At 35.9% G+C, this 57,671-nt stretch carries 52 protein-coding genes (2 of these 52 running past the window's edge); 23 read left to right on the forward strand and 29 right to left on the reverse strand.

What is annotated here, in order from left to right; genetic code table 11:
• The 17 genes from rfbD to ACWPWS_RS19805 all read right to left on the reverse strand — a co-directional run.
• On the reverse strand, positions 1-278 hold the 5' end (the start) of the coding sequence (gene rfbD / locus ACWPWS_RS19725; protein WP_454048205.1) for a dTDP-4-dehydrorhamnose reductase. It extends 601 nt beyond the left edge of the window; 278 of the gene's 879 nt are visible here — the first part of the coding sequence; the start codon lies at positions 276-278; the stop codon falls past the left edge of the window.
• A gap of 32 nt (positions 279-310) precedes the next feature.
• Positions 311-796, reverse strand: coding sequence for an acyl-CoA thioesterase (locus ACWPWS_RS19730; RefSeq protein WP_105684213.1), 486 nt, complete (start codon positions 794-796; stop codon positions 311-313).
• Positions 797-866: 70 nt separating this feature from the next.
• Positions 867-1,370, reverse strand: coding sequence for an OmpH family outer membrane protein (locus tag ACWPWS_RS19735; protein ID WP_105684212.1), 504 nt, complete (start codon positions 1,368-1,370; stop codon positions 867-869).
• 65 nt (positions 1,371-1,435) lie between these two features.
• Positions 1,436-1,990 (reverse strand): OmpH family outer membrane protein, encoded by a 555-nt coding sequence (locus ACWPWS_RS19740; RefSeq protein ID WP_454047649.1) that lies wholly within the window; start codon positions 1,988-1,990, stop codon positions 1,436-1,438.
• 8 nt (positions 1,991-1,998) lie between these two features.
• On the reverse strand, positions 1,999-4,533 hold the full coding sequence (locus ACWPWS_RS19745) for a BamA/OMP85 family outer membrane protein (RefSeq protein WP_105684225.1): 2,535 nt from the start codon (positions 4,531-4,533) through the stop codon (positions 1,999-2,001).
• A gap of 28 nt (positions 4,534-4,561) precedes the next feature.
• Positions 4,562-5,311, reverse strand: a complete 750-nt coding sequence (locus ACWPWS_RS19750; RefSeq protein WP_454047650.1) for an isoprenyl transferase — start codon at positions 5,309-5,311, stop codon at positions 4,562-4,564.
• Position 5,312: 1 nt separating this feature from the next.
• Entirely contained in the window at positions 5,313-6,203 is an 891-nt protein-coding gene (gene porG, locus ACWPWS_RS19755; protein WP_209786800.1) for a type IX secretion system protein PorG, read from the reverse strand.
• A gap of 213 nt (positions 6,204-6,416) precedes the next feature.
• Positions 6,417-8,921, reverse strand: a complete 2,505-nt coding sequence (locus ACWPWS_RS19760; RefSeq protein WP_454047651.1) for a polysaccharide biosynthesis tyrosine autokinase — start codon at positions 8,919-8,921, stop codon at positions 6,417-6,419.
• Between the two features lie 2 nt (positions 8,922-8,923).
• A complete protein-coding gene (locus ACWPWS_RS19765; RefSeq protein WP_209786798.1) occupies positions 8,924-9,814 on the reverse strand; it encodes a polysaccharide biosynthesis/export family protein in 891 nt (296 codons plus the stop codon).
• Positions 9,815-9,850: 36 nt separating this feature from the next.
• A complete protein-coding gene (locus ACWPWS_RS19770; protein ID WP_209786797.1) occupies positions 9,851-10,969 on the reverse strand; it encodes a glycosyltransferase family 4 protein in 1,119 nt (372 codons plus the stop codon).
• Between the two features lie 112 nt (positions 10,970-11,081).
• On the reverse strand, positions 11,082-12,083 hold the full coding sequence (locus ACWPWS_RS19775) for a glycosyltransferase family 2 protein (protein ID WP_454047652.1): 1,002 nt from the start codon (positions 12,081-12,083) through the stop codon (positions 11,082-11,084).
• Positions 12,084-12,086: 3 nt separating this feature from the next.
• Positions 12,087-13,157, reverse strand: a complete 1,071-nt coding sequence (locus ACWPWS_RS19780; protein WP_454047653.1) for a formimidoylglutamase — start codon at positions 13,155-13,157, stop codon at positions 12,087-12,089.
• A 105-nt stretch (positions 13,158-13,262) separates the two neighbouring features.
• Positions 13,263-14,723, reverse strand: a complete 1,461-nt coding sequence (locus tag ACWPWS_RS19785; protein WP_454047654.1) for a T9SS type A sorting domain-containing protein — start codon at positions 14,721-14,723, stop codon at positions 13,263-13,265.
• Positions 14,724-14,893: 170 nt separating this feature from the next.
• Positions 14,894-17,455: a type I DNA topoisomerase gene (gene topA, locus ACWPWS_RS19790; protein WP_454047655.1), complete on the reverse strand. Its 2,562-nt coding sequence runs from the start codon at positions 17,453-17,455 to the stop codon at positions 14,894-14,896.
• Positions 17,456-17,730: 275 nt separating this feature from the next.
• Complete coding sequence (locus ACWPWS_RS19795; RefSeq protein WP_454047656.1) at positions 17,731-21,123, reverse strand: T9SS type A sorting domain-containing protein; 3,393 nt, start codon at positions 21,121-21,123, stop codon at positions 17,731-17,733.
• A 206-nt stretch (positions 21,124-21,329) separates the two neighbouring features.
• Complete coding sequence (locus ACWPWS_RS19800) at positions 21,330-22,469, reverse strand: EpsG family protein (protein WP_454047657.1); 1,140 nt, start codon at positions 22,467-22,469, stop codon at positions 21,330-21,332.
• A gap of 1 nt (position 22,470) precedes the next feature.
• Positions 22,471-23,478 (reverse strand): hypothetical protein, encoded by a 1,008-nt coding sequence (locus ACWPWS_RS19805; protein WP_454047658.1) that lies wholly within the window; start codon positions 23,476-23,478, stop codon positions 22,471-22,473.
• A 194-nt stretch (positions 23,479-23,672) separates the two neighbouring features.
• Between ACWPWS_RS19805 and ACWPWS_RS19810 the strand changes: the two genes are divergently transcribed.
• The 6 genes from ACWPWS_RS19810 (at position 23,673) to ACWPWS_RS19835 (ending at position 31,643) form a co-directional block, all read left to right on the forward strand.
• On the forward strand, positions 23,673-27,323 hold the full coding sequence (locus ACWPWS_RS19810; RefSeq protein WP_454047659.1) for an MMPL family transporter: 3,651 nt from the start codon (positions 23,673-23,675) through the stop codon (positions 27,321-27,323).
• Between the two features lie 42 nt (positions 27,324-27,365).
• Positions 27,366-28,280, forward strand: coding sequence for a dialkylrecorsinol condensing enzyme DarA (locus tag ACWPWS_RS19815; protein ID WP_309512942.1), 915 nt, complete (start codon positions 27,366-27,368; stop codon positions 28,278-28,280).
• Position 28,281: 1 nt separating this feature from the next.
• Positions 28,282-29,421: a beta-ketoacyl-ACP synthase III gene (locus tag ACWPWS_RS19820; protein ID WP_105684197.1), complete on the forward strand. Its 1,140-nt coding sequence runs from the start codon at positions 28,282-28,284 to the stop codon at positions 29,419-29,421.
• Positions 29,421-29,852: a hypothetical protein gene (locus ACWPWS_RS19825; RefSeq protein ID WP_454047660.1), complete on the forward strand. Its 432-nt coding sequence runs from the start codon at positions 29,421-29,423 to the stop codon at positions 29,850-29,852. The genes ACWPWS_RS19820 and ACWPWS_RS19825 overlap by 1 nt, the downstream gene beginning before the upstream one ends.
• A 7-nt stretch (positions 29,853-29,859) precedes the next feature.
• Positions 29,860-30,303, forward strand: coding sequence for an ABC transporter permease (locus tag ACWPWS_RS19830; protein WP_209786787.1), 444 nt, complete (start codon positions 29,860-29,862; stop codon positions 30,301-30,303).
• Between the two features lie 102 nt (positions 30,304-30,405).
• Positions 30,406-31,643, forward strand: a protein-coding gene (locus ACWPWS_RS19835; protein WP_454047661.1) for an IS3 family transposase whose coding sequence is annotated in 2 segments (ribosomal slippage) — positions 30,406-30,772 and positions 30,772-31,643 — 1,239 coding nt in all. Because the reading frame shifts where the segments join, the coding sequence is not laid out codon by codon here.
• A 456-nt stretch (positions 31,644-32,099) separates the two neighbouring features.
• Here the strand turns inward: ACWPWS_RS19835 and ACWPWS_RS19840 are convergent.
• Entirely contained in the window at positions 32,100-32,279 is a 180-nt protein-coding gene (locus ACWPWS_RS19840) for a hypothetical protein (RefSeq protein ID WP_105684194.1), read from the reverse strand.
• A gap of 309 nt (positions 32,280-32,588) precedes the next feature.
• Between ACWPWS_RS19840 and ACWPWS_RS19845 the strand changes: the two genes are divergently transcribed.
• The 16 genes from ACWPWS_RS19845 to ACWPWS_RS19920 all read left to right on the forward strand — a co-directional run bounded on the left by ACWPWS_RS19845 (position 32,589) and on the right by ACWPWS_RS19920 (position 45,156).
• Positions 32,589-32,993: a hypothetical protein gene (locus ACWPWS_RS19845; protein WP_209786786.1), complete on the forward strand. Its 405-nt coding sequence runs from the start codon at positions 32,589-32,591 to the stop codon at positions 32,991-32,993.
• A gap of 60 nt (positions 32,994-33,053) precedes the next feature.
• The gene (locus ACWPWS_RS19850) at positions 33,054-34,049 is read left to right on the forward strand and encodes a BtrH N-terminal domain-containing protein (protein WP_209786785.1); all 996 of its coding nucleotides are present in this window, start codon (positions 33,054-33,056) and stop codon (positions 34,047-34,049) included.
• 1 nt (position 34,050) lies between these two features.
• On the forward strand, positions 34,051-34,809 hold the full coding sequence (locus tag ACWPWS_RS19855; protein ID WP_454047662.1) for an ABC transporter ATP-binding protein: 759 nt from the start codon (positions 34,051-34,053) through the stop codon (positions 34,807-34,809).
• Positions 34,796-36,064, forward strand: coding sequence for an ABC transporter permease (locus tag ACWPWS_RS19860; RefSeq protein WP_454047663.1), 1,269 nt, complete (start codon positions 34,796-34,798; stop codon positions 36,062-36,064). The genes ACWPWS_RS19855 and ACWPWS_RS19860 overlap by 14 nt, the downstream gene beginning before the upstream one ends.
• Complete coding sequence (locus tag ACWPWS_RS19865) at positions 36,054-36,482, forward strand: acyl-CoA thioesterase (protein ID WP_105684190.1); 429 nt, start codon at positions 36,054-36,056, stop codon at positions 36,480-36,482. The genes ACWPWS_RS19860 and ACWPWS_RS19865 overlap by 11 nt, the downstream gene beginning before the upstream one ends.
• On the forward strand, positions 36,479-37,645 hold the full coding sequence (locus tag ACWPWS_RS19870) for a beta-ketoacyl synthase N-terminal-like domain-containing protein (protein ID WP_454047664.1): 1,167 nt from the start codon (positions 36,479-36,481) through the stop codon (positions 37,643-37,645). The genes ACWPWS_RS19865 and ACWPWS_RS19870 overlap by 4 nt, the downstream gene beginning before the upstream one ends.
• 10 nt (positions 37,646-37,655) lie before the next feature.
• Positions 37,656-38,195, forward strand: coding sequence for a 3-oxoacyl-ACP synthase (locus tag ACWPWS_RS19875; protein WP_454047665.1), 540 nt, complete (start codon positions 37,656-37,658; stop codon positions 38,193-38,195).
• A gap of 99 nt (positions 38,196-38,294) precedes the next feature.
• Complete coding sequence (locus ACWPWS_RS19880; RefSeq protein ID WP_034692439.1) at positions 38,295-38,552, forward strand: phosphopantetheine-binding protein; 258 nt, start codon at positions 38,295-38,297, stop codon at positions 38,550-38,552.
• Positions 38,553-38,636: 84 nt separating this feature from the next.
• On the forward strand, positions 38,637-39,836 hold the full coding sequence (locus ACWPWS_RS19885; protein WP_454047666.1) for a beta-ketoacyl-[acyl-carrier-protein] synthase family protein: 1,200 nt from the start codon (positions 38,637-38,639) through the stop codon (positions 39,834-39,836).
• A complete protein-coding gene (locus tag ACWPWS_RS19890) occupies positions 39,833-40,894 on the forward strand; it encodes a beta-ketoacyl synthase N-terminal-like domain-containing protein (RefSeq protein ID WP_454047667.1) in 1,062 nt (353 codons plus the stop codon). The genes ACWPWS_RS19885 and ACWPWS_RS19890 overlap by 4 nt, the downstream gene beginning before the upstream one ends.
• A 172-nt stretch (positions 40,895-41,066) precedes the next feature.
• Positions 41,067-41,822, forward strand: a complete 756-nt coding sequence (locus ACWPWS_RS19895; protein WP_454047668.1) for a polysaccharide deacetylase family protein — start codon at positions 41,067-41,069, stop codon at positions 41,820-41,822.
• The gene (locus ACWPWS_RS19900; protein ID WP_454047669.1) at positions 41,815-42,441 is read left to right on the forward strand and encodes a LolA family protein; all 627 of its coding nucleotides are present in this window, start codon (positions 41,815-41,817) and stop codon (positions 42,439-42,441) included. Before ACWPWS_RS19895 ends, ACWPWS_RS19900 begins: the two co-directional genes overlap by 8 nt.
• A complete protein-coding gene (locus tag ACWPWS_RS19905) occupies positions 42,407-43,042 on the forward strand; it encodes a hypothetical protein (RefSeq protein ID WP_454047670.1) in 636 nt (211 codons plus the stop codon). The genes ACWPWS_RS19900 and ACWPWS_RS19905 overlap by 35 nt, the downstream gene beginning before the upstream one ends.
• A gap of 83 nt (positions 43,043-43,125) precedes the next feature.
• A complete protein-coding gene (locus tag ACWPWS_RS19910; protein WP_209786776.1) occupies positions 43,126-43,506 on the forward strand; it encodes a 3-hydroxyacyl-ACP dehydratase in 381 nt (126 codons plus the stop codon).
• Positions 43,503-43,979 (forward strand): hypothetical protein, encoded by a 477-nt coding sequence (locus tag ACWPWS_RS19915; RefSeq protein WP_105684182.1) that lies wholly within the window; start codon positions 43,503-43,505, stop codon positions 43,977-43,979. Before ACWPWS_RS19910 ends, ACWPWS_RS19915 begins: the two co-directional genes overlap by 4 nt.
• Positions 43,980-43,983: 4 nt before the next feature.
• A complete protein-coding gene (locus ACWPWS_RS19920; RefSeq protein ID WP_454047671.1) occupies positions 43,984-45,156 on the forward strand; it encodes a DUF2062 domain-containing protein in 1,173 nt (390 codons plus the stop codon).
• A 184-nt stretch (positions 45,157-45,340) separates the two neighbouring features.
• Here ACWPWS_RS19920 and ACWPWS_RS19925 read toward each other — a convergent pair whose 3' ends face one another.
• From ACWPWS_RS19925 to ACWPWS_RS19960, 8 genes are all read right to left on the reverse strand, one after another.
• Positions 45,341-45,706: a hypothetical protein gene (locus ACWPWS_RS19925; RefSeq protein WP_105684179.1), complete on the reverse strand. Its 366-nt coding sequence runs from the start codon at positions 45,704-45,706 to the stop codon at positions 45,341-45,343.
• Entirely contained in the window at positions 45,703-47,391 is a 1,689-nt protein-coding gene (locus ACWPWS_RS19930; RefSeq protein WP_454047672.1) for a C45 family autoproteolytic acyltransferase/hydolase, read from the reverse strand. The genes ACWPWS_RS19925 and ACWPWS_RS19930 overlap by 4 nt, the downstream gene beginning before the upstream one ends.
• 1 nt (position 47,392) lies before the next feature.
• Positions 47,393-48,919 carry a phytoene desaturase family protein gene (locus tag ACWPWS_RS19935; protein WP_454047673.1) on the reverse strand — a complete coding sequence of 509 codons (1,527 nt, stop codon included), beginning with the start codon at positions 48,917-48,919 and terminating at the stop codon, positions 47,393-47,395.
• Positions 48,920-49,094: 175 nt separating this feature from the next.
• Entirely contained in the window at positions 49,095-49,979 is an 885-nt protein-coding gene (locus tag ACWPWS_RS19940) for an LpxL/LpxP family acyltransferase (protein WP_454047674.1), read from the reverse strand.
• Between the two features lie 120 nt (positions 49,980-50,099).
• Positions 50,100-50,354, reverse strand: coding sequence for an acyl carrier protein (locus tag ACWPWS_RS19945; RefSeq protein WP_454047675.1), 255 nt, complete (start codon positions 50,352-50,354; stop codon positions 50,100-50,102).
• 4 nt (positions 50,355-50,358) lie between these two features.
• Complete coding sequence (locus tag ACWPWS_RS19950) at positions 50,359-51,579, reverse strand: beta-ketoacyl-[acyl-carrier-protein] synthase family protein (protein WP_454047676.1); 1,221 nt, start codon at positions 51,577-51,579, stop codon at positions 50,359-50,361.
• A 1-nt stretch (position 51,580) separates the two neighbouring features.
• On the reverse strand, positions 51,581-52,312 hold the full coding sequence (fabG, locus tag ACWPWS_RS19955; RefSeq protein ID WP_105684174.1) for a 3-oxoacyl-ACP reductase FabG: 732 nt from the start codon (positions 52,310-52,312) through the stop codon (positions 51,581-51,583).
• An 82-nt stretch (positions 52,313-52,394) separates the two neighbouring features.
• The gene (locus ACWPWS_RS19960; RefSeq protein ID WP_454047677.1) at positions 52,395-53,915 is read right to left on the reverse strand and encodes an HAL/PAL/TAL family ammonia-lyase; all 1,521 of its coding nucleotides are present in this window, start codon (positions 53,913-53,915) and stop codon (positions 52,395-52,397) included.
• A gap of 98 nt (positions 53,916-54,013) precedes the next feature.
• On the opposite strand from ACWPWS_RS19960, the gene ACWPWS_RS19965 reads away from it, so the two are divergent.
• Complete coding sequence (locus tag ACWPWS_RS19965; protein WP_454047678.1) at positions 54,014-55,270, forward strand: NAD(P)/FAD-dependent oxidoreductase; 1,257 nt, start codon at positions 54,014-54,016, stop codon at positions 55,268-55,270.
• Between the two features lie 33 nt (positions 55,271-55,303).
• On the opposite strand, the gene ACWPWS_RS19970 is transcribed toward ACWPWS_RS19965, so the two are convergent.
• The 3 genes from ACWPWS_RS19970 to ACWPWS_RS19980 all read right to left on the reverse strand — a co-directional run.
• A complete protein-coding gene (locus ACWPWS_RS19970; protein ID WP_454047679.1) occupies positions 55,304-55,912 on the reverse strand; it encodes a hypothetical protein in 609 nt (202 codons plus the stop codon).
• A gap of 76 nt (positions 55,913-55,988) precedes the next feature.
• Complete coding sequence (locus tag ACWPWS_RS19975) at positions 55,989-57,281, reverse strand: phenylacetate--CoA ligase family protein (RefSeq protein ID WP_454047680.1); 1,293 nt, start codon at positions 57,279-57,281, stop codon at positions 55,989-55,991.
• A gap of 67 nt (positions 57,282-57,348) precedes the next feature.
• Positions 57,349-57,671 carry the 3' end of a M23 family metallopeptidase gene (locus ACWPWS_RS19980; protein ID WP_454047681.1) on the reverse strand. Its footprint extends 1,366 nt past the window's final position, so the window shows 323 of its 1,689 coding nt (coding positions 1,367-1,689); its start codon lies beyond the right edge, outside the window — the gene reads right to left on this strand; its stop codon occupies positions 57,349-57,351.

A 57,671-nucleotide genomic window follows, 5' to 3' on the forward strand; every position in this document is an offset into this window, starting at 1 on the left:
AGGTGAGCTACTCCATCAGCATTTACCGCAAAAGCTTTTTCCTTTTCCTTTTCTGCCAGGTCAACGGCTGTGTATGCAGAAGCGTTGATGCAATAATCAGGTTTGTTATCATAAAAGAAATCATTCACCTGCTCTTCATTGGTAACATCTAAAATGGATGAATCTGTAAATAAGAATTCATATTGGTGTTCAAAGTCAGGAGCTATTTTTTTTATGCAGTTTCCTAATTGTCCGTTACTACCTATTACTGCTATTTTTTTCATTTGTTTATTATTAATTTTTAAGTTGGAACCTTCAATAAGAAATGGGGTTAAGAATTTTTGGCATTCTGAGATCTTAAGAACTTCACTCTAGACTGGAAGTCTTTTTGGATAAGATCTACATAAAACTTATCAAAAATCTCTTTGATATCCTGAGGATGAACTTCAGATTTTCTTGTTTTAACATTAAAATAGATAACGGTCACCCAAAGTACAGCATGAATTGTCTTTTCATCCAGACTTTTCATCAGAATTTCAACTTTTGCTGTTCTATCCTGTACATCGATGGTTTTACTGCTGATGACTACCTGTGTATTATACCTTACTTCTTTTAAATAGGCTATTTCATTTTGAATAGCAATCCAGGTACAGCCGGTTTTCTTGGTATATTCTTCATAGGTAAACCCATAAAATGTTTCTACATGATCTTCTCTAGCATTGAACATATAATCAAGATATTTTACATTATTCAGATGTCCGATCGGATCACAGTCACTAAACCTAACTTTGACCGTAGTTGATACTTCTTTTTCCATTCCGCAAAAATAAAAAAACCACCTCTAAAAGAGGTGGTTAGTTTTATAAATCTTTGTTAATTTGCTGAAATTATTGAATTCCTAATTCTTTCTTCACAGCTGCAGTTGCGTCTGGTCCTGCTTTATAAAGGAATGCTGTTGAGTTTGCATCCATAATATAGTCATATCCATTAGCTTTAGCTACTTTTTCTACTGCATCATTTAGCTTTTTCTCAATAGGACCGAAAGCTACATCTTGCTTAGCTTGTAGATCTTTTTGAGCTTTGTCCTGCATTTGCTGGATTTCTTCAGCTAATTTTTTCATTTCTGCTTCTCTTGCTGTGTTTTCGTCAGCTGTTTTCTTAGGAGCTTCAGTTTGATATTGCTGATATTTAGTTTGAGCTGCGTCAGCTTTTTTCTTAATCTCAGCTTGTTTAGTATCTAAGAATGTTTTAAGATCAGCATCTGCTTTCTTTTTCTCCGGCATAGCGTTAAGAACTCCCATTACATCTAAAGTAGCAATTTTTTGAGCTTTTGCCATACCTACAGATACAACCATCATTACTGCTGCAAATAATACACTTAATTTTTTCATAACTGGTAAATAAATAATTTAATTTGTTTTTAGATTTTAAAATATAGCAAAAGTTAATTTTCTTATTATTTTTTTCCTTTGCTATTTGTTTTTTTCTTCTTATCTGTTCCTTTTAACAGGATAGACAATACTTTTTCTGTGTAATCATATTTTGACTGAAGGAAAATAACACTAATGTTATTGCTTTTATCAAGAACTATGCCCAAGCCATTTTTTTCGGACATTGTTTTGATAGCTCCCCAGATCTGATCCTGAAAAGGCTGAACCAGATTTGTTCTCAGTTTTGTGATCTCACCATTAGCTCCAAAACGTAAGCTTGTTGTCGTTTTAATATTTTTATCAAGGTCTGTAACTTCTTTTTCTCTAAGTTTAAGCTGGTCACCTATCAATAAAACTTTTTCACTTTCAAAAGCAGCCTTTTTTCTTTCATATTCAGTCTGAAGATTTTGAAGTTCGGATTCCCAGGTATCGATCTGAGAGTTTAATCTTGCTTCAGCTTCTTTATACTGAGGTAATTTATTCAAAATTTCATCCGTATCCACTACTCCGATTTTCTGGGCGTTGTTTAACCCAAAAAGCAAAAGGAATGCGAATGTGAAAATTATTTTAAAGTGCTTCATATTTGTAATTATAATGTTTGGTTCATCAAGAAGTGGTTTCTCCATCCAGACTTATCACCTGAAATTGTCTTATCAAGACCAAGTGCAAAGTCGAATCCGATCAATCCAAATGCTCCCATATACACTCTTACCCCGACTCCGACTGATCTTTTCAGCTGGAATGGGCTGTAAGAACTCCATGAATTCCATACATTACCACCTTCTGCGAATGTCAAAGCGTAGATTTTTGCAGTCTGGCTCATAGAGATTGGGTATCTTAATTCTAAAGTAAATCTGTTATAGATTGTACCTCCACCTTTCTGCGTAATATCATCTGCCTGTCCTCCTTCTGTACTTGCATTTTCATAACCTCTTAAAGGGATTAATTCTCTACCGTCATATCTACCTCCGAAAAGACCTGTACCTCCCATGTAGAATCTTTCAAATGGCGGAGCACCTAATTGGCTGTTATATCCATCCATGAATCCCATTTCTGCGGAAGATCTCAAGACCAATTTTCCAATGATCTCATTGTAAACATCTGCTTTAAACTTGATTTTATAGAATTCCATCCACTTATATTTGTCAATAGCTGACATGGTGGAGTAATCTTTCTTCTTAAACAATGAGTATGGAGGAGTCAGTTTTGCTGAAAGCTCAATATTGGATCCCATTGTTGGGAAAATCGGGTCAATACCTGCAGAGTTTCTGCTCAATCCCAGGTTGACACTGAAGTTATTGGCAGTACCATTCGTTTCTGTAGTATCTCCAAACTGGAATGGGTAGTTATTGAAGTCATACTTCTGGAACTGTAATCCTGTGTAAAGTGAGAAATAATCATCCGGCCAGTTCAATAGTCTGTTTAATCCTACTGAAGCGGAGAAGATGTTCAATTTCTGAGCAGCTCCGTACTGATCTGTATATCTTACTCTGGAGTTGTTCAAACTTACAGAAAGAGCTGTTGGTCTTGTACCAAATAACCAAGGTTCTGTAAATGATACTCCATAGTTCTGGAAGTACTGTCCTGCCTGAACCTGAATAGAGAACGTTTGTCCGTCTCCCTGAGGCACAGGTTTGAAGTCTTTAAACTTAAGGAAGTTCTTTAATGAGAAGTTATTAAATGTCAATCCTAAAGTACCGATAAAGCTGTTACCACCGTAACCTGCCTGTAACTGGACCTGAGAAGATCCTTTTTCTACAAGTTTCCAGTTGATATCTACGGTATTATCCACCTGATTTGGCTGAATATCCTGACCGATCTGCTGAGGGTCAAAGAATGACATCCCTGCTAAATCGAAATAGGTTCTTTTAATTTCCGTTTTCTTGAATAGCTCTCCCGGCTTCGTTCTTAAAGCTCTAAGAATCACGTGGTCATGGGTTGTAGTGTTCCCCTGCCATGTTACTTTATTCCAGGTAGCCTGTTCTCCTTCGTTAATTCTAACTTCAAGGTTTACGGCATCTCCTGATACTGATTTTTCAACAGGTGTTACATTGGAGAAAAGATAACCATTGTTCATGTAAACAGATTTGATATCTGAATCATCTTCTTTTCCTCCGTCTTCACCAACTTTTTTGTTGAATCCTACAGCATCGTAAATATCACCTTTTTTATATCCTAATAATCTTTGTAAATATTCTGTAGCGTATACCGTATTTCCCGTGAACGTAACGTCCCCGATATAATATTTTTTACCCTCGTTAAGTTTTACGTTGATTTCGTAGTTATTTCTTTTGTTTCTCCATACAGAATCTGAAACGATTTTAGCATCTCTATATCCAAGGGAGTTGTAATAACTGATAAGGCTTTGTTTATCTTCCTGATATTTATCTTCAATGAATTTTGAGGATTTTAAAATACCACCGATCCCAAAACGTTTTTGTTTCGTTTCTTTGAAAGCATTATTTCTAAGCTTTCTGTCGGTTACATTTTCATTTCCTTCAAATTCAATATGGTCGATTTTAATTCTTTTACCCTTATCTACATTGATTGTCCAGTCTACTAAAGCAGGATCTCCTGCATTTACTTTATCCTGAATCGTGATTTTAGCATCAGCAAAACCTTTTTTAATGTAGTCTTTAGGGACATTGGTTTTAAGGCTTGAAACCAAGTTCTGAGTGATCTTAGTTCCTGGTTTAAGGTTGTTATCCTTTGCCAGTTTCTCACTTTTAGATTTACCGATTCCTTTTCCTGCAAATTTCACTTCTCCAAGTTCTTTCAGATCCTGCAGGTAAAATTTCAGAACGATCGTCTGTCCTTCAATGCTTTGAACATAAACTTCCACTTCAGAAAAAGATTGGGTATCCCAAAGTTTTTTTACAGCGTTGCTGATTTTCTGTCCCGGAATGTCTACACTCTCTCCTTTTGTAAGGCCCGTAAATCTTAAGATCTGAGCTGGTGTATATTTTTTTACCCCATCTACAACGATGTCTTTAAGTGTATAAGTTCCTGCCTCATTTTCTGCATGTACAGCATTATTTACTTTTGTGCTGTCTTGTGGAGTTACTTGTCCATAAAAATGTGCAGAAGCAGCAAACATAATGATGGGTAATAGTCTAAACTTCATTTTATCGAGTCTTTCTTTTCTTAAAATTTTATTGGCCATTTACCTGCTCACCGGTTAAACCATATCTTCTTTCTTTGTTTTGATAATCAACAATACATTGGAAGAAAATGTCTTTGGTGAAATCCGGCCACAGAACATTTAAAAACTGCAATTCTGCATAAGCAATCTGCCAAAGCAGGAAGTTGCTTATCCTTATTTCGCCGCTGGTTCTGATCAGTAAATCTACAGGAGGAAAATCTTTTGTATAAAGATAGTTTTCAAATAGACTTTCGTTAATATTTTCTATCTCTACTTTTCCTTCTTTTACATCAGAACTTATACTTTTTACGGCTTCCAGTATTTCATTTTGTGAGCCATAGCTTATAGCCAATACAAGGTTTCCTTTTGTGTTTTCTTTTGTAAGTTCTACCACACGTTCCAACTGCTCTTTCACTAATGTAGGCAGTTTTTCAAGATTCCCTATAACATGCATTCTTAATCCTTTGCTGAAGATCTCTTCTGCTTCCAGAAGCAGGGTCTCTACCAACAGATTCATAAGGGTATTCACTTCTTCACTTGGGCGATTCCAATTTTCTGAAGAGAATGTATACAGTGTTAAATAAGGGATATCAATCTCATTACATGCATTAATGGCATTTCTTACTGCATTAATGGCATTTTTGTGACCGAAGGTTCTTTCTTCGCCACGAGATTTTGCCCATCTTCCATTACCATCCATAATGATGGCTACGTGTTTTGGTAAATTCTCAGAATTTATTTTTTCTTTTATCAACGACATATTATTCACAATAACATGGAGGTCTTCCGAACGAATATGTCAGTCCTAAACTGAAAGTATTTATCCAGTCGTTGGATCTGTCATCTCCAATATTTCTCTTTTTAATAAACTCTGCTTCTCTTTCTTTAGAAACTGCATAGTAATTTCCTGACTGTAATAATGAACCACCTGTAGCAGGGTCCAAAATATCAGCATTAAAAGAAGTTTTTACATCTTTGGAAAGGATCTTACTATAATCCAACTGATCCGTCAATGTATATCTGAATGTAGCTTCTGCAAATATAGCCCATGAATGGTTGAATTTATACTTCAAACCAACCCCAAAAGGAATATGCATTGTTACTTTTTTCCCTAATGAATAGTCTGTTGTAGTTGTGAAATCCAATTCATTGATTGGAGCCTGTGCTACACCATCCGCATCTCTTCTGAAATCATTCACAAGGGTTGCTTTAGGAGCGTCAAACATCAAAGCACCTACACCTCCGAAGATGTAAGGGCTCAGCATGCTGATCTGCTCATTATTTACTGGGAAAAAGTTATACTCAAACATTAAACTCGCCTCATACACATTATTTTTTCCGTATGAGTTTCTATTTCTTCTATAATCTTCTTTCGCCGCTTTATCACTAAACTGAATCTGGTTATATCCTAAATCCAATCTAACAGTCTGATGCGGGTTAAAATTAAATCTGTATAATAAACCACCATAAAATGGGATGCCCCAATCTGACGCTCTGCTTAAATCCAACGGCTTCTGTAAAATATAATTTGTCCTTCCTACATCTCCCACTAGGTTACTCATACCTAGACGAACTCCCAATTCGTTTCTTTGTGCTTTAACACTTACCACTCCAAGGAAGGCAAGGAAGCTAAACAATAATTTTTTATTCATAAAAGAATATGGATTTATGGTTATTTTAAAATTTAATTTTTGCAAATATAAAACATTTTTATATTAATGATAATCTTAATGTTTAGTTAAAAATAAACAAAAAAACATAATTTGTTATAAAGTAAACGGCAAAGTGGCAAAAATATTCTTTTTTTCATAGAATGAAAATACTCTAAATATGAAAAAACCCCCATTAAATGAGGGTTTAATGCTTTATTTTTTGTTGAATAATACCTGTACTTTATTTCTGATCCTTATCAGTAACGGCTCTTTATAATTTTTATCTTCATCAAAATAACCATAACCATAGCCATATCCGTAGCCATAACCGTAGCCATATCCGTAACCTTGTTTTGTATTATAGTCATTATAAACAAGCCCTAAATTATTAACTTCATCATTATGATACTTTTCAGTAATCATTTTCAGCATATACTTTTCTGTGTATTCATGACGTACTACATAGAGATTAGCATCAGAATGCTTCATGAGTTCATATGAATCAGCCACAAGACCTACAGGTGGTGAATCTATAATAATGAAATCGTATTTTTCTTTAAGTTCTTCTATAAACCTGATATTTCTCTGGCTCATTAAAAGTTCAGAAGGGTTTGGCGGGATAGGACCTGAAGTAGCAACATCAAGATTAGGAATCTTGGTTTTATTAATAATCTGGTCAATACTTACTTCTCCTGTAAGGTAGTTTGAAATACCGTATTTGTTATCAATTTTAAAGTCTCCAAAGATTTTTGGCTTTCTAAGGTCCATGCCTAATAAGATTGTTTTTTTGTCACTTAATCCTATTACAGATGCCAGATTGATAGAAATATAAGTTTTTCCTTCTCCTCCAATGGATGATGTAATCAAAATAACTTTACCTTTTTCACTTTCATTTTCCATCAAGAATCTCATATTGGCTCTTATTCCCCTGAAAGCCTCTGATACAGATGATTTCGGCTGCTCGAGAACGGTAAGCATATTTTCATTGCTGTTATTTCCTATTACCCCAAGCAGTGGAATTTTCGTAGCACCTAAGAGTTCTTTGATATTTCTTATTTTACTATCCAATACTTCACCTACAAAAATAAACAGTAATGGAAGCAGCATTAATCCAGAGATAATGGCAGTCTTTGCTAACTTTACATTAGGTCCTATAGCTCTTTGCCCCAGATTTTTAGCAGGGTCAATCACTGTAATATCAGATTGATTGGTTGCCATTCTCATCTTAGTATCACTCTGTCTTCCCAAAAGACTATTGTAAGTGGCCTCAATCATATTATATCCTCTCTCTGCGTCCAGATACTTTCTTTCTTTTTCAGGATAAGAAGCTAAATCTGAGTTGGCTCCTGAAATATCACGATCAATTTTATTGATTTCATCATAATATCTGTTATAATATCCTCTTAAGCTGTTGGATGATCCCATTCTTGCCTCATCAATAAGCCTGTTGATTTCTCTCATCGGCTCTGATGACGGTTTATAAATAGAAGCCATTTCTGCTTTTTTGGTATACAGAGCTTTAAGTTCAGAAACCGTTGCTGAAAACAATCCATCTTCAAAACCTGCTGCATTGGTCCCAATCATTTTATCAAAATTTTGAGACTGCAGGGTGTTTTTGATATTGTTTAGAGAGTTGATTTTACTTATGATATCGGCTTTTTTAGCTTCTAAATCTTTTATTTTCTCCAGAGATTTTTCATCACGGTCTTTAATGTTATAAAGCTTTTCCGAAGTTTTTAAATAATTCAGCACGTTCGCACTTGAATCAAGTTTTTTACGGATATTATCCAGATTGTCTTTTAAAAAGATATCTGTATTCTTATTAATAATATTTTTGTCTGCTAATCTCTTTTTTTGTAGTTCTGCAACAGATTTATTGAGGAAATTAACCGTCCCGTTAAGATTATATCCTTTTTTGGTAATAATCATAATGGATCTGATTTCTTTATCAAAATCAACGCCTGTAGTGGAAACAATTTCATTAACACTCTCATTGACAGAGTTCAGGTTTACAATGATATTATCTAACTGGATTTTAGCAGGAACAGGATTTTTAAGAAGTCTGAATCTCAGGTTAGGAGAATTGTACCACTCATTGATTTTAATGATTTTATCAGCGGGTCTGCTGTATGGATTGATACTCTGAAAGCCTTCTACCTCATAGCTATACAGGTTTGTAGATTCTCCTTCTTCAGGTAAAACCACTTGATATGCTCCATCTCCTTTGGGTATCAGCGTAATAGGATAATTAATCTGTTGAAGATGTTTTTTATCAATCTGAAGAAAGACCGGTGAATCATCTTTATCAAGGTAAGTGGATTTTATCAGTCCCTTAGTAGAATAATTAACAAAAAGATCCAGTTCTTTCACCAAAAATTCGTTGTGTGATCTGGATAAAAGCATTTTCTTCAGATAAAGTCCATCCTGATTTCCAGTATCTCCCCAGATGAAGTTGATAGACTGATTAGACTGTGTTGGTAAAAACTCAGATCCCTTACTGGAAGTACTTAATGATAAATCTGATGCATAAATATTTTGTGCATAGTATTTACTGTATCCCCATGCAAGAGCATATCCGATCAAAAACATAAATACAAACCAGTACCAGTTTTTAAGGATTCTTCTTAAAAAGTGCTCTAAATCAAATAACGCAAACGATCCATACTTTTCTTTCTGAGAATTATTCTTCTCTGCAGCGGTTACTCTTTCTGGAATCATGACTAAAGATTTTTAAGAAGTAAATAAATAGACAATGCCGTTGTAATTACCGAAACTCCTGTAGTTAAAGTCTGGATAGGATCTTTTCCGAATCCATTCAAGCTTTTTGCTCTTGTGTTCAGGTAGATTTCATCTCCGTTCTGTACATAATAGAAGGGAGAATTCATAAGATCTTCGCGGGTAAGATCTATTTTAGCAATTTTGATTCCTTCGGGAAGTTTTCTGTGGATCACGATCTCTTTCTTGTCGATCGTTCTATTCAGTCCGCCATTAATGGCTAAAGCCTCAGTAATGGTAAGGGTATTTTTATGGGCAACTTTCTCTCCTGAAAGACCCGTAGTTTCTACGTCACCAAGAATATAATAAGTAATCCCATCCGTATTCAGTCGTACCTCAGATTTACCTTCCTGGAAATTTTCATTTACTTTATCCTGAATTTCTTTCCTGATATCTTCTAATGTTCTTCCTTCTGCTTTTACATATCCAATTCCAAAGACATTGACATCCCCATTGGAGTCAACTTTCAGTCCATTAAAATAGAAATTCATATTTCCTCCTCTGCTGGCACCAGAATTAGAACCAATTGTTCCTCCTCCAGAACCACCACCTGACATGGCAGGACTTATTGCAGTTCCAGCTCCAGTTCCAATTCCCCCGGAGGAATTGTAAGATGAATAAAACTGCGCGGCATCTCCTTTTGGAGTGGTCACAATATTAAGGTTAAGGATATCATTTTTGGTAATCCTGTACACAGGGATGTTGTAGGGAACAAGCCCTTCTTCATTAATTACGAGACTCTCACTGGGCTGCAGATATCTGACATCCTTTGTTGTAATACATGAGGTAACTAAAAGAGGGAATATTAAAAATAAATATTTAAAGTTTTTCATCATATATATAATATTGTTTACAAAAGTAATATTTAATTGTTAATTTTTGTTATTTCTTAATCGATATAGCAAATCTGGTAAATAAGCACCAAAAAAACCCAGTGAAACAATCACCAGTAATAAAAGATTGATATCAATGTGTCTTAAATAATAAGCTACTCCTACAATCATTAAATAGAAAAGAATAATATAAAAAGTAGATCTTCTATGGGTAAGATTCAATTTTAGCAGTTTATGATGGATATGGTTTTTATCAGCATCAAAGGGTGATTTTTTGTTATAAAGCCTTACCACAATCACATTTAATGTATCTACAATGGGAAGAATCAGAATGGCTACAGCAACTACAGGAGCAGACTGAAGGTGATATCTTGGAACATCTATCAGTTTTTTATCGATAAAAATATCTATAAAACAAATGGAGGTAAAAGCTAATAAAAAGCCCAGCAGCATAGAACCTGTATCACCCATAAATATTTTACGGTTCCGGTAATTTGATAAATTGTAATATAAAAATGCCAGTACTGTTCCAATAATAATAATGGATAGCACAACCAGCGGATAATTATATTCTCCTAAACGGTAATAGCTGATTCCGAATAAAGCACTGCAGATAACAGAATATCCTCCTGCCAAGCCATCTATTCCATCAATCAGGTTGAATGCATTAATCAGAATAATAAACGTTACAATACTGAAGATCACGCTTACAAAATACTCCAGCTCATATACGCCAAATATTCCAAATAAGCTTCTGATTCTAATATCTGAGCCAATAACCACCAATGAAGACACCACAATTTGTGCAACAAGTTTTTTATAGGCTCTCATGACAACAATATCATCCATTACTCCTACATAAAGCAGGATAATCAGTGAGGCAAATAAGAATTTATAGAGATCAAATAATTCATAGGCAAAAATTGAGGCACAGATTCCTATAGAATAAAAGATGGCAATTCCTCCCAGGTTGGGAATTTCTCTAAGGTGAGAGCTTCTTATTCCAGGCTCATCCATCAGATTCTTTCTTCTAGAAATCTTGACAATGGTAGGAATAGAAAAAAAAGTAATTAAAAAGGAGAACACGAAACCCAGTCCTATTTTTATATAGAAAATAGGTATTCCCGATCCGCTTAAGAACAATTCAAAATTTTTCATTTTCTTCTTATTCAGCACTTGTATCTCCTAAATAAAAAACCATAACAGAACGTATAAGAACTTCATTATCATTTTCTATTGACCGAAACAATAGTACTTACATTTGTGTTTACTAAATCAATTTTCTTATCAATCTTTTCTGTCCGGCAAAAAATAACAGATAAAAAATCTTTTTCTTCAAAGGCAAAGATAAAAGATAATTCTTACCAAAACGACTATACTTCAATATATCTTGAATTTTTATTTGTCTTTCCTTCATAAAAAGGACTAACTGATCAGACATACTATAGAATAATTCTTCTTTTTTGACATATGCCAGATAGGCCAAAAATGAGTAAATTCCTTCAAAAATCTGAAAATTTTTCAATTCTTTATTTTTATGGGAATAGGGGGATTCTCTGAATACTTTCTCTACATCAGACACCGCTTTTAGGATATCAAGTCCTTTTTCTGTGTGGGTTTTTGTAATAGAATCGGTACGTTCGAGGTACTGATAATGGAAGTTCTGAGTCTGCGCAATGGTTTCACATTCCAGCAAAAGCTGTGGAATAAGCTGAATATCTTCAAAATGAACTCCTTTTTTAAATCTTCTCTGATTAAAAAGTTCTTTTTTGAATAATTTATTGCAGGCAAAGTAGCTGATATCCGAAAATACGGAAAAGCTATCTTCAAGGGTTATCTTCTCCGGCATATTGGGAAGCTGGGTCAGTTTTTGAATAACCTTTCCGTTTTCATCCACTTTCTGGATATTACAGATGACCATTTTAGCCTGATGCTTTTCGGCTAAAAGAAACATTTCCTCGAACATGGTTTCGGTGACATAATCATCACTGTCTACAAAACCGACGTAATCACCGGCTGCTCTGTCAATCCCAAAATTACGGGCATCGCTTAAACCTCCGTTTTCTTTGGTAAAAGCTTTTATTTTTTCAGGATATTGGTGTGCGAATTCTTTAATTATTTTTTCAGAGTTATCCTTACTTCCATCGTTCACTACAATAATCTCAATATCAGAGAGACTCTGCTTCACCAGAGAATCAAGGCATTGTGTCAGATAATTTTCAACATTATAAACGGGAACAATAATGGATACTCTTGAGGGAACATTTGTCATACATTAAATTTTCGTCAGTCTTGCATTCAGCCAGCCTTTTTTAGCTTCGTCAAAATCTTTTCTGGAACATGGAATGCAGTTTTCTATATTTTCATCCTCACCAAAATACCATAAATTACTGAAAGTATCCCGTCTGAATGCATATTGTCTGTCATCTATCAAAACATAGAACAGCTCATAATGTCTTTCTTTCGGATGGGTATGCTGGATATTGATTCCTTCGATCAAATACCACAGCATCTGTGCTAAAAGCTGATGATTCAATTGGTTTTCCGAGTAAATATTATAATTAAAAATTCCTACAGATGTAAGGTTTTCACTCAAACCGATTTCTTTCATATAGGCACAGATTTCTCTTCTGTTCAAACCATTTACCTGTGGATTCATTGAAAAAGGTTCACTAAAACTTTCAACAGCATCACAATTTACGGTAACAAGATCTGCTTTTCTGAAGAAAGGTTCTGTTTTTTCTGTGGAATTCATCATTTCAGCCAGTCGGATAATATCAAACTCTACTTCTTTGATGAGTCTTACAGAATCCATTTCATTTAAATGTTTCTGATACCCCAGATGATGATAATTTTTAATGGAAAAATTCTTCGCTCCAAAAATCTTACTTAAAAAAGTATGTTCATTGATTGTTTCTCCCTGCTGAAGAGAAATAATATTACTGATCTGGGTATAATTGATGCTTTTCTTGTGAAAATTCAATGCTGAAAATAATGAAAAAGCAAAGTCATTGGAACCTCCAATAATCACTGGAATAGCTCTTTTATAATGACATGCGGACAGCACTTCCTGCAAGATATAGTGAGTATCCTGCACGGATTTCCCGGAAACCAAATCCCCAAGATCTACAACAGGAATTTCGAAGTCCATCTGGGAAAGCTTATAAAATTCTTTTCTTACTGCCGTAAAATCCTGTACTTCTGCATCGCCGCCGGCACCTCTGTAGTCTGATACAAATAAAAGAACAATACTGTCTTCTTTAATATCCTTAGTAATCCGACTCCCTATCTGCCAGCTTTCTGTTTTGAAATTTCTTGGTGAAATGATAAAGTCTTCGAAATCCATATTTAATTTGAAATGTAATAATTGATTAATTGCTTGATGTAACAAACATACAAAAAAAGCCTTCCTTGAAGAAGACTTTTATTAAGATATAGAATTATTTCTTAATTAATTTTTTATAAATTTTGACACCACTCTTTCTTTTACCATCTGAATATCAATAAAATAAATACCCAACGACAGATTGCTTACATTAATTTTATCCTGTAATTGATTAGGTTCCAGATGTAATACAATTCGCCCATTTGTATCATAGATGTCATAGCTCATTATTTTTTCACCGGAAGTAATATGTAGAAAATCCTTAACCGGATTTGGGTAGAGCTTCACGCTATGCAACGGTACTTCTGAAGTTTTCAGACTGCTTGTATTAAAAAAATATTTACGGGCTGTCCCTACATATTTGGTTTGTGATCCATACCAGATAGAGTAGATTCCAAATAATACAATGGAGTTCCCATACAATTCGAATCCTTTATTGTATACATTCTTGTTCAGCATTTGCGGCGTAATAATTTTACCGTTTAGCCCGAAGGAATTATCCAGATCGCCATTTTCATCTATCTTCAAAGCATAGGTATTGTACCAGCCTGTTCCTGAAACCATAAATGTATTGTCTGCAAGGCGCGCCACCTTCATCGGGGTTGAATCAGACTGAACAGGAGTAACACTTATTCCTGTATTTTTAAATGTAGTATCTAAAGTTCCATCTGCATTCAAACGATACGTAACAAGCCCAAAACAATTATTCCCATTACAAATACTCCCGGAAGTAAATCCTAAGATTTTCCCATTATCCAGAAACATAAGGTGAGCACTCCCGTCTATATTCTGACCATAGGAATACTGGAAAGTTCCTGCATTGCCAAAAGAAGGATCAAGGTTTCCGTCAGGCTGAAGTTTTGTAATAACGATTCTCTGATCGCTCACCGCAACGATTTTCTGACCTGCTATAAATATTTCATTGTTATTTTTTACAATAACTCTCCTGTATTTATAAGCAAGACCTAAAGCAAGCGTTCCTCCGTTTCCAAAAGAAGTATCCGGAGTTCCGTTTGGTAAAAAACGTACAAGGCTAAAATCTGAGCCGGCATTGGAAGTAGTATATTTCAGAAGATAAATTTTGCCATTCTGATCAATATCTATATCAGCATAGGATGCGGACTGATTAAAAGGAGTAAAGCCATTTACAAAATTTCCATTTTCATCTATTTTCTGAACAGCCCCATACCCACCATCCATGATAATATAATTACCGTCTCCGGCAGGTTTTATCTTACCATAGTTCCCTTGAGAGAAAAGTTTATATCCAGCCCCATTGGAAAAAGAAGTATCTAATACTCCATTGGCGGTAAAACGGGCAATAAAGTTACTGCCTACGGCTAAAACTTTTCCATCCGGAAGTTGGGTTGTGGATTGTATCTGCAATCCTCCGGACATTTGACTGCCATTATAAAATGCAAAATCCGTAGATCCACTGCTTAAACCATACGATGTATCCAGCAGGTTTTCCTGGGCAAAGGCATTCAAAGTGATGAAAAGCCCTAAAATAGATAGAATTTTATACATAAGACTCAATTTTAAAATGATGTTTCAGGTTATTATATTAGTTTTCAAGTTGCCAAAGTTAAAAATTTAATGAGAAATAATAAGGAGAGAAATATCTTCTTTACAATAGGATTTAATAAAAAAAGCCATTAACATAGTCTGTCAACGGCTTTATCAATCTTCTCTGATTATTATTTCTTTTTGGCAGCAGGCTTCTTTGCTGCTGTTGTTTTCTTTGTAGTAGTCGCTTTTTTAGCTGCAGGTTTTTTCTTTTCTGCAAAAGCTTTAGGATCCTGATCTGTAATCCATTTTTTAACCTCATCTAAAGAAAGTTCTTTTAATTCCTCGGCATCATATTTTGTATCATCAGCTTTCTTAGGAATTTTGAACATGGCCTTTCCGAATTTGATGAAAGGTCCCCATCTTCCGTTTTCAATGGAAATTTTTTCTTTTTCCCACTGCTGGATGTATCGGTTGGCTTCTTTTTCCAGTTTAGCATCAATCAGTTCATTGATATCGCTTTGAGAAAGATTTTCAAAATCATATCTCTTTGGAACGTTTACGAAAATATCTTTATACTTGATAAATGGTCCGAATCTTCCTGTTCCTTTTGTTACAGGTTCTCCTTTATACGTTGCAATAGGAGCATCAGCAATTTTCTTTTCATTGATGATTTCCTCGGCACGTTTCTGATCTACAGAAAGCGGATCTTCACCTTTCGGAATACTGATATACGTTTCTCCCCATTTCACATAAGGTCCAAATCTTCCTACTCCTACAGAAACCGGCTGTCCGTCAACTTCACTTAAATCAAAAGGCAACTTGAACAGTTCCAATGCTTCTTCAAAAGTGATGGTTGCGATATTCTGGCCTGTCATTAATGAAGCAAAGATTGGTTTCTCCTCATCATCCGTTTCTCCAATCTGGATCATTGCTCCAAATCTTCCGATTCTTGCATGAACATTTTTACCGGTCTTTGGATCTACTCCTAATAATCTGTCTCCTGTGGCGCGGTCTGCATTTTCTTCTACATCTTCAATTCTCGGGTGGAATTTCGAGTAGAAATTCGTCATCATTTCCTTCCATTTCTGGTCGCCACTTGCAATTTCGTCAAAACTTTCTTCTACTCTTGCTGTGAAACCGTAGTCAAGGATTTCTCTGAAGTTATCTGTTAAGAAGTCATTTACAACTTCACCAATATCTGTAGGAATGAATTTATTTTTATCACCTCCGAATTTTTCTTCAAGAACTACTTTTTTGATCTTATCTTTTGTCAAAGACATTTTGATCACTTCACGGGTATGCGGTTCGATTTCTCTTTTATCTACATACTCTCTGTTCTGAATGGTCTGAATTGTAGGCGCATAAGTAGAAGGTCTCCCAATCCCTAATTCTTCAAGTTTTCTCACCAATCCGGCTTCAGTATATCTTGCGCTTGGTCTTGTGAATTTTTCAGTAGCAGTAATTGTTTTATAGTTCAATACTTCTCCTACAGTTACTTTCGGCAACAACTTATCGTTGTTTTCTTCATCATCCTCTTCTGTCTTTACAATGCCGTAAGCCTTCAGGAAACCATCGAATATAATCACCTCACCCTGTGCTTCAAAATGATGTGGCAATGACGCATTTCCTATTTCGATTACTGTCTTTTCAATTTTGGCATTAGCCATCTGAGAAGCCAGTGTTCTTTTATAAATTAATTGATACAGTCTGTTTAATTGTGCATCAGCTACAGTTTTTACTCCAAAATCCGTAGGACGGATCGCTTCGTGCGCTTCCTGTGCTGAAGCAGATTTTGTGGTATAGTTTCTTGGAGAAGAATATTCTGCTCCGTATTCTGATACGATTTGTTTTTTAGCACCTTCAATGGCTTCCTGGGAAAGGTTTACGGAGTCTGTTCTCATATAGGTAATAAACCCTTCTTCGTAAAGCCTCTGTGCCAGACGCATGGTATTGGTTACATTATATCCAAGTCTTGAGGAAGCTTCCTGCTGTAATGTAGAAGTTGTAAACGGAGCGGAAGCCGAACGTGTACCTGGCTTGGTTTCTACATTCAGAACTTTAAATTCTGTAGTTTTCGCCTGCTCCAGGAATTTTTCTGCCTCTTCTTCCTTTTCAAAGTCTTTTTTCAGCTTGGCAGCAATTTCCTGCTCTGTTTTATTTAGGAAAATCCCGTCAAGTTTAAAGCTTGCTTTTGGTTTAAACTCACGGATTTCTTTTTCTCTTTCAACGATTAATCTTACTGCTACAGACTGTACTCTACCTGCAGACAGTCCCGGTTTTACTTTTTTCCATAAAACGGGTGACATTTCAAAACCTACGATTCTGTCCAGCACTCTTCTTGCCTGCTGGGCATTCACTAAGTTCTGATCAATATCTCTTGGATTGTCGATTGCTTTTAGAATGGCGTTTTTGGTAATCTCGTGGAAAACAATTCTTTTCCTGTTTTCAGGCTTCAGCTTCAATTCATCCGCAAGATGCCATGCAATAGCTTCTCCTTCGCGGTCCTCATCGGAAGCAAGCCATACCATATCAGCTTTCTTTACGGCCGCCTTTAATTCGGTTACCAATTTCTTTTTGTCTGCTGAAACTTCGTAATCAGGACTGAATGTAGTAAGGTCTATCCCCATTCCTTTTTTAGGAAGATCCCGGATATGTCCGAAACTGGATTTTACTTCAAAATCCTTTCCTAGATATTTTTGAATAGTTTTTGCTTTTGCCGGGGACTCTACGATTACTAAATTTTTCGACATTCTAACTAAAAATTTTTGCAAAAGTAAAGCTTTTTTATTATATACTTTTTGTTAAACGGGTTTAATTTAACAATCGAAGTGGTTTACACTCTCTTTCAGCATCCATTTTTTGAAGAAACAAATCCTTTGTAGTATAGGTTTTAGACTGTTATGCAATTATCAACACTGAATGATATAGAATTTTTCACCAGCCATAATAGATGCAAGAAATATGCTCTGTATAAAAAAGCAGAACAAGAAACCTCATTCTGCTTTTCAATCCCTTTTGTTACGATTTATTGTTTTATAATTTTTACAGTTGCTTCTGAATTATTTATTCTTATTAAATATACTCCTGCACTTAAAGAAGAGAGATCTGCCTGGTTATTGACAAACTGTCCTGATTTCACAAGCTGACCGAGGGCATTAAAAACCTGAAAACTGTACTCTTTATCCACCGTAGCCCTGATGTAAAGGATACTAGAAAAAGGGCTTGGGTATAAAGAGATCTTGTTATTCTTAATTTTTAGTTCAGAATTTACTTTGCTCAGTCTAGGTTCTTTAGATATCGCATTCATTTTTGAGGCCGGACCTTCTTCATTACCATTGGCATCATATTCTATTTTCACACATCGGCATCCTGTTCCGAAATACGGATCATTATTATCATGAAAGACCATTATCCTATTGGTGGTAGAAGCTGCATCAAACAAAACATTAATAGACCTTCCAATGTAATTTGAATTTAAAGCATCCGTCCATACAGCCGGATACTGAAAGTTGAGAACATTGAACGTTCCCTGTGAAGTCTGATTGGCAATAACACTTCTGAAACCTCTTGATCCGGAATCAGGGTAGTTTCCTATGGGATAAGCCGGATTGTTAAACAAATACCCTATCGTAGCATTGGCCGAATTTCTCACTCTTGCTCCCAAATAATCAGTCGCAATACTATATGATGTGGCCACATTCTTATCTTTTTTATACCAGGGAGTTTGCCCGAAATCAGCACCTGAAACCAAAGCCACACTGGTCAGATCAGGAATCCTCCATCCTTCAGGACAAGGATCAAAAGGAGATTTGCTACCTCCTCTTCCCCATCTGTCAGGCGCTAAATTAGGCTCTTGTGCCAGCCAGTCTGTACCGTTCGTATAATTGGGTGTTGCACTGTTATAAGGAGCCCATGTACTTGGAATCATATATACCAGAGGATTTTTCACAGAATAGGATAATATTTTGGAGATTTTATCTGCTGGCTTATCCGTTAACTGTACATTTGATAACGTCGCATACGTGTTATAAGGTACAATATAGTTTCCTGAAAGATTGTTATATTCAGACTGATTAAGCGTAGTGTACGAAACAGTTCCTTTAGGAGCAGGAGTTCCCAGAAAAACATTATAAAAGCTTCTATTATCAGCATACTGGAATGGAGGAATAGGATCTTTTCTACCCCATTGATAATGCAGTCCGGTAGAGGCACGTATTTTTAACAGCTCATCAGCAGTGGGCGCCTGAGGATTGACAATGTTGGGAAAAGCATCTGTTGCTCCGAGATTACGATCCATAAAGACCGTCTGTAATGCAACATCAGCTTTGTTGACATAGTTCACATAATTTGTAACTGCTTCCGGGACTTCTGTAACATAAGAATAAGATCCTACAGGAGAATCTGTAACCCAGATATGCCAGCTCCAATATACAGGTGAAGATACGTCGCCATTGTGCAATGTTACCACAGCATTTCCACTTTCATTAGGAGCAATTTCTACAGATATTTTAGAATTAATAATATCCTGCAGTGATGAAGGTGAAGGATTCACCATTAGAATTCTGCTGATAAGAGAGGTATTGGTAGTCCATAGCACATTGGTTTTTAAATTAGTAAAATTGGAAGGATTTAATATCTCAAGATTACCCAGCAACTGGCTTTGTACAGAAAACGCTTTACTTACCGGAATTTCAATAATAGTGGCTGTTTCGCTTTTAACAACCTGATACGTATTCGGGTTATTGAAACCTTCTTTGAATTCTGTGGCTACTGGCAGATATTCTGTTGGAAAATCATAATCATTAATGGTGTATAGAGGATCTTTTATACATCTGCAGCCGTTAGCATCTGAAGTATACATTCCGGACATTGGAAAGTAATAATAACGTCCTTTAATATTAGGATAATTGGCATCCGGAATATCAGGCTGTGTTTTATCCGGAATCATGGAAAGACCTCTTACCGTAACAGCCGGAGAAGCATCAAACAATCGAGTCAAAGTAGCCGTCCACAATGCAATATGATGCTGATCACTGTATTGTCCTAAATGGGCTCCTCTGATAAGCTGTCCGTTTCCGGGAAAAATCCCCATATTATATCCTCCTACCGCAGATAGATCAAAGCCAAGATTGGGATAAATCCTAAACCCTGTCATAAAGGCTGGAATTCCTGCATCAGTAGGTTTTATGATATGATATTTATTGGCTTCAAAAACATTTCTTGCCATATTGGTTTTCACCCCGAAAGGCGAAAAATCTATTCTTATATCATCTACATAGGATCCAGAGGCCAGATTCGCCACCAGCATTGAGGGTATACGCCATCCATTAGGACATGGATCATAAGGAGATTTATCTCTATAAGGTTTAGCTTTTTCATCTGTATTGTAAATGCTTTCAATTTTTCCTTGTGCATTGTCTGACCAAAGATTGAGTTCTGAAAGCCTGTTACTTGGCAAGGCAGTAGATTTACCAAACCAATTGACAGGAAGATTAAGATTATTATTATAGTAAGCCTGACCTGAATTATCATCTTTATTGACATAGATAAGACTCAAAGGATTTTTTACAGAAAGCCTTATATTATTGGTAACCTCCGCAGCAGAAAGCAGAACAAACTTCCTGAGATCATCAATACTTACAGCATTGGTCATATTTTTAGCCCCTCTATGCCTCACTCTGCCTATAGATCCTGAAGCTTCGTAGAAATCGTTTCCTCTTGTAACCAATGGCGGAATAGGATCTTTTCGTCCCCATTGATAAAGAAGTCCGATACTTCGGTTCCAGTCTGATGCCGTGATAGAACTTGTGATGGCACCCAGATTTCTATCCATCCATTTCCAATCGGAGTCTGGAATAATTTCAGTAGTTCCGTCTGATTTCATTCTTTTGACGTTGTTGAAACTTCTATAGGTAACTCCATTCGTAGGATCATCCGTTACCCAGATATGCCAGCTCCAATAAATTTCGCCGTTTACTTTAAGAGCAATCACAGCATTTCCCTTTTTCGCTTTGTTGACAGGAACCTTTATCTTAGCATCCTGCCCTGTTCCCATTATTTCAAGGGCATAGTTTACTCCGGACTTTATAAGCCCATGAACGTCTTCCCATAAAACATCTGCAGTTACTGTACCCGCCGGAATACCGGTTCCGTTAAGATATCCGCCTCCTTCCCACATTGCATAGGCTTTCTTTACGGGAACCAACAATCCTTCGCTATTCTGATTGGGATCAAAAATATAACTGTTAGGAGCTTTTTTCCAGTCCGGAAGGAACGAGGGGATTAATTCATTCAATGGTCTTTTCAATGAGTCCCTACTCTCGGTGGACCATAGATTTCCGTTGATATTACCTTTGGAACTGACTCCAAATAATATCAGGCAGATGACTGCCGCTAATTTTCCAGCTAATCTTTTCATACCTTAGGTTTTAGTGTCATTAGTACATGCAATTTTTAAGCCTACTTCAACAAAAAGTGATTTATATTATAAATAACAACACAATATATAAATTATGTTATTAATAATCCAACACAAACCTTAATAAATAAAACAAGCCTTAACAGAATTCTCACACATAAAAAAAGACAGCCTGAAGCTGCCTTTATATTTTAATGTTCAAAATACTATGGAAGAATATGGTTTCTATAAAGATCTATCGAAAATCTTCCAGCCTTAATATTATTAAAGATGGAGAAGACGACAAAATTGAAGACAAACAGTGAAATAATAAATGCGTAAATGATATTTTTAACCCTTCCGGAAACAGCATACATTGCATTAGGAATAATGATATAGGAGAATCCGATAAATGCCCCCGCAAGTCTCGACGAGAATATAGGATTATTTCTAAAAATAAAGTAAAGACAGATCCCAATTACAGCATAGTTTCTATGATATTCGTAATAAGGATACACCTCTTTCATCTTAGAATCAAAAACAAAAAGGAAGAAAGTAAGGATCGCCATCATTGCCTCCGGAATCCCGACACCACCATTCAATCGTTGTACAGTTTCATCCATATATCCATTGAAACCTTCTACCAAGGTACTATCAGAAGCCATCCCATCTAAGAAACTCCCAAAACTCCTATATATTTCAAACGGAGATAAAAAGACAGAGCCTACAATCATAATCAGCATTATCGTCTTGTTTAACGGAACACGTGCCAGCCAATACATCGGAAGGAATAAATAACAAACACTGTGTATACCAGATCCTATAAATATAAAAAATAGATAATGCCAGAATTTCCGCTCTTTAATATACCGTATCGCAAAATAAACAATAAAAGTTCCCAGGTTTTGTCTGATCTGACCACTCTCCCCGATAAAGAAGTTAGGAATAAACATAAACAGCGTAAAAGTAAAGGGATAAAAAGTATTGTCTTCTGTATATTCCACTTTAAAGATCATCGCAAAAATGGCAATGACCAGCGTCAGCATATAAAAGGGAGCATCAAAAAAATTGAGAAGTATCTTATTAATCAAAGTATACAGCCATTCCACATCCAGGGTTTCCGTACCTTCCATATGGAGCATCTTCATAAAGATACTGTAATAGCTTTTGGTATCAGAGTAAATATAAATTCCCTTGTAACTTCCGTAATCCGGACCTACGCTGTCTCTAAGACCAACAATAATAATAAAATAAACAGCAAGGAACCAGAACCACTTTTTATCAACCTTCTTTCCATACACTTCCTGAACACTGAAAAACAGCATATAGACAATTGCAATTAAATAATATGGATGTAGTAAACTCATGCTAAATCTCTGGTGTTTTTTTAAACTGATGATATGCTGTGATTATTCCCGTCAGAATTAAAGGCAGGAAAAGCCTCACTTCCCAGAAAAGACCCACTAAAGTAATCATAAGAAGATAAGGAATGGAAAAGAAAAAATATTTTCCAAAAACACTCCTGTTTTCTTCTTCTGTACACAGCTTGTATATAAAATAAATCACAATTAATGCAAAGACCAATCCTGCAAGATTGAAAGGACTGGAAAAGTTTCTGTTAATATAGAACCCTTCCACAAAAGTAGTTTCGTCCTGAACAAGTAATGCTCTCAATCCTAGATAAGGAATCAGAAAAGCAACAACCAATGGTATAATTTTCCAGATTACCTGATAATTTCCTTTTTTCAACTCATCAATATTAAAAAATACCGCGGCAAAAAAAGCAATGTTCAAACAGGCTGTTTCTCTTACCAGAGTAGAAACTCCGATGAGACCAATGAGAATATAAAAGAAAATATTTTTTCTGGTATCTAAATATTTCAGGGTTAAAAAAACACCTGCCAGATAGCAGAATAGAGCAATAGTATCACAATTTGTCGGTGCATATTGTGTGATCACAATGAAAAACACCGATAAGAGATGAATAATCCTTCTCGCATTAAGATTCAGCAGAAGCCCTATTGACTTCAATTGAAAAACGGCATTCAAAATCAAAGAACATAAAACAAAGAACACGCTGTTCATCAGGAAAAGCCCATGGTAAAAAGGGGTTCCGTTTTTTGATAGAAAATCTTTGAAGAAAGAAAGAGGTCCGTTAATCAGACTGTACATCAGATCTGTCATCTGTACACTCAGATAATTAGGAATCACTCTGTAAGCATATACGGAGGAAAATAAAAAGTCAGGAGTAGTCTCTGATGTTTTCAGTCTTGTATAGGAAGATTCAAACCCATAATAAGACATGGCAAACAACAGCAGCGGAAGTACTATTACAAATAGAAATCCGTTTATTTTTTCATCATTTCTTTTCAACATATCTAAAAACAGATTCTTATTTTTTTAATAATAATGGTGGTTGAAAATACATTTTTTCAAAAGGGAACTTTTGCAAAAGTAGAATATTTTTTCATTCTTCCTAGAATATTTTATTGATTTTCAGTCAAAACTTATCGCTAACTATTTTGAACTAATGCTTAAAAAATTAAATTTGCAGACTTGATTTAAATGCAATGCATCGCTTTTTTATATTTTTATATTATCTGATTTCCAGAAATAAAATCCTATCTGTACTGACAGCTTTGGGAATTGCCGTTTTATGCCTATTCTTTGCGTCAAAGATCAATTTTGAGGAAGACATCAATCAGATTATTCCTAAAAATGAAAAATCAGATCTTACGGCAAAGGTTCTTAAACAGCTCAATTTTTCGGATAAAATTATTGTTATTATAGAGAATAAATCCGGAGAAGACAGCTTCCAGCTTTCCGAAACCGCAGATACTTTCCTCAAAAAAATTGACCCTCTACAAAAGTATATCGGCTCTGTTCAGGGTAAAGTGAATGATAATGAGATTTCTGAAACCTTTGACTTTGTCAGCCAGAACCTCCCTTTATTCCTTAATGAGAATGATTATAAAGAGATTGACCGGAAACTTCAGAAAGACAGCATTGCAAAACAGGTAGAAAACAATTACATCTCACTGGTTTCTCCCACAAGTCTTGTCACCAAAGAGTTTATTAAAAAAGATCCTTTGGGACTTACTTTTTTAGGAATCAAAAAATTAAATGCTTTAAATATCAGCAAAGACTTCAAACTCGAAGACAGCTATATTGTAACCAAAGATGGTAAAAACCTCTTACTTTTCATCGACCCCAGGAACAAAAGCAATGATACAAAAGCAAATGAAGCTTTTATAGATCAGCTTAATTCCATCAAAGACCATATCAACAAACAGTTCAAAGGAAAAACAGAGATCAGCTATTTCGGTTCTCCGGTGATTGCTGTGGCCAATGCGAAACAAATCAAAAAAGATATACAGAACACGGTAGTCATTTCCATGACGGTACTTTTGATCCTTCTGATCTATTACTTCAGAAATATCTTTACGCCCATCATTGTGTTTTTGCCCACGGTGTTTTCGGTACTGCTTGCCCTCTTAATCCTTTATTTTATCAAAGATAAGATTTCTGCAATTTCATTAAGTGTAGGCGCTATTCTGATAGGGATTACGATAGATTATGCCCTGCATATTCTGACGCATTACAAACACAACAACAATATTGAAGAGCTTTACAAAGAAATCACCCAACCTATTGTATTGAGCAGTGCAACGACAGCCGTTTCATTCCTGTGCCTGGTTTTTGTACGCTCTGAAGCACTGAAAGATTTAGGCCTTTTTGCAGCCATTACAGTTATTCTTTCTTCAATCTCAGCATTAATTATTGTTCCTCAACTTTATAAACCAAAAGAAAAAGAACATCTCAATACCAATTTTATCGATAGAATTGGCTCTTATCCTTATGAGAAAAACAAACCTTTAATCATAGGATGTTCCATTATCATTCTTGCCTGCCTGTTCGGATTCAGACATGTAGGCTTTAATGAAGATATTGGTGATCTGAATTATATTCCAAAAGAATTAAAAATCAGTGAAGCAAAACTGCAGAAACTTTCCGATATCACTTCAAAATCAATCTACACTATTTCTTATGGAAATTCTGAAGAAGAGGCATTATCCAGAAATTCCGAACTCAGCAGCTTCCTTGAAAAAGAGAAGAAAGAAGGTAAAATTTTAAGTTATAATTCTATCGGAAGTATCGTGCTTTCAGAAAAAGACCAGCAAAAAAAGATAGACCACTGGAACCAATTCTGGAATAACCAGAAAAAGAATCAGACCATTACTGAGCTGGTCGGTAACGGAAATAAATTCGGGTTCAACAGTTCTGCTTTTGACAGTTTTAATGAAGCTTTGCACAAAAACTATACTGCATTAAGTCTAAAAGACTATCAAAAGGTGAAAGCACTTCAGATTTCAGAATTCATGAGCAGCGAAAATGGTTTTTACACCGTTTCCAATGTTGTGAAAGTGAACGAAAATAAACGGGATACTTTCATCAAAGATATTGAGAAGAAACATGATGCCATTGCCATTGACCGCCAGCAGATGAACGAGAATTTCCTTGGACTCCTGAAAAGGGATTTCAATACCTTGATTAATTATTCTCTTCTTGCGATCATTTTAACAATCATTGTTTTCTTCAGAAATTTTGAATTAACAATCCTGACCATGTTCCCAATTGTCCTGACGGGTATTGTGACAGCCGGAATTCTTTATTTCCTGGGACTTGAATTAAATATCTTCAGTACCGTTGTATGCACTCTTGTATTTGGAGTTGGGGATGACTTCAGTATTTTCCTGACACAGGCTATGCAAAAAGAACATACCACAGGAAAAAATGAATTGCCCACTTACAGAACATCCATTATTCTTGCCGTTTTCACGACTATTCTGTCTATCGGATCTTTGATATTTGCCAAGCATCCGGCTCTGCATTCTTTAGCACTCGTGGCTCTGATAGGAATGTTTTCTGTGATTATTATTACCTCTACATTATATCCTTTCTGGTTCAGATTATTCATTACCAACCGGGCCAAAAAAGGACTTTCACCAATCACCTTCAGACTCTCGGTTATTTCAATCTTCTCATTTTTATACTATGGAATCGGAGGTCTTATATTTTCAGCGTTTGGAAGCTTCTTCGTTAAAAATTCCAAAGGAAAAACCCTGGATATTATCAAACTTATTTTAGCCAGATTTTTAACTTCTGTCCTTTATTCCAATCCATTTGTAAAGAAGAAGGTCATTAAAAATACATTGGAAGACTTCAGTAAACCTGCTGTCATTATTGCCAATCATACGTCTTTCCTTGATACCCTGGCAATAGCAATGGCTACCCATAAAATCATTTACCTTGTGAATGACTGGGTATATCAGTCTCCTGTTTTTGGGAAATTGGTACGGGCATTGGGCTTTTATCCTGTTTCACAGGGAATCGAGAACGGAATGGAAAAACTGAAGGAAAAAATTGAACAAGGATATTCCCTGGTTGTTTTCCCTGAAGCAGAGCGTTCTTACACCAATGATGTGAAAAGATTCCATAAAGGCGCATTTTATCTTGCCGAGCAGTTCGGTCTGGATATTCTTCCACTCTATATCCACGGAAACTCTGAGGTATTACCGAAAGGAGATTTTATAATCTATGACGGAAGTATTACCGTAAAAGTGGGGAACAGAATCAGCAAGGATGACATCAGTTTTGGTAAAAACTATTCTGAAAGAACCAAGAAGATCAATGCCTATTTCAGAGAAGAATTTGCAAAACTGAGAGAAGAGATTGAGGATGAAAATTATTTTAAAAAGAAATTATTCCTGAGCTACCTGTATAAGGACAGCGAAGTGGTAAAAGAAGTAAAAGAAGATTTCAATACCAATAAATCAGTATATTTCGAGATGAATAAGCATATTTCCCATGAAGCCAACATCCTTCATATGGCGGATGATTTCGGACAGAAAGATGCTTTATTAACGCTTTACCAGGCAAGCCGAAGAGTTTTTTCTCTGATAAAAAATGATGAAAAAAGAGCAACAGCTGCCCATAGCTATCTGGTAAAAAGAAGAAAGATACAGTATATAAAAGATCTTTCGGAAGTGAACAAAAAGATTGATGTACTTATTGTCTCACATGATCATTTTACATTCAATGACATTCAGGATCTCCCCGAAACAATCATTTTTGTAAATACAAAAAACACTTCATTTGAAAGTGATAATTATGCATTAAAATTTAGTTCTGAATCATTAAAAGTATTTAAAACTAAATAATAAATATGAAAAACATATTTTTGTAAACGCTAAAGAAAACTAATGAAGAAAAATATACTTGTCATATATTATTCACAAACCGGACAACTCGAAGATATCGTGAGAAACATAGCCCAGCCTTTTGAAGCAAAAAAGGATGCTTATGACATTACGTATTACAACATTCAGCTAAAGGAAGACTTTCCTTTTCCCTGGCCAGGCGATGTATTTTTCAACACCTTTCCTGAATCTTACTTACAGATTCCTAAAGAAATCCTTCCTCCTTCAGAAGAAATTCTGAACAAAAAGTACGACCTTATTCTTTTTGGGTATCAGGTATGGTATCTCACACCATCCATTCCTATTATTTCATTTTTAAAGAGTGGTTATGCAGAACGTATTCTTAAAGATACTCCTGTAGTCACTATCTCCGGAACCAGAAATATGTGGATGCTCTCCCAGGAGAAATTAAAGGTATACTTAAGAGATTTACAGGCTAAACTTGTGGGGAATATTGCACTGGTAGACAGACATGACAATTACACCAGTGTATTGACCATCCTTCGATGGCTCACAACAGGTCAGAAAGAAAAATCAGGAATGCTTCCTGCTGCAGGAGTTTCTGATGAAGAAATTGCAGGTTCCGTAAAGTATGGCGAGATTATTGAAAGACATTTTAATAATAATGACCTTAATAGTTTACAGCCGGATCTTGTTAAGAATGGAGCCATTGAAATTCGTGCGTTTCTGGTACGTGTAGAGAAGGTAGGAAACAAAATTTTTACAGTATGGTCTAATCTGATCATCAAGAAAAAAGAGAAACGTCCATTGCTGATAAAATTCTTTAAGGTATATTTGATGGCAGCGATATGGATTATCTCACCTGTCGTTTTGGTTTTACACCTGCTTACAACCCCTATATTTTGGTTTAAAAGACAAAAACAAAAAAGATATTTACAAGGAATTAATTTAAAATAGAATGTACGACGTATTTATAACAAAAGCATCAAAATACTTACCCAATGAGCCGGTAGCGAATGATGAAATGGAGACTTATCTTGGGCTTATCAATGATGCGCCATCCAAAGCAAAATCACTTATCCTAAGAAATAATAAAATTACGACACGATACTACGCTTTAGACACAGAAGGAAATCCTACCCACTCTAATGCGCAGCTTACTGCCAAAGCAATCGAAGGCCTTTTTGATGAAAACTTCAAAAAGGAAGATATGAAATTATTATCCGTAGGAACTACTTCACCAGACCAGATCCAGCCTTCTCACGCTTCTATGGTACATGGTGAACTGAACATCGGAAAATCTATTGAAATTAATACTTCAACAGGTCTTTGCAACTCAGGAATGAATGCGCTGAACTACGGATTCCTTTCCGTAAAAGCCGGAGTACAGGACAATGCTGTATGTGCAGGTTCCGAAAGAATGTCTGCATGGATGACTGCTGATAAATTCAACCACGAAGCTGAAAACTTAAAGTTACTGGAAGAAAGACCTATCGTTGCTTTCAAAAGAGAGTTTCTGAGATGGATGCTTTCTGACGGAGCAGGAGCTTTCCTTTTGGAAAACAAACCCAGAGAAAACAGTATTTCTTTAAAGGTAGAATTTATTGACTTTTATTCTTATGCTCACGAAATTGAAGCATGTATGTATGCCGGATGTGACAAACTGGAAGACGGAAGCCTGAAATCATGGGCAGACTACCCTTCTGATGAATGGTTGAAGCAATCTATTTTTGCCATCAAACAGGATACTAAAATCCTTGATAAATATATCCTTGTAAAAGGAGCCGAAAGTTTAAGATCTTCTTTTGACAAACATAATTTAGATCCGGAAAAAATTGACCACGTATTGGCTCACATTTCTTCAGGATATTTTAAAGACGGACTGAAAGAAGAGTTTGCGAAAAAAGGAATGGATTTCCCTGCAGAAAAATGGTTCTATAACCTTTCTGAAGTAGGAAACATCGGAGCAGGATCTATATTTATTGCCCTTGAAGAATTAATGAATTCAGGAACATTGAAAAAAGGAGAAAAAGTACTTCTTTGCGTTCCCGAAAGTGGAAGATTTGCTTATTCGTGTGCATTACTAACCGTTTGCTAATGGAAAATAAACTGCCTACATCCGATAAAGATTTTGTAGAAAGTCTTATTCCGCAAAGGTTTCCTTTTGTGATGGTGCATGAGCTGTCAGAGTATTCTGAAAGCCATCTTTTGTCAGGTTTTGAAATACAAGGAGATAACCTCTTCATCCAGGACGGATTATTTCAGGCTTCCGGACTGATTGAGCACCAGGCACAAAGTGTTGCGCTGCATACAGGATACAAGTATTACCTGCTGGGGAAAGACGCACCTACTGGATATATCGGAGCGATCAAATCTTTTGAAGCTGAAGTATTGCCTAAAATAGGAGATCAACTTAAGTCTGAGGTAACCATCCTCAATGAAGTTATGGGGGTAACCCTGGTGGATATCGTTACCAAACTGAACGGTGAAGTGATTGCAAAATCTCAAATGAAAACCGCTGTAAAATAAACTGGAAATGGAAATAAAGGAAGAGAATATCATTAATATACACAACTTTTTACCGCATCGCGAACCGATGCTGATGGCAGATTTCATCCTGGAGCTGACCAAAGAAAAAGTAGTGACTTCCTTTGAAATAAAAGAAGACAATGTTTTTGTTCACAACAATGAATTTGCAGAAGCCGGCTTAATTGAAAATCTGGCACAAACCTGTTCTTCTATCCTGGGACAAAGCTTCTTTGAAAATCCTGAAGCAGATACAAAAGTAATCGGGTTTATTACCAATATCAAGAAGATTGAAATTTTTGCCCTGCCAAAAGTGAATGACAAAATCATTTCCAAAGCTTCACTCATTTCACAGTTTGAGAACATCTGCCATATCTTCTGTGAAACATTTAATAATGATGAACTATTGATCAGAGCAGAAATCAACCTGTTTATTCAGGAGGTAAAATCATAAAATCAATTCGACATAGATATAAAAAAGCTGTACGTTTTTGTACAGCTTTTTATTTTAAATTGTCCCGTCCTGAAATAAGTTGACACTTAATCAACTTATATTATGAAAGATCAAGAATTAAAAGATGAAAAACGTACTCAAAGAGATTACAGTATAGGCTTTAAATTACGAGTTGTTTCTCAGGTAGAAAACGGCGATTACACTTATAAACAAGCCCAAAAAGAGTATGGTATCCAAGGCAGAAGTACAGTTTTGGTTTGGTTGCGAAGATATGGTAACTTAGATTGGAGTAAACCTAAACTTCATATTATGCATAACTCTAAAGAAACTCCGGCTCAAAAAATTAAGCGTTTGGAAAAAGAATTAGCTGATGAAAAACTAAAAACTAAGGTTCTTAATACCATGATTGATATATCAGATAAGCAGTATGGCACCCAAATCAGAAAAAAGTTTTCCTCCCAACAATCTTCAGACTCCACAGAGAAGGAATAAGCATATCCAGGCTGTGCAGATTGTTTGGGATAAGCCGTCAGGCAGTTTATCAAAATAAGCAGAGGAGCTTAACCCGTGAAAAAGAATTACTAAAAATAAAGATACTCGTACAAAAAGTACGAATGGAAATGCCTAGACTTGGAACCAGAAAGCTTTATTACCTACTTAAAGGAAGGTTCAAAAATGAAGGAATCAAAATAGGCAGAGATGCTTTATTTGCTTATCTAGAAAGAGAAAATATGCTTGTGCGTGCTCAAAAAAAGTATGTTAAGACAACTTTTTCAAAACATTGGCTTAGAAAACATCCTAATTTATTGAAAGAATTAAAGATCAGAAAAGCAGAACAGGTTTTTGTAAGCGATATAACTTATATTAAAACAAGAGAATCTACCTGCTATTTGTCTTTAGTAACAGATGCTTACAGCAGAAAAATCATGGGATATTCATTAAGTTCAAATATGAATACTGAGAATGTAGCCAAAGCCTTAAAGATGGCAGCGAAAAATAGAGTTTCAAATACTCCTTTGATTCATCATTCAGATAGAGGATTGCAATACTGCTCGGGCTATTACCAGAAAATGCTTAATAAAAACAGAATAAAACCATCTATGACTGATGGTTATGATTGTTATCAAAATGCATTGGCCGAGAGAATTAATGGAATATTAAAACAGGAATTCCTGTTTTGTAAAACAAAGAATATACAAGACTTAGGATCATTGGTAAAAGAAAGTATTGATATCTACAATACAAAAAGACCACATCTGAGTCTTAATATGCAAACGCCAGATAAAGTGCATAAAAAATCCGAAGAAAATAAATACTTCTCCGGATTAAATATTGTCTAATTTTATGTCAACCTATTTTAGGACGACTCAAATTGCATAATTAATTCTTTGCTTGTGAACATTTGTGCAATTCATTAGTGCCATTTGTGTTTAAGATATAAGTTTTGGCTAAAGCCAGTTGATTTTTTACATTTTTTGCAAGTGGGCTAAAGCCCACTCCTATTGAATTGATTACAACAGTCTTGCCATAAAAAACATTCATTTTTCATCTGTTTTAACTACAATTAAGCCTCACACAACATAACTGATAATCAATACAATACAAACAACAAAACTTCATCATAAGATGAATTATTTCACGTGAAACATTTTATAAATCCGTGAAACACTTCTTATTAGGTAAAATCATATCCAAACAAGATAAAATGAAATCTTGCCCATTCAACCCTATAAAAAAGTCACGCTGTTTAGAATCTAAACAGCGTGACTTTTTATGAAAGTTTTGTAAATTTTTTATTAGATAACTACTTCATAGTCATTCCCTCCGCAGATCTGCTCAGCAGGACCGGCAATATCAGTATTGATATCTACGTTACGGATTTGACCATTCGTTCCGTTAGCACATGAAATATAAACAGTTATACCTCCTTGTACTTTTTTTAATTGGCTCTTTGTAAGTAACTTTAAGTTTCTCATGGTTTAAATTTGTTTTAAATTATTAGTTTTTGTTGTTTAAGACAAACAAATATAGATAAAACAATCAAACCACCCATATATTTTCAATAATTAACAAAATTTTATGCATATTCGTAATTAAACATAATGGGTTTCTGTTTTTAGAATCTGTAAAATATTTTCATAAAGCCTCTGTTTCAAAGCAATAACTCCCTCAGAGGTAATATGATTTACATATAATGTATTTTCACTATTTTAGCCACCGATTATAAGAATCAAAAAACAGGTGAAAATTTTTCATCTGCAATCTAAAAAAATGATAGTATTTAGATGAAAAAACAAGACCTGCCTCAAGACGAAAGTAACCTGAAATCCGCTAACATGACTGAAGTGTTGTATGTGACGGATGAGAACGACAATTACACGACAGCAAACAGTACAGGCTGGGATGCCAAGAAAGCTGCTCTGGATGAATCGATGGAACTCATTTATGAAAGAATTGAGGAAGCAAAGCAAAATGTTGCCCATAATAAGGTAAGTCCCATCGTTTATTTTATGGAACTGAACAAAATGGATCTTGGAGTCCTTGCATCTTATGTAGGAATGTGGCAATGGAGGGTAAAAAGACATTTTAAACCCAGGATATTTAAAACACTAAGCGAAACTGCACTGAAAAAGTATGCCGATGCTTTCGGAATTTCAGTGGATGAATTAAAAAACTTCAACGGTAAATAATTGAAATAAGGCTATAGATAATGCCTGCTTCATTTTCCAATGAAAAGATACAATCAGCAAATGAAATTAAACTTTGAACACCATCAGACTGCGCATTGCGAAAACGGTGTTGCTTCTAATCTACTGCTTAATAAAGGACTTAAACTAAGCGAACCCATGATCTTCGGGATCGGTTCCGGGCTGTTTTTTGTCTACCTTCCTTTTTTAAAGGTGAATTTTGCTCCGGGCTTCAGCTATCGTCCGATGCCGGGTGCTATCTTCAGTAAAGCGGCCAAAAGATTAGGAATTAAAATCAAAAGAGAAAAATTCTCAAATCCTAAAGATGCTCAAAAAGCTCTTGAAAGAAATCTGGAACAAAATATCCCTACTGGGCTTCAGGTAGGAGTTTTCAACCTTACTTATTTCCCTGAGGAATATAAATTCCACTTCAATGCCCACAACCTTGTGGTGTATGGAAAAGAAGATGGAAAATTCCTGATCAGTGATCCGGTAATGGACTATACAACATCCCTTTCCGAAGCAGAACTGGAAAAGGTAAGATATGCCAAAGGAGCACTTCCTCCGAAAGGACATATGTACTACCCTGTTTATGTTCCGGAAAATGTAAACCTTGAGGAAGCTATCAAAAAAGGGATCAAAGATACCTGTAAAAATATGCTGGCTCCTGTACCGCTTATCGGCGTAAAAGCTATGAGATGGGTCGCCAAAAGCATCCCGAAATGGGCAGAAAAGAAAGGAACAAAAGTCACCAATCACTATTTGGGACAATTGATCAGAATGCAGGAAGAAATTGGAACCGGAGGCGGTGGCTTCAGATTTATCTATGGCGCATTTCTTCAGGAAGCAGCTATCATTCTCAAAAATGATGAACTGAAGGAATTATCAAAAGAAATCACTTCTATTGGTGATCTTTGGAGAGATTTTGCCGTGGATATTGCCCGTGTTTATAAAAACAGAAACTCAAAAAGCAATATCTATAACGAACTTTCAAAAACGATGCTGCACATTGCAGATCTGGAAGAAGCTTTCTATAAAAAACTGAGAAAAGCGATCTGATATGGCAGAAAATATGATTGAGATCAAAAACTTATACAAGAAATACAAAAATTCTGATGAGTTTTCTGTAAACGATATTTCCCTGAACATCAGTAAAAATGAAATCTATGGAATTCTGGGTCCTAACGGAGCCGGAAAAACAACATTGATTTCAATGCTTTCAGGGTTGATAAAACCTACCTCAGGAACTTTTACCATCAATGGTTTGTCTCCACAAAAAGAAGGTTTTAAAATCAGACAGATCATCGGAATTGTACCTCAGGAATATGCTTTATATCCTACACTTACCGCAAAAGAAAATCTAATGTTTTTTGGAAGTCTGTACGGATTGAAGCACAGCCAGCTAAAAAAAGCAATTGATGATTCTCTGGAAATCATGGGTCTTTCAAAATTTGCCAACAAACAGGTAGGTCAGTTTTCTGGAGGGATGAAGCGCCGCTGTAACCTCATCGCAGGAACACTCCACAATCCTAAAGTTTTATTTTTGGATGAACCCACCGTTGGCGTAGATGTTCAATCTAAGAAAGCCATTATTGATTATCTCCTGGATCTAAATAAACAAGGTACCTGTATTATTTATACTTCCCATCACCTGTCGGAAGCTGAAGAGTTCTGTACTAAAATTGCCATCATCGACCACGGAAAAATCCATGCGGTAGGAACACCTGAAGAATTGGTGAACAGAGTAGCAAGTGCCGAAAACCTTGAAGATGTTTTCATTTCATTAACCGGAAAAGAACTAAGAGATGTTGTTGTATAAACTGTGGAGAAGCTTTATTAAGGAAATTCTTCTGCTGAAAAGAGATATCGGAGGGATTGTCATCATCTTTGTGATGCCATTGCTTTTGATTGTCACCATTACCCTTATTCAGGATTCTACCTTTAAAAACCTTGAAGGATCAAAGATTCCTATCATTTTTATTGATCAGGATAAATCTGAGGTTTCAAAAAATATAAAAGCTGAACTGGAAAACAGCAAAACATTTCAACTGCTGACCAATTTCAATGAAAAATCTGCTCAGGATGCTGTTTTTTCCGGAGATTACCAGATGGCGATTGTCATTCCTGAAAACTTAACGAAAGATTTAAATTCTAATATTGATTCAAAAGTTCAGACCATTGTAAGTTCATTCGGACTGGAAGGAGACTCTGCAAAAGTAAAAACAGCAGCTCCAAAGGCGAAAGAAATTCATTTATACTTTGACCCTGCTACCAATGCCGGATTCAAGAACTCTGTAATGAATTCTGTGAATAAAATGGTTTTTGAAATTGAAAATAAAAAGATCTACAAAGCATTTCAGGATCAGCTGGGAACTACGGAAAATCTTGACGAAAATAAAAACCTGATCAGCTTTAAAGAAATCACACCAAAGAAAGGTGCAATGGACGTAATGCCGAATTCTGTTCAGCACAACGTTCCTGCGTGGACTCTTTTTGCAATATTCTTTATTGTAGTTCCTTTATCTATCAACCTGGTGAAGGAAAAAAGTCAGGGAACAAGTGTAAGAGCGAGAATAAGCCCTACCCCCTATTTTGTTCATATTTTAGGAAAAACATTTACTTATCTTATTATCTGCATCATTCAATTTTTACTGATGGTTGCAGTAGGAATTTATCTTTTCCCTTATATGGATCTTCCGGCATTTGATGTATCCGGAAAAATGTTCCAGCTTGTTATTGTAACATTGTTTGCAGGATTAGCTGCTATCGGGTTCGGTGTTTTATTGGGAACAATTGCCGATACTCAGGAACAGTCGGCTCCGTTTGGGGCAACATCTGTAGTGGTTCTGGCAGCTATCGGAGGAATTTGGGTTCCTGTATTTTTAATGCCGGAATTCATGCAGACTGTCGCAAAATTCTCTCCTATGAACTGGGGACTGAATGCCTATTACGATATTATTTTAAGAAACAGTGGAATTGGAGGAATTGCTAAAGAATTGGTATTCTTATTATTATTTTACTTTGCCACCGTAGCGATTTCCATTTTTTACGAAAAAAAACAAAATGCAGTCTAAAGAAAATATATTAACCTGTACTGAAGAAGTCAGAGTACGATTCAATGAGACAGATCCATTGGGAATTGTCTGGCATGGACATTATATCGTGTATTTTGAAGACGGAAGAGAAGCTTTCGGTCGTCTGCACGGCCTTACTTATCTTGATATTCAAAATGCAGGATTTGTAACCCCCATCGTAAAAAGCACCTGTGAACATTTTCTTCCTTTAAAATATGGTGAAACATTCAGGATTGTAACTACTTTTATCAATTCTGTTTCTGCTAAACTAATCTACCGATATGAGCTCTTCAATCAGGAAGACCAATTGGTATGCAGTGGTGAAACCATCCAGGTATTTCTGGACAGTAACGGTAGCTTATGTCTGTACAATCCGGAGTTTTTTCAAAACTGGAAAGATAAAATGGGATTATCATGAGAAAGGAAATTTATATCACAGACTACAGTTGTGTAACTCCTTTAGGTTTCAATGTGGACACCAACTGGAAGGCACTTTTGGAAGGCCAATCAGGAGTTGATTTACATAAAATCATAGATAATCAGGATGCTTTGTATGCTTCCATGATTGATTCTGAAAAACTGAATGAAGAATTCGATAGATTCTTCGACTCCGCTCAGAATGACATTCCTAATTTCACAAGACTGGAGAAAATGCTTCTTTTAAGTATAAAACCTCTTGTTGAAAATCATTCAATATCAGAAGATACGGCTTTTATCCTTTCAACAACAAAAGGAAATATCAGTCTTTTAAAAAATCAGTCTGAATTACCGGAAGGTGTTTATCTGTCGAAATTAGCAGGAAAAATTGCAGATTTCTTCGGATTCAAAACAAAACCCATCGTAGTCTCCAATGCCTGCGTTTCAGGAGTCATGGCAATTGCGGTGGCTAAGAATATGATCCAGGCAGGAAAATATAAAGACGCCTTTGTCATTGCCGGTGATGAGCTTTCTGAATTTGTTATTTCAGGATTCAATTCATTTCAGGCCATAGGATCGGAACCTTGCAAACCTTATGATAAAAACAGAGATGGAATCAATATTGGTGAAGCTGCAGCTGCAGTCTATGTGACTAGCTGTCATTCTGACGAAGGAAGAATCTCACAAAACGAAAAATTCAGGTTTAAAGTTTTGGGAGATTCTGCCATAAATGATGCCAATCATATTTCCGGACCTTCAAGAACTGGTGACGGTTTATATGCCAGTATCAGAAATGCCATGACTGAAGCCAATGTTTCCTCAGAACAGATTGATTTTATTTCTGCCCACGGAACAGCAACTTTATATAACGACGAAATGGAAGCCATTGCTTTCAACAGGATGGAACTTCAAAATATTCCTCTCAACAGTATGAAAGGATATTACGGACATTGTCTGGGTGCATCCGGACTTCTTGAGAGTATTATCTCTATGGAAAGCGCTCTTCAAAGTACTTTACTTCCATCAAAGAATTTTGAAGAAACAGGAGTAACCCAACCTTTGAATATCATCAGAGAAAACCAATCTGCAGAAATTAAATATATTCTGAAGACGGCTTCAGGTTTTGGCGGCTGTAACGCGGCTGTTGTGCTGGAAAAATGTTAAATTGAACTTGATGAAGAAAATAAATACCTGTACCATAGAACATTCAAAAATAACCGTTGACGGAAATCTTGTTTTTGAAAGTCAAAGCGAAACTTTTCAGGAATTTGCCAAGGAAGCTTATAAAAGTTTAGATCTCAGTTATCCTAAGTTTCATAAAATGGATCATCTGAGTAAACTGGCTTTTCTTTCCGCAGAAACGATTTTGAAAGACGAAGATCACCGCAGAACAGCAATTGTTTTTGCCAACAGATCATCCAGCCTTGATACGGATTTCAAATATCAGGAAAGCATCAATAATCAGGATAACTTCTATCCGAGTCCGGCAGTTTTTGTGTACACCTTACCCAATATTTGTGTAGGCGAAATCAGCATTAAACATAAAATGCAGACAGAAAATGCTTTTTTTGTTTTGGATGAATTTGATGAAAATTTTTTAAACAACTATGCTGAACAGATTCTGCAGTCTGGTAAGGCTGACAAGGTATTATGCGGCTGGGTAGAATTGTATCAGGAAAATTATAAAGCTTTTGTATATTTGCTCACATTATAATTTAACAATGTACCAATCTGATAATGTACCAATGCTAAAGGTAATAACAACTATTGGTAAACTGGTACATTGATATATTGTTACATTAAAATAATATTTATGGAAAACTTAAAAACAGAATTGAAACACAAAATTATTGAAGTCCTTAACCTTGAAGATGTATCTGTAGAAGAAATTAAAGATACTGATCCATTATTCGGAGGAGGATTAGGATTAGATTCTATTGATGCTTTGGAACTTATTGTTCTTCTTGATAAAGACTATGGAATCAAATTAGCCGATCCTAAAAAAGGAAAAGAGATTTTCCAATCTATCGATACGATGGCTAAATTCATCGAGGATAACAGAACAAAATAAATTACTACAACAATCTAACAGTGTAACAATGTAGCAATTATTGGTAAATTGTTAGATTGATACATTGTTACAGTATTGAATACCATGAGTCAAAAAATTGCCATAACGGGAATGGGCATCATTTCCTCCATCGGAAACAATGTGGAGGAAAATTTTATTTCATTAGAAACCGGAAAACACGGAATTTCAGATATCGAAATGTTTGAAACACGCCATGCCGGAATTATTAAAACAGGTGAGATAAAATTATCCAATAAAGAACTTGTACAGAAACTTCAGCTTGATGAAGACAACAATGTAACCAGAACTTCTTTATTGGGAATGATTGCTGCAAAAGAAGCTGTAGAAAGTGCAGGTATTTCAGATATCAATGGTTACAAAACCGGGCTGATTTCTTCTACCAGTGTAGGAGGAATGGATATTACTGAAAAATATTTCTATTCTTACGAAGACTTCCCTGAAAAGCAAAAATATATTGACGCTCACGATGCCGGAAATTCCTCATTGGCTATTGCCGATTATCTGGGATTAAAAGGGATGGTTTCTACCATCAGTACAGCCTGCTCATCGGCAGCCAATGCGATTATGATGGGTGCTAAACTGATCAAAAACGGAGTTTTGGACCGTGTCATTGTCGGAGGAACAGATTCTCTTTCAAAGTTTACGTTGAATGGTTTCAATACCCTGATGATTCTTACGGATTCCTATAACACTCCTTTCGACAACAACAGAAAAGGATTGAATCTTGGAGAAGCAGCCGCTTTCTTAGTTCTTGAATCTGAAGAGATTGTCAAAAAAGAAAACAAAAAAGTCCTGGCTTATCTTTCAGGATATGGAAATGCTAATGATGCACACCATCAGACAGCCTCTTCAGAAAACGGACAAGGAGCATTTTTAGCCATGCAGCAGGCTTTGAAAATCTCAGGATTAGCTAAAGAAAATATAGATTACATCAATGTTCACGGTACGGCGACTCCTAATAATGATCTATCTGAGGGAATTGCTATGATAAGAATCTTCGGCGAAAATCAGGTTCCTGAATTCAGCTCTACAAAAGCATTTACAGGACATACTTTGGCAGCAGCTGCAGGAATTGAAGCTGTATTTTCAATCTTAGCAATGCAAAACAGCCTTATTTTTCCCAACCTGAATTTCAAAACAAAAATGGAAGAGTTTGATCTCAATCCTGTTACTGAATTAAAAGAGAAAAGCATCAATCATGTGCTTTCCAATTCATTTGGATTTGGAGGAAACTGTTCAACTTTAATTTTCTCAAAATCATGAGTGCAGTATACATCAACAGTGCATCCTGTATCTCAGTTCAGGACACTTTAAACGAAAATATTCTTCAGAACCTTACTCCCAGGAATTCTTCAAACATCATAAAAGCGATAGAACCCAATTATAAAGAGTTCATTCCACCTGCGATGATCAGAAGAATGTCTAAAACAGTAAAAATGAGTTCCGTAGCATCAAATTATGCATTGAAGGAAGCCGGTATTGAACAACCGGATGCCATCATCGTAGGAACCGGAATGGGCTGCTCTCAGGATTCTGAAAAGTTCCTGAAAAATGTGATTGATAATCATGAAGAGTTTCTTACGCCTACTTTTTTTATTCAGTCTACTCACAATACGGTAGCAGGACAGATTGCTCTGGGATTGCAATGTCATGCTTACAACTTTACCTATGTAAATACTTCTTCCTCACTGGAGTTTTCATTATTGGATGCTCAACTTCAGATCAATGACGGAGAAGCGGAAAATGTTCTTGTGGGATCTACAGATGAACAGACTGACAGAACAATGGAATTGTACTGTTTGAATAATACCATCAAAAAAGAAACAGATCTTCCCATTGACTACTTAAATTCCACTACCAGCGGAGTAATCTGGGGTGAAGGGGCAAGTTTCTTTGTTGTAGGAAAAAATAAGACTGAAAATTCTTACGCTAAGCTTCAGAATATCCAAATCAGCAATAAGGTGGAATTGAATGAAGTAAAAGATTTCATCCAGAATTTCTTAGTTCAAAACAATCTTTCCCACAATGATATTGATGCGGTTATTTTAGGGTTCAGTGGAGATGCAAAGTCAGATATGTATTATACAAAAGCAATGGATCTTTTTCCGGATTCAGCACAGCTGTATTATAAACATCTGAGTGGTGAATTCAATACAGCCAGTGGTTTTTCAACGTTTATAGCCTGTCATATCCTTAAGGAACAGCAGATCCCGGAAATTATGATGATCAACACTGAGAAAAAAGAAAGTGTGAAGAATATACTTATTTACAATCATCTGGGAGGTGATGATCACAGTTTGGTATTACTGGAAAAGGCATAATTGTTGAAAAGTCAATAGTGACTTTCTTACAATCAAAGCAGTACTGTTGTCATTCTGACGAAGGAAGAATCTCTATTTTTCACATTAAAGATTCTTCATTTCGCTTCGCTACACTCAGAATGACAAAATGGATACAAATCCAGAAAGTTTAATAACATAAAAGTAATCGGCAATGAAACACTATCCATTCATCCTCTTCTATCTTTTCTGTAACGCTTTTATTTATGCGTTTCACGGAAGTTTTTGGGTGTATCTGTTTTGTTTTTTTGCTTTTTCTGCAGTTGTAGTTTGGGGCTCTTTTGATATTGAACTGGGATATTTTGTCAACAGCCTTACTCATAAACGCACCAGAATTAAAGAAGTAGCCCTTACTTTTGATGACGGGCCTACCGAATTTACTCCAAAGTTTTTAGACCTGCTTAAAGAACATGAGGTAAAAGTAACCTTTTTCTGTATTGGTAAACAGATTGAAAAATATCCGGAAACGTTTCAGAGAATTATTGCGGAAGGTCATACGATCGGAAATCATACCTTAACACATTCCAATTCTACAGGATTTTTATCTACTTCAAAAATGATTGAGGAAATTGAAAAATGTGATGCAATCATGAAGAACGTTGGAAATATCAGCACCCATCTCTACAGACCACCTTTCGGAGTGACGAATCCCAATATTGCGAAAGCGATTAAAAGAACACATAAAAAAAGTATCGGATGGAATGTCCGCTCCTTAGATACCGTCATTGATGATGAAAAGAAAATCTATACCAGAGTTACCAAAGACTTGAAAAAAGGGAGCATTATCCTGCTTCATGATACTTCGGAAAAGACTTATCGTGTTCTGATAGATTTATTAGTATTTTTGAAGGACAAAAAATATTCAACCTTTACAGTTGATACAGTTATAAATTCAAATAGAAATGATTAAAAATATTGCTTTCGGAGCATTCTTACTGGTTTCAGGTTTCTTTTTTGCACAAAACACGGCAATGTCAGGAGCTGAAGCCAAAGCATTTGTATCGAAGGTTTCTTCAGAGACCAAAGAGATCAAAACATTACAAAGTGATTTTACCCAGACCAAAAAAATGGATTTTCTGGATAAAAGCATTGTTACCTATGGAAAAATGTCATTACAGACTCCCAATATGCTGAGCTGGAAGTATACTAAACCTTATCAGTACAGTATTGTTTTTAAAAGCAATAAGATCTACATCAATGATCAGGGGAAAAAATCTTCTGTAGATGCCAAGAGCAAAACATTTGAAAAAATCAATAAACTGATTGTAGGAAGTTCAAACGGAACCATGTTCAATGATCCTGAATTTACGGTAACGTACTTCAAGAACGGAAATTATAATGTGACAAAGTTTATTCCTAAAACATCCCAACTGTTGAAATACATCAAACAGATTGAGCTGTATTTCCCTAAGAACCAGTCGACGGTTTCTCAGGTAAATATGACTGAAGCTTCCGGAGATACTACGAATATTGTTTTCAAAAATACCAAGGTCAATGCTTCAATTCCTGCGTCAGAGTTTACTCTATAGCCTGATTCTCATTCTGACAGTTTCCTGTAAAACCTACAAGTTAACGGAAGCAAAACCTGTTTCCTCTTCTGAAAAGATGGTTGAGAATTTATACTTCTCTTCAGGCGAAGATTATGTATACAAATGCCAGATGGATATTTATAAAAACCATGTAAGCGGGATTCTGATCATCAAAAAACTGAATGAAACGACCCATCGTGTTGCTTTAACATCAGATTTTGGGAACAAACTAATTGATTTTGAGATTTCTGAGAATAATTTCAAGTTGAATTATGTACTTCCTGACCTGGATAAAAAAAATGTCATTAATTTCCTGAAAAACGATTTTCAGCAGCTTCTGAAAAAACAATATCCGGTAAGCGAAAGTTTCGAGAATGAAAATGCGAAAATCTATCTTTCAAAAATTGAGAATAAAAGCTATTATTTATTCTTCAGTAAAGAAAACAGTTTGCTGAAACAGATCATTTACACGAAAAATAACAAGGAAAAAATCGATTTTACTTTTGATGCAAAAAAACCTATCTTCGCGGATAGCTTAAATCTACAGCACAAAGACTTTAAGATCAATATAAAACTAGTTCAAATAACCGACACTGAATAAGTTCCAACAGGAAAAATTGTACAATATTTGAGCTCTTTTTCAGACCGGACTGTATTGTACATTTAATCTTAAAAAATAAGATCATGCAAACCATTCTTACAGACTTTTACACATTAACATCATACGATAAAACAGAAGACGGAAAGTTTACTGCTCATATCAACCTTAATAAAGACCACGAGATTTTTAAAGGACATTTTCCTGGGAATCCGGTAACACCCGGTGTTTGTATGATGCAGATCATTAAAGAGCTGACAGAAGAATTTACAGGTTCAAAATTATTCCTTAAAACAGCTTCGAATGTAAAATTTATGGCAATTATCAATCCGTTTGAAACACCTGATTTGGTTCTTCAACTTGATATTGCTGAAAATGGAGAAGACGTTAAAGTAAAAAACGCAACTTCTTTTGGCGAGACTATTGCATTGAAATTGTCTGTAAGCTATAAAAAAATACCATCATGAAACTAATCTTATCATTCTTAGCGGCATTTGTTTTTTTCTTTCAGTCGGATCTTGAAACATTGAGAAACAGCTATGCTAAAGCTAATGAATCTAATGGTAATACCCAAAACTTCATTGAAACTGCGGATAAACAATCCGGTTCAGATGCAGTCACTGTAGGCTACAAGGCAGCAGCGAAGATTATGGAGGCAAAAATTGCTAAAAGTAACAGAAAATCACTGGTAAAAACAGGAGCAACAAGTCTTGAAAGCGTTATCAAAAGTAATCCTAATAATGCAGAATTACGTCTGATCAGATTAAGCGTTCAGGAAAATATTCCGAAAATTGTAGGCTACCGTGGAAGCCTAAAGGATGATAAAGCTTTTCTGCTGAATAATTACAGCAAACAGAATACAGCATTAAAAGGCTATATCAAAAGGTTTGCTATGCAATCTAAAACCATTACAGAGGCGGAAAGAGCCACTTTAAAATAAAAAAATGTCCCTTGCTGAAGTTCAAAATGCAATTTCTGAAAAGAAGATATGCATTTTAATACCTACCTACAATAATGAAAAGACTCTGAACAGGGTTATTGACGGTGTTCTCAACTACACCGGAAGTATTATTGTGGTCAATGACGGTTCCACAGATTCTACCCCTCAGATCCTTGCCCAATATCCTCAGATTACGGTAATCTCTTTACCGGAGAACAAAGGAAAAGGGAATGCCCTTAAAACAGGTTTTAGAGCGGCAAAAAAATCCGGGTATGATTATGCCATCACCATTGATTCGGACGGACAGCATTATCCGGATGATATTCCGGTATTCGTAGAGGCGCTTCTTCAGGAAAAAGAAGAAGTTCTTCTGATTGGAAACAGAAATATGTCTCAGGATGGTATTCCCAAGAAAAGCAGTTTCGGAAACCGTTTTTCCAACTTCTGGTTCTGGTTTGAAACCGGTATAAAGCTGGAAGATACCCAATCCGGATACAGACTTTATCCTTTGCATAGAATTCCAAAGAAATATTTTACCCCAAAATTTGAATTTGAAATCGAAATCATTGTAAGAACTGCCTGGAGACATGTTCCGGTAAAAAATGTACCGATCAGGGTTTTATATGATCCGGCAGAACGGGTTTCCCATTTCAGGCCTTTCAAGGATTTTACGAGAATCAGTATTCTGAATACGATTTTGGTGACAATTACCCTGCTTTATATTATTCCGAGAAATTTCGTGAATAATTTCAAAAAAAAAAGCTTTAAAAAATTCATACAGGAAGATGTCTTAGAAAGTGACGGGAGCAACCGTACAAAAGCATTTTCTATAGCGCTGGGAGTTTTTATAGGACTTTCTCCTTTTTGGGGATTTCAGACGCTTCTGGTCATCAGTCTATCTGTACTCTTTAAACTCAATAAAGTACTTGCATTTGTAGCCTCCAATGTAAGTCTTCCCCCTTTTATTCCTTTTATCATTGCCGCTTCTCTGTTTTTAGGAGCACCATTTGTAAGTGGTGACAGTGATATTTTAAGCCAGGATTTAAATTTTGAACTGATCAAAAACAATCTCCTGCAATACGTTATCGGCAGTTTCATCTTAAGTACTACCCTTTCTGCTCTTGCAGGGATAGCCTCTTTTCTGTTCCTGAATAAAGTAAGCCCGGAAAACAACTAAAAAAGCCCGGAACAATGTTCCAGGCTCATCACAATTAGTTATTATTATTTCCTATTTTGAAACGATAATCTTTTGAGAATAGTCAATTGAGTCATTGCTAACTTTCACAATATAAGCACCATTGATCAGTTTTTCTGCACTGATGGTATAATGTTTTGAATGGAATAAGTTTTTTCATGGTTAGTTATCTGTAAACCACATCAGAGAATGATAATGGAGTCATCATAATGGTAGCAAATATGGCAATAATGACCAGAGCCAGTTGGGTAATATGGTATATTTTTTCTCTTTCGTCATCATTGATTTCAAACGTAAATTTTATCTTATCCGGTCTTCTGATAATCAACCAGATAAAGAGAAGAATAACCAAATTCATGAGGATTGGCATGATAAGAAATATTTTACTTCCATCAATGTCTTTCATATTTCCGTAGCCGTGAATAGGGATGGTGTCCGGGATTGAACTGTATACTGTAAACAAATACACGGAATGGCAGATGATGATAACAAAAGGAATGCAGAACAGCAGTTTTATATATTTGGGGATCATTTCAGTTTCTTTAAAGTTTTCTTAAGGTACTTTTCAACATTTTTTCTGTCAGGAACTGTGGTAATTTCTTTCGTTAAAGCTTTTTCAAATTCGACTTTTGCCTTTGAATATTCTTTTTTGTTAAAATAATATTTCCCTGACTGATAATACACCTGCCAAAAATCGGGGTTCATAGACTGATAATAAGGAATAAGATCATCTGTCAACAATATATCTTTATTTTCTGCGGCCTCATTGATTTCTTTAGCCAGCATTTTAGATTGTTCATAGTGCGCAAATTCTTCAGAATCGGCAAATGGATCCCTTGCAATATTCAATTTTGTTTTTGCCTGCAGACTTTGGGATAATGGTTTGTCGGAAAAGATTTCATTCAGATCATAACATACAAATTCTCCTAACTGGTAAGGATTTGAAGAAACCCAGACCAACTTTTTCTGAGGCGAAAATATAACCGCATGGTGAGCTAAAAGTTGGTTGAGTGCTTTTTCATTACCATAGCCTATGTTTTCATCTTTTAAGCCAGATCTGTTTCTTAAAATGGAAGCCATCTTTTCCGGGGTCATATTTTTTTCTTCCTGTAAAAGCTCCTGAAGTCTTTCATAGCGATATTCAGAATGGCTTTCTTCAATATGTTTCTGATTTCTTTTGTCCTCTTTATAGGCTTCAGACTGGAAATGATTGGTACAAAGAACCCTGCTGGTATTCTGCACTCTGTATACACCGAAGTTTTTAGGCGAAACTTCAATAATTACCGCATTTTTGTCTGCTGCACTTCCCACAAGTATAGATTCAGAAACGAAAACTTTTCTTTTTTTAGCAATGGCAATCGCTTCATCAATATTTTTAGCATACTGCAGAATTTCTCTTGTAACAAGGGAAATAGGAGTCTTTGCCGTCAAAGGAATTTTTGATTTCCCTGCATTAATCGTGACTGTAATTCCTTCTTTATTCATACCGGAAACCACACCAATCATTCCCGGCCAGCTTACAGACATGTAAGGAATTCCTTCCTCTGGCTGAACAAATTCTACCAGTTTATTTTTTGCAAAGTCGTCCCCCACATAAAAGTCGAAATTTCTTCCGATCAGCAGGTCTCCATCTTCGGTATTTTCGTTCCATACGGCAAGAGATGTACAGCCTACCATTGCAAGATCCTGCATGGCATGCCCGATATCATGAGCACCGTGCAGGTAAAGGTTTCTTAAATATTTAGGAGCAATAAAATCATACTGATCAGATGAATATTGTGATAAACCGTATAATTCTGCCTGATAATCTTCTCTTACATTGAGATACATTTTTCTGTTGTACCATTTTAAAAAACCTCTTAACAGCCTTTGTCTGAATTTTGAGGGCACAAACCCTTCAACTTTTGCAAAGAAGATACTTTCCTGTTTCTGCATTAAGCTTTGAGTCAATGCTCCGTTATTATATCCCAGCTGTATAGGATTTCCTTTAATATAAAGTTCCCAGAGCTGCTGTTTATTTTTGGTAAGATAATTTTGATTATAGCTGAAAGTACTGTCGTTGATTCTGGTAACCTTCGGAACTTCCAGCGCATATTGTTTTACATCTGGAATATGCCGGATAGATTTTGATATTCCGCAGGCCGTGAGGAAAAAACAAAAAGTAAGGTAAAGAAAAGCTCTTTTATGGGATCTATAAATGGTTTTAGTTTTTTTCACTTTAGTTTTTATTAATCATTTGCGTCAACCTCATGTCAATCGTTTCTTTTCCAAGAATTTCTGCACAGGTATTAAAAGCTCCGATGGTAACTCCTAAAATTCCATGCATATTCACGGATTGTCCGGTAAGAAACAGGTTGTCGATTTTGGTACGGGGAGAAACCATTGTTTTAAGAGGATTCTCCGAGCTTTTCATGTATCCGTACATATTTCCTTCAAAATTTCCGATATAGTCCCGGTAAGACAAGGGAGAAGATGTATATATAGTTTTAATGGCATGTCTTAGGCTGGGAATTTTCTTTTCCAGAGCATCAAGCATTTTCTCTGTCTTTTCGAGTTTAAACCTTTCATAAGCTGCTCCTCTTTCATGCTCGTCTGCTACCGTGTTGAAGGTATTTTCCCATTCTTTAACCTCATCAAAATCCATATAAGAAATAGCGGTAAGGCTTTCTGCAAATTCAGGATGATGTTTTGAAGGGGTGGATGAAAGCATATACGTTTCCGGCCATGCTTCTTTCCTGTAGCGGAATGCATTCCAGACCTGCTCTTCGGATGAATAGTGATATCTGTTGTAATTAAAGTTGGGAAGGCTGTGAGGTTTTAAAACCAGATAAATACTAAAGCATGATGAAACCGGTTTCCAGCTTAAAACTCTGTTCAGAAAAGACTTCTTCAATCTCTCTTCTCCAATCAGTTTAATGGTGGAACGGATTTCTATATTGGAAATAAATTGTTTTGCTGTGTATTCTTTTCCTGTTTTTGTTTTTACAGAGGTCAGTCTGTTATTCTCATTGAAAACAAATTCAGAAACTTCTGAATGCTTATGTACTTCTGCTCCGTATTCTCGAAGCTTTCTGATCAAAAGTTTAGAGATCTGGCTTCCTCCTTTTACACATTTGTAAGCACTTTGAATATAAGAATTTACCGTTAAAGCATGCACATAAAAAGGTACGGTTTCAGAATCTCCGGCATATAAAAAGTTGGACCCCAGCAAAACAGACTGAAGTTTTTTGTTCTGGGTAACGGATTCAATGAATCTTTTGGTATTGAGATGCAGGATTTCCTCATTATAGCTGTCTTTTCCTACCACATGATATCTGGGAAACTGGCTGCATACATACTGGATTTCTTCACAGTAGGTTTCAAGATTTTCTTTTTCTTCAGGAAAATATCTGGAAAGTTGTTCTACAAAATTCTGATATCCTTGAGCATGGGGATATTCTATTTCATCTTCTCCAAAGCTGATCCTGTCATAGCCATCTTCATCCATCAGCTGAAGCTCAAGATCATCCATGATTTCAAGATAGGAAAAGAACTGGTTCAGATTCTGTCCTTTGCCCAATCCTCCAAGATAATGAACTCCCGTATCAAAAATAAGTTTGTCCCTTGCAAAGGTTTGGAGGTTTCCTCCATATTGGTTATTCTTTTCCAGAACACATACTTTCAGGCCTTCTTTCGCCAAAATAAGAGCTGAAACAAGACCTCCCAATCCGCTTCCGATTACAAGTATGTCGTATGCTTTCTTCAAAAGAAAATGTGCTTTTAATAATTAAGAAACAGGGAATTTAAGATATTTAAAGATTACTTTGGTAAAGTAAGCAAAGAAATTTATATCAGGCAATATGATCTGATCATCTTAAACCTCGGTAAATCTTAATGGTTTTTAGTTTTTTATTCGTTTTTATTTGATAAAAATAGAAAAATTAATCAATATCATCCCAAAAATCAAAATAATTAAACCATTGAAGCGGATATTTTTTCACCATGGTTTCAAGATTTTGAACATAAGAATTTAAAAGGCCTTGTGAATCCCGGTTTTTGATATTCTGTGCTACTCTTGCATACAGATGGTAATGAAGATTGTTTTCTTTCATTACATAAACATATACTACGGGAACCCCCAGCCTTGAGGCAATCAAAAAAGGGCCGGCCGGAAATTTTGCACTTTTCCCGAGCAGTTCTGCTTCCAGATATTTGGAGCCTTCAAAATAGCGGTCTCCGGTAAAACAGATCAGGTCATTATCTGACAAAGCTTTGTTAATTTCAAAGATATGCGACATATCTTCTTTTACGTAGATAAACTTGATATTACTCTTTTTTACGGCAACGCTTTCCAGATATTCCTTAATTACGGTAACTTCTTGATCTGTAGTCACCAGATTGATCTGGCAATCGAAGTCGATATCTGCAAAAAAGTGCTCTGCAATTTCAAAATTACCGATATGAGCGCTGATCAGTACGCCTCCTTTTTTAGCGGCTAAAAGATTTCTGAGGTTTTCAATACCGTCAAATTCATAGGTGTATTTTTCTCTAAGTCCGGCAGAAATAGCTGTTTTATCGATCAGAACTTTTCCGAAGGTAAAATAACTTTTAAATATGGAGGCTTTGGATTTCCAGTATCCATAGTTCAGTCTTTTCTGAAAATAATACAGAATATATTGGTTGCTTTTCTTCTGAAACAGCGAGTAATACGCTGCTACAAAATACAATACCCCATATGAACTTTTGATTCCGATATTTCTAATACACCAGACGAATATTCTGTATCCGAGTACTGTTCCTTTAGATTTACCTTTCCACTTGTTCATATCTACAGTTTAATATAACAGAGAACCAATGTAATATTACCATTTTAGAAGTGTCCGTTAGCGAATCACTGTGGTAGTATTACATTGGCTCATTTTATAGAATAAAGATTTACTCAATAACTAAGCGTTTTTTTCAGCAATCTTATGTTCAATCGTTGTATAGAAATCATCAAATGTTACCATTTTTTTGAAATCTGCTTCTCCTAATTTCACGCCGAAATTAGATTCGATCACGACTACCATGTCGATATAATCCAGGCTGTCTAAGCCCAGTGTATTTTTAAGGTTGGCATCATTACTGATTTCGTCTCCGTCTACCTCGAATTCGTTTACCAGAAAATCATTAACGATAGCAACAATTTTTTTCCTTTCCATGTTTTTAATCAAATTTTTTAACTATTAGTGCAGAATTGGTTCCCCCAAACCCAAAAGAATTCGACAAAAATACATCAATTTTTTGATTTTTTGTTTTTGCCACTAAATTTATCTTTTGTGCTTCATTATCAGGATTTTCCAGATTGATATTGGGAGCAACAAAATCGTTCTGCATCATCAGAATTGAGTAGATAACTTCACTTGCGCCTGCCATCCAGCACTCATGTCCGGTCATAGATTTGGTAGAACTTACCGGAACTTCACTACCGAAGATCTCATAGATGGCTTTTGCCTCATTGGCATCACCAATAGGAGTAGAAGTTGCATGAGCATTGATATAATCGATATCTGAAGCTTTTAATCCTGATTGTTTTAATGCTCTGTCCATTGCCAAAGCTGGTCCATCCACGTTGGGTGTTGAAATATGACCTCCGTTAGAAGAGAAACCATAGCCGATAATTTCTGCAATAATGGGAGCACCTCTTCTTTGAGCAGATTCAAGGCTTTCCACAATAAGGCTGGCAGCACCGCCACTCGGAATTAATCCGTCTCTTTCTGCATCGAAAGGTCTGGAAGCTTTTGTGGGTTCATCTTCTCTGGCGGAGAATACTCCTAATCCGTCAAAGCTTGCCATAGAATATTTATTGGTTTCCTGAGCTCCACCACAGATAATCATGTCCTGAAAACCATTCTTGATCATCATATAAGCCAGTCCCAAAGAATGGGAACCGCTTGCACATGCTGCACTGATGGTAAGGTTGATTCCTTTCAGTTTAAAGATGGTGGAAAGGTTCATTGTTACTGTAGAGTTCATTGATTTGAAGATCGCTCCTGAACCCATCAATGTTGTATCTTTTTTTTCTCTGGCAATATCAATAGATTCTACAACCGCCTGAGAAACGCTGTCATTTCCGTATAAGATTCCTACTTCATGAGAATCCAGAAATTCGTCATCCAGATTTGCCTGCTTCAATGCATCCATGGTCGCCAGATAAGCATATTCGCTTTCTTCTCCCATACTGACACGCTGGCGTCTGTTTAAAAGGTTTTTCAGATCAGGTTTTGGAACAACTCCCGTAAGACCAGACCTGAAACCAAATTCTTTTCTATCCGGATCTAAAACAATACCGGATTTTCCTTGATATAGGGATTCCCTGACCTCTTCTAAAGATGTCCCGATGCAGGAATAAATTCCCATTCCGGTAATTACAACCCTATTTTCCATGTTATGAATAAATTCCTCCGTTAATATTAATCACTTCTCCTGTAATGTAAGAAGATTTTTTAGATGCTAAGAATGCGACAAGATCTGCCACTTCTTCTGCTTCACCGAATCTGTTGGCTGGAATCATTGCTTTCAGTTCATCTTCATTAAATTCCTGAGTCATATCGGTTCTGATAAAACCAGGAGCTACTGCATTTACGGTAACATTTCTTTTGGCAACTTCCTGAGCAAGAGCTTTTGTAGCGCCTACCAATGCCCCTTTTGCTGCAGAATAATTCGTTTGACCAGCAGTTCCTTTTACTCCGGATACAGAAACCATATTGATGATTCTTCCGTATTTGTTACGAAGCAGTTTTTGGATAAAGAAATTGGTCACATTGAAAAATCCGTCAAGACTTGTATTAATCACATTATTCCAGTCTTCTTTCTGCATCCACATAAAAAGACCATCTCTTGTGATTCCGGCATTATTGACAATCACTTCTACTACTGCGTCAGGATTTTTCTCCTGCCATTCCGTTAAAACAGCCTGTGTTTCTTCAGTATTTCCTACATCAAATTTAAGAATTTCTCCTGTAGACCCAAGTTCTTGTACTTTAGCCAGAGTTTCTTTTGCTGCCGTTTCGTTTGAAGCGTAGTTGATTAAGATATGATAGTTTTTCTCTTCAGCCAGTTTTATACAGATTGCTCTCCCGATTCCTCTGGAGCCTCCTGTTACAATTGCACATTTCATGCGTTAGTGTTTATATCGTTTTTAGTTTTTTTAAGTTGAATGATGCATCTTTCTTTAAAAGACAATTCACCACCGTTAATAGTTACATTCCTTTCAGATACTTCTTTACTTCCTCCAGATACGGATACATAACCATATCATCTGAGAAAGCTGGAATTATTTTTCTGATTTCATCATACAGCTCTTTTGTAGAGGATGAAACTTTATCCTGGAATCCAAGATATTCAACAGCCTGAATAATCGTAATGGCTTCAATGGCCAATACTTCGAAAGCATTTTCAATCACTTTTCTGCAGATCACCGCAGCATTGGTTCCCATACTAACGATATCCTGATTATCATTATTATTTGGAATACTGTGAACATACATTGAATTCGACAACATCTGGCTTTCTGCCGTAGTAGAAGTTGCCGTAAACTGTACGCCCTGCATCCCGAAATTAAAACCTAATTTACCTAAATTTACAAAAGGAGGCAAAATTTCATTGATTTTGGCATTCAGAAGGTAGTTCAGCTGTCTTTCGGCAAGCATCGTCAGTTTGGTAACTACAATTTTAAGTTTGTCCATTTCCAGAGAGATATAATCTCCGTGGAAGTTTCCTCCATGATAAACATGCTGGTCTTCAACATTGATAATGGGATTATCATTGGCTGAATTAATCTCATTTTCAAGAACTTGCTCTGTATATTCCAACGTATCCAATACCGGACCTAAAATCTGAGGCACACATCTTAAAGAATAATATTCCTGAACTTTTTCCTTGAATACTTTTTCCTGTTCTTCGAAATGAGTGTAAAGATGATCTTCTCTTTTTCTGATCAGCTTACTGTCTGCCAGATGAGAACGCATTCTCTCTGCCACTTTCTGCTGGCCATAGTGTTTTTTCGTCCCGTTCAGCGCTTCTGATAAATGATCGTCATAAGCCTGTACAATTTCGTTAATCGCACAAGAAAGTCGAAGGGAATTATCTGTAAGCTGATTCGCTTTATAAGCATTTACAATACCGATTCCTGACATCACGGAAGTTCCGTTCATCAAAGCAAGACCTTCACGAATTTCTACCTGAATGGGTTGTAATCCTTCAATTTCGAAAATCTCTTTTGTGGATTTTCTTTCCCCTTTATAAAATACTTCGCCTTCTCCAATTAATACTAAAGCCAGGTGTGCCAGCTGAACAAGGTCTCCGCTTGCTCCTACTCCTCCATGTTCAAATATCAATGGGGTAATATCTCTGTTGATCAGCTCCTGAAGAAGATAAATAACAGATTGGTGTACTCCTGAATTTCCTAATGATAAGGTATTCAACCTTGCCAGCATACAAGCTTTTACTTCTTCGGCAGGTAAAGGATTTCCAATTCCTGAAGAATGGCTTCTGATAAGGTTATATTGAAGCTGGTGTGTATCTTCATCGCTGATTTTAAACTGAGCCATAGGCCCAAAACCAGTGTTGACACCATATATTACTTTATTTTTTGAAAATTCTTTTAAAAACTGAAAACTTTTATCCACTCTCGATAAAAGTGATTCATCCAGTTCTATTTTTTCATTCTCAATGATAATTTTTTGAAAGTCTTTCAGTTCTAAAAAGTTATTTATTTTCATCAATTAAAAGTAATAGTTGATAATTTTGTAAAATATTAATTATTTGTCACTAATTTTGCGGCAAAGATAAAAGTTATTATTAAAATAAAAAATCAAAGATGAGCAAAGAATTTGTTGACGTTCTTGTAATCGGAGCTGGACCTTCCGGATGCGTGTCTTCTTCGTACTTAAAGAAGAATAACGTCAACGTAAAAGTAGTCGAAAAGACAAAATTCCCCAGACTGGTAGTGGGTGAAAGCTTAATTCCAAGGGTAATGGACCACTTTGATGAGGCCGGACTTTTCCCTGCATTAGACAAAATGGGCTTTGAAAAAAAGTTGGGAGCCCGTTTTCTTCGTGGTGAAGAAGTCTGCATTTTTGATTTTAGCAACAAATTCGGGGAAGGCTGGGACTGGACCTGGCAGGTTCCGAGAGCTGATTTTGATAATACTCTTGCTCAGGAAGTTATTAATAAAGGAATTGATCTTGAATTTGAAACCGAAGTTATTGACATAAAATTTGACGGAACAGATTCTGTAACTACGGTAAAAAATAAGGAGGGAGAAACGAAAGAAATCCATGCTAAGTTTGTCATTGATTCCAGCGGCTACGGAAGAGTACTGCCTCGTCTGCTAGACCTTGAAAAACCTTCAAAATTATCTCCTCACTCTGCCATTTTCTCTCATGTGGATGATATTAACAGAGAGCCTGGAGAGGAAGGTACTTTAATTTCTTTTGACATTATTGAAACCGAAGTATGGCTTTGGGTCATTCCTTTTTCTAACGGAAATACCAGTGTAGGAATTGTAGGACCTACTGAATATATTGATCAATTATCTGAAAACGGAGATCCTGCTGAAGCTTTGAAAAAGGCAATTTCTCTTTCTGATTATTATGTAAAACGTTTTGGAGAGGTAGATTTCCTTTTTGAACCCAAACATCTTAAAGATTATTCCTGTTCGGTTAAAAGTTTATTCGGAGACGGATTTGCCTTAACGGGAAATGCTTCAGAATTCCTTGATCCTGTTTTTTCTTCAGGAATGGCTTTTGCCACAGAATCCGGAATGCTGGCAGCCAAACTGGCTCTGAGACAATTAAACGGAGAAAAAATTGACTGGCAGACGGAATATTCGGATTATATTTTATACGGAGTGGATGTTTTCACCACCTATGTAAAAGAATGGTATACCGGAAATCTTCAGGAACTCTTCTTCCACCAGCCGGAAAATCTGGATGTCAAGAAAAAAATCTGTGCTGTTTTAGCAGGGTATGTGTGGAATAAAGACAATCCTTTTGTGAGAAAGCACGATACAGTTATTAAAAATCTTGCGAACCTGATTAAATTAGAGAAACAGGAGCAGCAAAGTCAACAATAAAAAACGGTCTGAAATTTCAGACCGTTTCTTGTTTTATTTTAAAGACTTTTTAATTTCTCTTCCTAAATACCTTCCGGCAGAATCATAGGCTGAGGCTATTCTTCCATACTCCATTACAAATTCTTTATTTTGCACAAATTTATCAAACTTATTAAGTTCTACTTCAGCTAAAACAACAGAAGGATTATCTGTTTCCACCAGTTTTATTTTACCTGATATTTCAGCAGTCATTGCAGTAATTCCGGCATGCCAGCCCGGAAATATCCAATTTGTTTCCAAGCGCAGGGTATATTTTGCAGCAGCATCTTTTTTAAATGAAATATTTTTGTAGGTCTTATTCAAACCCTTTGCAAAATAGTCCACATAATATTCCTTTTTGTATTTTTCCCATTCTCCAATCCATTGTTTCCATGCCTCTTCTCCTCTTTTAGGATTGTCCAGAACTTGTTTTTTCCTGTTTTCAAGATATTGAGTTTCTGTAATATTTTCTTTCATAAATAGTACATTCTCAAACTTAACCTCAACGTTTACTTCAGTCTGATCTTTCAAAACACCCAAACTTCCGGCAACTAATTTCATTTTTTCCTGTCCGAAAGCAGTGGTCATTATAGCTAAAAAGACCAGCAATAATAGTTTTTTCATAGTGTATTAGCTTTTTACTTTAAGAGCCCAAAGATATTATAAAAGACAATCTCTATCGACTCTTTATTTTTTAATTTTATCTTAAATCAATAAAAGTAATTGGCTTTCTGCTGTTTGGATTAAAAACTGTTTTAGACAAAATGTCAAATTCTATTATTTCAATTTTCGGACTTACTCTTAATTTTGCACGGAAATGGTCTCTTACTTCATTTACAAACCCTTCGTGTTCCGCTTCAGTACTTAATTTGATGATAATTTCGTCAAGCCCGATTTCGTTGGCCTGAATAACGATCTGGTAGCATAAGATATTGTTGAAATCATTCAAAATATCATTCATGGCTGGGGGATACAGTGTTGTTCCCTTATATTTGATCATCTGTTGTTTCCTTCCTACTACAGGTCCTAACCTCATCGTATTTCTTCCACATTGACAGGGTTCATCATGTGCTTTTACAAGATCTCCGGTTTTAAATCTTAGCAAAGGGATTGCTTCCACTCCCAAAGTAGTAATGGTGAGTTCTCCGCTTTCTCCTTCTTTCACAGGATTTCCGTCGTCATCCAGAATTTCTGTAATAATCAATTCCGGATGGTGATGCCCTCCGATCTGATATTCACATTCTGTAAAGGCAGTACTCATTTCGGTAGAAGCATAGGTGGAAAAGAGTTTGATATTCCACTTTTCTTTGATTTTCTGTGAAAGAATATTATCTGTAAAATCCTGATTTTTGATACTTTCTCCGATACAAACCGCACCATAAACACTGGAGTTTTTATAATCCAATCCGTGTTTTTCGGCATAGTCAATCATTTTCAACAGGAAAGAAGGTACGGTAATCAAATATTTGGGTTTGTATCTGAAAATAGAGTCCCATTGCAGTTCAGGAATTCCGGGTCCCATTCTCACCACACTCGCACCCATTTTTCTTAAGCCCAGAAAATAGGCAAGCCCCGCCATAAACCTTTTGTCTATGGTGGTAATCATCTGAACAACATCTCCTTTCTGAATCCCGGCACAGGCAAAAGATATTGCCTCATTATAAGCAAGCCTTTCAAGATCACTATCGGATAACCCAAATGTAACCGGATCTCCCAATGTTCCGGAAGTGGTACTGTAATCCACAATTTTATCCGGTGTTATGCAGAAAAAATCATGGTTATACTGCTGAAGATCATTCTTTGTAGTGGTAGGAATCTTCTGAAGATCTTCCAAAGTACGAATGTCTGCAATATGGATATTATTTTCTTTGAACAGTTTCTGGTAAAAAGGAGAATGCGCTTCAAGATAAGCCAAAAGCTCATGAAGTTTTTCTTCCTGAAATAGTTTGATTTCCTGAATATCTGCTTTCTCAATTGACGGATGAAATTCCAATGATTTTAATTTTTAAAAGGCAAATTTATTTAATTAAAATTAAAAGATTTAAGTATTAAAAGATTATTTATCTCTGAAAGGTAAAGGTTTGTATGTTTGTATTTCCAGCGGTATTCGATGTGGTTACCTTTAAAGTATGAGAACCTGATCCTTTGGGGCACTTCTCGTCAAATGTGTAAACAAAATTATCTTTTACACGGGCAAAACGAAGCCATTTACCATCCAGTTCTGCACGGAATGAAACAATATCTCCTGTTTTCGTTGTTCCTTTGAGCAATAAAGAACCGCTATTCACCAATGCTCCTTCTGCCCAGCCGGATGAAACGGATGGAGAACTATTGTCTATCAATAATTTCGCTGTACCCAATCTGTTGAATTTCCCTTCTGCCC

This window comes from Chryseobacterium sp. Marseille-Q8038, assembly GCF_965111995.1.

Excerpts from the sequence above, each read along its gene's own strand:
- ACWPWS_RS19770 (WP_209786797.1), bottom strand. The coding sequence starts at position 10,969 with ATGAAAAATTTTGAATTGTTCTTAAGCGGATCGGGAATACCTATTTTC.
- ACWPWS_RS19745 (WP_105684225.1), bottom strand. The coding sequence starts at position 4,533 with ATGAAGTTTAGACTATTACCCATCATTATGTTTGCTGCTTCTGCACAT.
- ACWPWS_RS19810 (WP_454047659.1), top strand. The coding sequence starts at position 23,673 with ATGCATCGCTTTTTTATATTTTTATATTATCTGATTTCCAGAAATAAA.
- ACWPWS_RS19925 (WP_105684179.1), bottom strand. The coding sequence starts at position 45,706 with ATGATCCCCAAATATATAAAACTGCTGTTCTGCATTCCTTTTGTTATC.
- ACWPWS_RS19875 (WP_454047665.1), top strand. The coding sequence starts at position 37,656 with ATGAAGAAAATAAATACCTGTACCATAGAACATTCAAAAATAACCGTT.
- ACWPWS_RS19915 (WP_105684182.1), top strand. The coding sequence starts at position 43,503 with ATGAAACTAATCTTATCATTCTTAGCGGCATTTGTTTTTTTCTTTCAG.
- ACWPWS_RS19865 (WP_105684190.1), top strand. The coding sequence starts at position 36,054 with ATGCAGTCTAAAGAAAATATATTAACCTGTACTGAAGAAGTCAGAGTA.
- ACWPWS_RS19780 (WP_454047653.1), bottom strand. The coding sequence starts at position 13,157 with ATGGATTTCGAAGACTTTATCATTTCACCAAGAAATTTCAAAACAGAA.
- ACWPWS_RS19830 (WP_209786787.1), top strand. The coding sequence starts at position 29,860 with ATGGAAATAAAGGAAGAGAATATCATTAATATACACAACTTTTTACCG.
- ACWPWS_RS19765 (WP_209786798.1), bottom strand. The coding sequence starts at position 9,814 with ATGATGAAAAACTTTAAATATTTATTTTTAATATTCCCTCTTTTAGTT.
- ACWPWS_RS19740 (WP_454047649.1), bottom strand. The coding sequence starts at position 1,990 with ATGAAGCACTTTAAAATAATTTTCACATTCGCATTCCTTTTGCTTTTT.
- ACWPWS_RS19920 (WP_454047671.1), top strand. The coding sequence starts at position 43,984 with ATGTCCCTTGCTGAAGTTCAAAATGCAATTTCTGAAAAGAAGATATGC.
- ACWPWS_RS19885 (WP_454047666.1), top strand. The coding sequence starts at position 38,637 with ATGAGTCAAAAAATTGCCATAACGGGAATGGGCATCATTTCCTCCATC.
- ACWPWS_RS19860 (WP_454047663.1), top strand. The coding sequence starts at position 34,796 with ATGTTGTTGTATAAACTGTGGAGAAGCTTTATTAAGGAAATTCTTCTG.
- porG (WP_209786800.1), bottom strand. The coding sequence starts at position 6,203 with ATGAATAAAAAATTATTGTTTAGCTTCCTTGCCTTCCTTGGAGTGGTA.
- ACWPWS_RS19750 (WP_454047650.1), bottom strand. The coding sequence starts at position 5,311 with ATGTCGTTGATAAAAGAAAAAATAAATTCTGAGAATTTACCAAAACAC.
- ACWPWS_RS19965 (WP_454047678.1), top strand. The coding sequence starts at position 54,014 with ATGAGCAAAGAATTTGTTGACGTTCTTGTAATCGGAGCTGGACCTTCC.
- ACWPWS_RS19820 (WP_105684197.1), top strand. The coding sequence starts at position 28,282 with ATGTACGACGTATTTATAACAAAAGCATCAAAATACTTACCCAATGAG.
- ACWPWS_RS19950 (WP_454047676.1), bottom strand. The coding sequence starts at position 51,579 with ATGGAAAATAGGGTTGTAATTACCGGAATGGGAATTTATTCCTGCATC.
- topA (WP_454047655.1), bottom strand. The coding sequence starts at position 17,455 with ATGTCGAAAAATTTAGTAATCGTAGAGTCCCCGGCAAAAGCAAAAACT.
- ACWPWS_RS19850 (WP_209786785.1), top strand. The coding sequence starts at position 33,054 with ATGAAATTAAACTTTGAACACCATCAGACTGCGCATTGCGAAAACGGT.
- ACWPWS_RS19870 (WP_454047664.1), top strand. The coding sequence starts at position 36,479 with ATGAGAAAGGAAATTTATATCACAGACTACAGTTGTGTAACTCCTTTA.
- ACWPWS_RS19800 (WP_454047657.1), bottom strand. The coding sequence starts at position 22,469 with ATGAGTTTACTACATCCATATTATTTAATTGCAATTGTCTATATGCTG.
- ACWPWS_RS19825 (WP_454047660.1), top strand. The coding sequence starts at position 29,421 with ATGGAAAATAAACTGCCTACATCCGATAAAGATTTTGTAGAAAGTCTT.
- ACWPWS_RS19890 (WP_454047667.1), top strand. The coding sequence starts at position 39,833 with ATGAGTGCAGTATACATCAACAGTGCATCCTGTATCTCAGTTCAGGAC.
- ACWPWS_RS19760 (WP_454047651.1), bottom strand. The coding sequence starts at position 8,921 with ATGATTCCAGAAAGAGTAACCGCTGCAGAGAAGAATAATTCTCAGAAA.
- ACWPWS_RS19805 (WP_454047658.1), bottom strand. The coding sequence starts at position 23,478 with ATGTTGAAAAGAAATGATGAAAAAATAAACGGATTTCTATTTGTAATA.
- ACWPWS_RS19795 (WP_454047656.1), bottom strand. The coding sequence starts at position 21,123 with ATGAAAAGATTAGCTGGAAAATTAGCGGCAGTCATCTGCCTGATATTA.
- ACWPWS_RS19945 (WP_454047675.1), bottom strand. The coding sequence starts at position 50,354 with ATGGAAAGGAAAAAAATTGTTGCTATCGTTAATGATTTTCTGGTAAAC.
- ACWPWS_RS19940 (WP_454047674.1), bottom strand. The coding sequence starts at position 49,979 with ATGAACAAGTGGAAAGGTAAATCTAAAGGAACAGTACTCGGATACAGA.
- ACWPWS_RS19815 (WP_309512942.1), top strand. The coding sequence starts at position 27,366 with ATGAAGAAAAATATACTTGTCATATATTATTCACAAACCGGACAACTC.
- ACWPWS_RS19880 (WP_034692439.1), top strand. The coding sequence starts at position 38,295 with ATGGAAAACTTAAAAACAGAATTGAAACACAAAATTATTGAAGTCCTT.
- ACWPWS_RS19840 (WP_105684194.1), bottom strand. The coding sequence starts at position 32,279 with ATGAGAAACTTAAAGTTACTTACAAAGAGCCAATTAAAAAAAGTACAA.
- ACWPWS_RS19735 (WP_105684212.1), bottom strand. The coding sequence starts at position 1,370 with ATGAAAAAATTAAGTGTATTATTTGCAGCAGTAATGATGGTTGTATCT.
- ACWPWS_RS19785 (WP_454047654.1), bottom strand. The coding sequence starts at position 14,723 with ATGTATAAAATTCTATCTATTTTAGGGCTTTTCATCACTTTGAATGCC.
- ACWPWS_RS19895 (WP_454047668.1), top strand. The coding sequence starts at position 41,067 with ATGAAACACTATCCATTCATCCTCTTCTATCTTTTCTGTAACGCTTTT.
- ACWPWS_RS19910 (WP_209786776.1), top strand. The coding sequence starts at position 43,126 with ATGCAAACCATTCTTACAGACTTTTACACATTAACATCATACGATAAA.
- fabG (WP_105684174.1), bottom strand. The coding sequence starts at position 52,312 with ATGAAATGTGCAATTGTAACAGGAGGCTCCAGAGGAATCGGGAGAGCA.
- ACWPWS_RS19970 (WP_454047679.1), bottom strand. The coding sequence starts at position 55,912 with ATGAAAAAACTATTATTGCTGGTCTTTTTAGCTATAATGACCACTGCT.
- ACWPWS_RS19855 (WP_454047662.1), top strand. The coding sequence starts at position 34,051 with ATGGCAGAAAATATGATTGAGATCAAAAACTTATACAAGAAATACAAA.
- ACWPWS_RS19730 (WP_105684213.1), bottom strand. The coding sequence starts at position 796 with ATGGAAAAAGAAGTATCAACTACGGTCAAAGTTAGGTTTAGTGACTGT.
- ACWPWS_RS19905 (WP_454047670.1), top strand. The coding sequence starts at position 42,407 with ATGCTTCAATTCCTGCGTCAGAGTTTACTCTATAGCCTGATTCTCATT.
- ACWPWS_RS19775 (WP_454047652.1), bottom strand. The coding sequence starts at position 12,083 with ATGACAAATGTTCCCTCAAGAGTATCCATTATTGTTCCCGTTTATAAT.
- ACWPWS_RS19900 (WP_454047669.1), top strand. The coding sequence starts at position 41,815 with ATGATTAAAAATATTGCTTTCGGAGCATTCTTACTGGTTTCAGGTTTC.
- ACWPWS_RS19960 (WP_454047677.1), bottom strand. The coding sequence starts at position 53,915 with ATGAAAATAAATAACTTTTTAGAACTGAAAGACTTTCAAAAAATTATC.
- ACWPWS_RS19845 (WP_209786786.1), top strand. The coding sequence starts at position 32,589 with ATGAAAAAACAAGACCTGCCTCAAGACGAAAGTAACCTGAAATCCGCT.